The organism is Aureimonas sp. AU12, from assembly GCF_001463705.1.
Taxonomy (GTDB): Bacteria; Pseudomonadota; Alphaproteobacteria; order Rhizobiales; family Rhizobiaceae; genus Aureimonas.
Genome location: NZ_BBWH01000039.1, coordinates 1 through 57,671, shown reverse-complemented (window position 1 = coordinate 57,671; position 57,671 = coordinate 1). Strand labels below are relative to the sequence as shown.

General features: G+C 69.0%; 45 protein-coding genes (1 of these 45 running past the window's edge). 28 read left to right on the top strand and 17 right to left on the bottom strand.

Annotated elements, in window-relative coordinates; translation table 11 throughout:
• The 4 genes from pyc to AUL33_RS15515 all read left to right on the top strand — a co-directional run.
• On the top strand, nt 1-3,069 hold the 3' portion of the coding sequence (pyc, locus tag AUL33_RS15530) for a pyruvate carboxylase (RefSeq protein ID WP_062210075.1). It extends 393 nt beyond the left edge of the window; 3,069 of the gene's 3,462 nt are visible here — the last part of the coding sequence; the start codon falls outside the window, past its left edge; the stop codon is at nt 3,067-3,069.
• Between the two features lie 112 nt (nt 3,070-3,181).
• Nucleotides 3,182-4,048 (top strand): formate/nitrite transporter family protein, encoded by an 867-nt coding sequence (locus AUL33_RS15525; RefSeq protein ID WP_082652640.1) that lies wholly within the window; start codon nt 3,182-3,184, stop codon nt 4,046-4,048.
• Nucleotides 4,049-4,170: 122 nt separating this feature from the next.
• Complete coding sequence (locus AUL33_RS15520; protein ID WP_062210073.1) at nt 4,171-4,950, top strand: DeoR/GlpR family DNA-binding transcription regulator; 780 nt, start codon at nt 4,171-4,173, stop codon at nt 4,948-4,950.
• 44 nt (nt 4,951-4,994) lie between these two features.
• Nucleotides 4,995-6,224 carry an MFS transporter gene (locus AUL33_RS15515; protein WP_062210071.1) on the top strand — a complete coding sequence of 410 codons (1,230 nt, stop codon included), beginning with the start codon at nt 4,995-4,997 and terminating at the stop codon, nt 6,222-6,224.
• Nucleotides 6,225-6,296: 72 nt separating this feature from the next.
• On the opposite strand, the gene AUL33_RS21705 is transcribed toward AUL33_RS15515, so the two are convergent.
• Nucleotides 6,297-6,455, bottom strand: a complete 159-nt coding sequence (locus AUL33_RS21705; protein ID WP_082652639.1) for a DUF3309 family protein — start codon at nt 6,453-6,455, stop codon at nt 6,297-6,299.
• 92 nt (nt 6,456-6,547) lie between these two features.
• On the bottom strand, nt 6,548-6,706 hold the full coding sequence (locus tag AUL33_RS21700; protein WP_082652638.1) for a DUF3309 family protein: 159 nt from the start codon (nt 6,704-6,706) through the stop codon (nt 6,548-6,550).
• Nucleotides 6,707-6,933: 227 nt separating this feature from the next.
• On the opposite strand from AUL33_RS21700, the gene ispG reads away from it, so the two are divergent.
• Genes ispG through parT form a run of 4 tightly spaced genes read left to right on the top strand, consistent with a single transcriptional unit; the run spans nt 6,934 to nt 10,143 of the window.
• Nucleotides 6,934-8,220, top strand: coding sequence for a flavodoxin-dependent (E)-4-hydroxy-3-methylbut-2-enyl-diphosphate synthase (gene ispG / locus AUL33_RS15510; RefSeq protein ID WP_062210070.1), 1,287 nt, complete (start codon nt 6,934-6,936; stop codon nt 8,218-8,220).
• Between the two features lie 10 nt (nt 8,221-8,230).
• Nucleotides 8,231-9,109, top strand: coding sequence for a lytic transglycosylase domain-containing protein (locus AUL33_RS15505; RefSeq protein WP_062210068.1), 879 nt, complete (start codon nt 8,231-8,233; stop codon nt 9,107-9,109).
• A 39-nt stretch (nt 9,110-9,148) separates the two neighbouring features.
• The gene (locus AUL33_RS15500) at nt 9,149-9,661 is read left to right on the top strand and encodes an antitoxin Xre/MbcA/ParS toxin-binding domain-containing protein (RefSeq protein WP_244492272.1); all 513 of its coding nucleotides are present in this window, start codon (nt 9,149-9,151) and stop codon (nt 9,659-9,661) included.
• Entirely contained in the window at nt 9,658-10,143 is a 486-nt protein-coding gene (gene parT, locus AUL33_RS15495) for a type II toxin-antitoxin system Prs ADP-ribosylating toxin ParT (RefSeq protein WP_082652637.1), read from the top strand. Before AUL33_RS15500 ends, parT begins: the two co-directional genes overlap by 4 nt.
• Nucleotides 10,144-10,179: 36 nt before the next feature.
• On the opposite strand, the gene AUL33_RS15490 is transcribed toward parT, so the two are convergent.
• On the bottom strand, nt 10,180-11,088 hold the full coding sequence (locus AUL33_RS15490; protein ID WP_062210062.1) for a polyprenyl synthetase family protein: 909 nt from the start codon (nt 11,086-11,088) through the stop codon (nt 10,180-10,182).
• Nucleotides 11,089-11,342: 254 nt separating this feature from the next.
• Between AUL33_RS15490 and AUL33_RS15485 the strand changes: the two genes are divergently transcribed.
• Both AUL33_RS15485 and rpmF read left to right on the top strand, forming a co-directional pair.
• Nucleotides 11,343-12,020, top strand: a complete 678-nt coding sequence (locus AUL33_RS15485; protein WP_062210123.1) for a biosynthetic peptidoglycan transglycosylase — start codon at nt 11,343-11,345, stop codon at nt 12,018-12,020.
• 248 nt (nt 12,021-12,268) lie between these two features.
• Complete coding sequence (rpmF, locus tag AUL33_RS15480) at nt 12,269-12,454, top strand: 50S ribosomal protein L32 (RefSeq protein WP_062210059.1); 186 nt, start codon at nt 12,269-12,271, stop codon at nt 12,452-12,454.
• Nucleotides 12,455-12,563: 109 nt separating this feature from the next.
• On the opposite strand, the gene phaR is transcribed toward rpmF, so the two are convergent.
• The gene (gene phaR, locus AUL33_RS15475; RefSeq protein WP_062210056.1) at nt 12,564-13,160 is read right to left on the bottom strand and encodes a polyhydroxyalkanoate synthesis repressor PhaR; all 597 of its coding nucleotides are present in this window, start codon (nt 13,158-13,160) and stop codon (nt 12,564-12,566) included.
• Nucleotides 13,161-13,432: 272 nt separating this feature from the next.
• Here phaR and AUL33_RS15470 point away from each other — a divergent pair, with 272 nt between their 5' ends.
• From AUL33_RS15470 to AUL33_RS15430, 9 genes are all read left to right on the top strand, one after another.
• Nucleotides 13,433-14,620 (top strand): acetyl-CoA C-acetyltransferase, encoded by a 1,188-nt coding sequence (locus AUL33_RS15470; protein WP_062210053.1) that lies wholly within the window; start codon nt 13,433-13,435, stop codon nt 14,618-14,620.
• 152 nt (nt 14,621-14,772) lie between these two features.
• Entirely contained in the window at nt 14,773-15,498 is a 726-nt protein-coding gene (locus AUL33_RS15465) for a beta-ketoacyl-ACP reductase (protein WP_062210050.1), read from the top strand.
• 177 nt (nt 15,499-15,675) lie between these two features.
• Nucleotides 15,676-16,041: a PepSY domain-containing protein gene (locus tag AUL33_RS15460; RefSeq protein WP_062210047.1), complete on the top strand. Its 366-nt coding sequence runs from the start codon at nt 15,676-15,678 to the stop codon at nt 16,039-16,041.
• A gap of 172 nt (nt 16,042-16,213) precedes the next feature.
• A complete protein-coding gene (locus tag AUL33_RS15455; protein ID WP_082652642.1) occupies nt 16,214-16,591 on the top strand; it encodes a hypothetical protein in 378 nt (125 codons plus the stop codon).
• A 133-nt stretch (nt 16,592-16,724) separates the two neighbouring features.
• On the top strand, nt 16,725-20,129 hold the full coding sequence (locus AUL33_RS15450) for a helicase-related protein (RefSeq protein WP_156419439.1): 3,405 nt from the start codon (nt 16,725-16,727) through the stop codon (nt 20,127-20,129).
• Between the two features lie 10 nt (nt 20,130-20,139).
• Nucleotides 20,140-20,574 carry an RNA-binding S4 domain-containing protein gene (locus AUL33_RS15445; RefSeq protein ID WP_062210037.1) on the top strand — a complete coding sequence of 145 codons (435 nt, stop codon included), beginning with the start codon at nt 20,140-20,142 and terminating at the stop codon, nt 20,572-20,574.
• A gap of 231 nt (nt 20,575-20,805) precedes the next feature.
• Nucleotides 20,806-21,144, top strand: coding sequence for a ferredoxin FdxA (fdxA, locus tag AUL33_RS15440; RefSeq protein WP_062210034.1), 339 nt, complete (start codon nt 20,806-20,808; stop codon nt 21,142-21,144).
• 435 nt (nt 21,145-21,579) lie between these two features.
• A complete protein-coding gene (locus tag AUL33_RS15435; protein ID WP_062210031.1) occupies nt 21,580-22,188 on the top strand; it encodes a CarD family transcriptional regulator in 609 nt (202 codons plus the stop codon).
• 303 nt (nt 22,189-22,491) lie between these two features.
• The gene (locus AUL33_RS15430; protein WP_062210027.1) at nt 22,492-23,358 is read left to right on the top strand and encodes an RNA polymerase factor sigma-32; all 867 of its coding nucleotides are present in this window, start codon (nt 22,492-22,494) and stop codon (nt 23,356-23,358) included.
• 76 nt (nt 23,359-23,434) lie between these two features.
• On the opposite strand, the gene AUL33_RS15425 is transcribed toward AUL33_RS15430, so the two are convergent.
• Both AUL33_RS15425 and AUL33_RS15420 read right to left on the bottom strand, forming a co-directional pair.
• Nucleotides 23,435-24,982, bottom strand: a complete 1,548-nt coding sequence (locus AUL33_RS15425) for a M48 family metalloprotease (RefSeq protein ID WP_062210024.1) — start codon at nt 24,980-24,982, stop codon at nt 23,435-23,437.
• 266 nt (nt 24,983-25,248) lie between these two features.
• Complete coding sequence (locus AUL33_RS15420) at nt 25,249-27,234, bottom strand: AI-2E family transporter (protein ID WP_062210021.1); 1,986 nt, start codon at nt 27,232-27,234, stop codon at nt 25,249-25,251.
• A 282-nt stretch (nt 27,235-27,516) separates the two neighbouring features.
• Here AUL33_RS15420 and AUL33_RS15415 point away from each other — a divergent pair, with 282 nt between their 5' ends.
• Nucleotides 27,517-27,696: a hypothetical protein gene (locus tag AUL33_RS15415; RefSeq protein WP_062210018.1), complete on the top strand. Its 180-nt coding sequence runs from the start codon at nt 27,517-27,519 to the stop codon at nt 27,694-27,696.
• A 111-nt stretch (nt 27,697-27,807) separates the two neighbouring features.
• Here AUL33_RS15415 and AUL33_RS15410 read toward each other — a convergent pair whose 3' ends face one another.
• The 5 genes from AUL33_RS15410 to AUL33_RS15390 form a co-directional block, all read right to left on the bottom strand.
• Nucleotides 27,808-29,418, bottom strand: coding sequence for a tripartite tricarboxylate transporter permease (locus tag AUL33_RS15410; protein ID WP_062210015.1), 1,611 nt, complete (start codon nt 29,416-29,418; stop codon nt 27,808-27,810).
• A gap of 98 nt (nt 29,419-29,516) precedes the next feature.
• Nucleotides 29,517-30,017, bottom strand: coding sequence for a tripartite tricarboxylate transporter TctB family protein (locus AUL33_RS15405; RefSeq protein WP_062210012.1), 501 nt, complete (start codon nt 30,015-30,017; stop codon nt 29,517-29,519).
• The gene (locus AUL33_RS15400) at nt 30,014-30,970 is read right to left on the bottom strand and encodes a tripartite tricarboxylate transporter substrate binding protein (RefSeq protein WP_062210009.1); all 957 of its coding nucleotides are present in this window, start codon (nt 30,968-30,970) and stop codon (nt 30,014-30,016) included. Before AUL33_RS15400 ends, AUL33_RS15405 begins: the two co-directional genes overlap by 4 nt.
• Nucleotides 30,971-31,207: 237 nt before the next feature.
• Entirely contained in the window at nt 31,208-33,718 is a 2,511-nt protein-coding gene (locus AUL33_RS15395) for an extracellular solute-binding protein (protein WP_062210121.1), read from the bottom strand.
• Entirely contained in the window at nt 33,708-34,382 is a 675-nt protein-coding gene (locus AUL33_RS15390; protein ID WP_062210006.1) for a response regulator transcription factor, read from the bottom strand. The genes AUL33_RS15395 and AUL33_RS15390 overlap by 11 nt, the downstream gene beginning before the upstream one ends.
• A gap of 241 nt (nt 34,383-34,623) precedes the next feature.
• On the opposite strand from AUL33_RS15390, the gene AUL33_RS15385 reads away from it, so the two are divergent.
• Nucleotides 34,624-35,943 (top strand): NAD(P)H-dependent oxidoreductase, encoded by a 1,320-nt coding sequence (locus AUL33_RS15385; protein WP_062210003.1) that lies wholly within the window; start codon nt 34,624-34,626, stop codon nt 35,941-35,943.
• Between the two features lie 73 nt (nt 35,944-36,016).
• Here the strand turns inward: AUL33_RS15385 and AUL33_RS15380 are convergent, their stop codons facing one another.
• Genes AUL33_RS15380 through exbB form a run of 3 tightly spaced genes read right to left on the bottom strand, consistent with a single transcriptional unit; the run spans nt 36,017 to nt 38,365 of the window.
• Entirely contained in the window at nt 36,017-37,024 is a 1,008-nt protein-coding gene (locus AUL33_RS15380) for an energy transducer TonB (protein WP_062210000.1), read from the bottom strand.
• The gene (exbD, locus tag AUL33_RS15375) at nt 37,021-37,506 is read right to left on the bottom strand and encodes a TonB system transport protein ExbD (RefSeq protein ID WP_062209997.1); all 486 of its coding nucleotides are present in this window, start codon (nt 37,504-37,506) and stop codon (nt 37,021-37,023) included. Before exbD ends, AUL33_RS15380 begins: the two co-directional genes overlap by 4 nt.
• A 4-nt stretch (nt 37,507-37,510) precedes the next feature.
• Nucleotides 37,511-38,365 (bottom strand): tonB-system energizer ExbB, encoded by an 855-nt coding sequence (gene exbB, locus AUL33_RS15370; RefSeq protein ID WP_374754442.1) that lies wholly within the window; start codon nt 38,363-38,365, stop codon nt 37,511-37,513.
• Nucleotides 38,366-38,946: 581 nt separating this feature from the next.
• On the opposite strand from exbB, the gene tkt reads away from it, so the two are divergent.
• From tkt to AUL33_RS15335, 7 genes are all read left to right on the top strand, one after another.
• The gene (gene tkt / locus AUL33_RS15365) at nt 38,947-41,049 is read left to right on the top strand and encodes a transketolase (RefSeq protein ID WP_062209992.1); all 2,103 of its coding nucleotides are present in this window, start codon (nt 38,947-38,949) and stop codon (nt 41,047-41,049) included.
• Between the two features lie 80 nt (nt 41,050-41,129).
• Entirely contained in the window at nt 41,130-42,107 is a 978-nt protein-coding gene (gene gnd / locus AUL33_RS15360) for a phosphogluconate dehydrogenase (NAD(+)-dependent, decarboxylating) (RefSeq protein ID WP_062209989.1), read from the top strand.
• Nucleotides 42,104-42,958 carry a Cof-type HAD-IIB family hydrolase gene (locus tag AUL33_RS15355; protein WP_202815308.1) on the top strand — a complete coding sequence of 285 codons (855 nt, stop codon included), beginning with the start codon at nt 42,104-42,106 and terminating at the stop codon, nt 42,956-42,958. Before gnd ends, AUL33_RS15355 begins: the two co-directional genes overlap by 4 nt.
• Nucleotides 42,959-43,069: 111 nt before the next feature.
• Nucleotides 43,070-46,858 (top strand): methionine synthase, encoded by a 3,789-nt coding sequence (gene metH / locus AUL33_RS15350; protein WP_062209986.1) that lies wholly within the window; start codon nt 43,070-43,072, stop codon nt 46,856-46,858.
• Between the two features lie 122 nt (nt 46,859-46,980).
• Nucleotides 46,981-48,276, top strand: coding sequence for an efflux RND transporter periplasmic adaptor subunit (locus tag AUL33_RS15345; RefSeq protein WP_082652641.1), 1,296 nt, complete (start codon nt 46,981-46,983; stop codon nt 48,274-48,276).
• Nucleotides 48,273-51,389: an efflux RND transporter permease subunit gene (locus AUL33_RS15340; protein ID WP_062209980.1), complete on the top strand. Its 3,117-nt coding sequence runs from the start codon at nt 48,273-48,275 to the stop codon at nt 51,387-51,389. The genes AUL33_RS15345 and AUL33_RS15340 overlap by 4 nt, the downstream gene beginning before the upstream one ends.
• A 128-nt stretch (nt 51,390-51,517) precedes the next feature.
• Nucleotides 51,518-53,797, top strand: a complete 2,280-nt coding sequence (locus AUL33_RS15335; RefSeq protein WP_062209976.1) for an NADP-dependent malic enzyme — start codon at nt 51,518-51,520, stop codon at nt 53,795-53,797.
• A gap of 199 nt (nt 53,798-53,996) precedes the next feature.
• On the opposite strand, the gene yjfF is transcribed toward AUL33_RS15335, so the two are convergent.
• From yjfF to AUL33_RS15320, 3 genes are read right to left on the bottom strand one after another with little or no spacing between them, the layout of a single operon-like run.
• Nucleotides 53,997-54,959 carry a galactofuranose ABC transporter, permease protein YjfF gene (gene yjfF / locus AUL33_RS15330; protein ID WP_062209973.1) on the bottom strand — a complete coding sequence of 321 codons (963 nt, stop codon included), beginning with the start codon at nt 54,957-54,959 and terminating at the stop codon, nt 53,997-53,999.
• A complete protein-coding gene (locus tag AUL33_RS15325) occupies nt 54,956-56,023 on the bottom strand; it encodes an ABC transporter permease (protein ID WP_082652633.1) in 1,068 nt (355 codons plus the stop codon). Before AUL33_RS15325 ends, yjfF begins: the two co-directional genes overlap by 4 nt.
• The gene (locus AUL33_RS15320) at nt 56,020-57,531 is read right to left on the bottom strand and encodes a sugar ABC transporter ATP-binding protein (protein ID WP_062209971.1); all 1,512 of its coding nucleotides are present in this window, start codon (nt 57,529-57,531) and stop codon (nt 56,020-56,022) included. Before AUL33_RS15320 ends, AUL33_RS15325 begins: the two co-directional genes overlap by 4 nt.
• Nucleotides 57,532-57,671: the final 140 nt, after the last annotated feature.

Genomic DNA, 57,671 nt, shown 5'->3' with positions numbered 1-57,671 from the left:
ATCGAGGTCGGCGTGCCCGTGGTGCCCGCCACCGAACCGCTGCCCGACGACATGGACGAGGTTCGTCGCCTCGCCGAGACCGTCGGCTATCCGATCATGCTGAAGGCCTCCTGGGGCGGGGGCGGGCGCGGCATGCGCGCCATCCGCAAGCCCGAGGACCTCGCCCGCGAGGTGACCGAGGCCAAGCGCGAGGCGATGGCCGCCTTCGGCAAGGACGAGGTCTATCTGGAAAAGCTCGTCGAGCGCGCCCGGCATGTCGAGGTGCAGATCCTCGGCGACACCCACGGCAACGTGGTCGATCTCTTCGAGCGCGACTGCTCGATCCAGCGCCGCAACCAGAAGGTCGTGGAACGGGCCCCCGCACCCTACCTGAACGACGCGCAGCGCCGGGAACTCGCGGCCTATGCGCGCAAGATCTGCTCGGCGACGGACTATGTCGGCGCCGGCACGGTCGAGTTCCTGATGGATGCCGACACCGGCTCCTTCTACTTCATCGAGGTGAACCCGCGCATCCAGGTCGAGCACACCGTGACCGAGCAGGTGACGGGCATCGACATCGTCAAGGCGCAGATCCACATCCTCGACGGTCATGCGATCGGCACGCCGGAATCGGGCGTGCCGGCGCAGGCCGACATCCGCCTCAACGGCCATGCCCTGCAGTGCCGCATCACCACCGAGGATCCCGAGCAGAACTTCATTCCCGACTACGGGCGGATCACCGCCTATCGCGGCGCCACCGGCTTCGGCATCCGGCTCGACGGCGGCACGGCGTATTCGGGCGCGATCATCACCCGCTTCTACGACCCGCTGCTCGAAAAGATCACGGCCTGGGCGCCCTCGCCGGAAGAGGCGATCGCGCGCATGCACCGCGCGCTGCGCGAGTTCCGCATCCGGGGCGTGGCGACGAACCTGACCTTCCTCGAAGCGATCATCACGCATCCGGCCTTTGCCGACAACAGCTACACGACGCGCTTCATCGACACGACGCCGGAACTCTTCGCGCAGGTGAAGCGCCGCGACCGCGCGACCAAGCTCCTCACTTATCTCGCCGACGTCACCGTCAACGGTCATCCCGAGACGAAGAGCCGGCCGCGACCGGCCGCCGACGCGCGCCGCCCGATGGCGCCGGTCTTCGAGGGCCCGATCCAGCCGGGATCGCGCCAGCGCCTCGACGAGCTCGGCCCGCGGGGCTTTGCCGACTGGATGCTGGCCGAGAAGGCCGTGCTCGTCACCGACACGACGATGCGCGACGGCCACCAGTCGCTGCTGGCCACCCGCGTGCGCACTCACGATATCGCCGGCATCGCCGACGCCTATGCCCGCGCCCTGCCGCAACTCCTGTCGCTCGAATGCTGGGGCGGCGCCACGTTCGACGTCGCCATGCGCTTCCTCACCGAGGACCCCTGGGAGCGTCTGGCGCTGGTGCGCGAGCGCGCACCCAACATCCTTCTCCAGATGCTGCTGCGCGGCTCCAACGGCGTCGGCTACACCAACTATCCCGACAACGTAGTGAAGCGCTTCGTCGCGGAGGCCGCGAAAGGCGGGGTCGATCTCTTCCGCGTCTTCGACTGCCTCAACTGGACCGAGAACATGCGCGTCTCCATCGACGCGGTGCTTGAGGAGGGCAAGCTCTGCGAGGGGGCGATCTGCTACACCGGCGATCTCTTCGACTCGGCGCGGCCCAAGTACGATCTGAAATACTACGTGGCGCTGGCCAAGGAGATGGAGCGGGCGGGCGCCCACATCCTCGGCCTCAAGGACATGGCGGGCCTCCTGAAGCCTGCCGCGGCGCGCGTGCTGGTCAAGGCGCTGAAGGAGGAAGTGGGCCTGCCCGTCCATTTCCACACCCACGACACGTCCGGCATCGCGGCCGCGACGATCCTCGCCGCCGTGGAAGCCGGGGTCGACGCCGTGGACGCGGCGATGGACGCGTTTTCCGGCAACACCTCGCAGGCGTGCCTCGGTTCCCTCAACGAGGCGCTGCGGGGCTCCGAGCGTGATCCCGGCCTCAGCCAGTCGGCGATCCGGCGCATTTCCTTCTATTGGGAGACGGTGCGCAATCAGTATGTCGCCTTCGAGAGCGACCTCAAGGGCCCGGCCTCCGAGGTCTATCTCCACGAGATGCCCGGCGGCCAGTTCACCAACCTGAAGGAGCAGGCGCGCTCGCTCGGCCTCGACACGCGCTGGCACGAGGTGGCGCAGACCTATGCCGACGCCAACCGGATGTTCGGCGACATCGTCAAGGTGACGCCCTCCTCGAAGGTCGTCGGCGACATGGCGCTGATGATGGTGGCGCAGGACCTGACCGTCGCCGACGTCGAGAACCCGGCCAAGGACATCGCCTTCCCCGATTCCGTGGTGGCGATGCTGCGCGGCGATCTCGGCCAGCCCCCCGGCGGCTGGCCGGCGGGCCTGCAGGCCAAGGCCCTGAAGGGCGAAACGCCGATCACGGTTCGGCCGGGCTCGCTGATCCCGGCGGCCGACCTCGAAGCCGAGCGCGCGGGGATCACGGAAAAGCTCGGGCGCGACGTCACCGACACCGAGTTCGCCTCCTATCTCATGTATCCCAAGGTCTTCACCGACTTCGCCTTCGCCGCCGAGACCTACGGTCCCGTCTCGACCCTGCCGACGCCGAACTACTTCTACGGGCTGGAGACCGAGGAGGAGGTGCTCGTCGACATCGAGCGCGGCAAGACGCTGGTGATCCGGTGCCTCGGCTTCGGTGAGACCGACGCGCAGGGCATGCGCACCGTCTTCTTCGAGATGAACGGCCAGCCGCGCCGCGTGAAGGTGCCCGACCGGGCGCGGGCCGGGGGTGCCGGTGCGGCCCGCCCGAAGGCGGAGGTCGGCAATGCCGGCCATGTCGGCGCGCCGATGCCGGGCGTCGTCTCGACGCTGGCGGTGGCGGCGGGCCAGGCGGTGAAGGCCGGCGACGTGCTCCTTTCCATCGAGGCGATGAAGATGGAGACGGCGCTCCATGCCGAGCGCGACGGCACGATCGAGGCGGTGCATGTGAAGACCGGCGACCAGATCGACGCCAAGGATCTCCTCGTCATCTTCGCGCCCTGAACGGTCCCGGCCGGCCCTTGTGGCCGGCAGGCTCGTCGCCTTGGGATCTCGCCCCATCTTCCTGCTCTGACGCGCCCGAACGGGCGCCCGGTGCACAAGGGAGCTTTGAGGGATGGCGAGCGAGACCGAGGGCAAGACCGCGCCACCCAGCGTGATCGTCAAGGATGCCGCGCCTGCCGAGGCGGCGAAGATCGCCCTCGACTATCTCTCCGGCAAGGTGAAGAAGCCGGCCGGCGACGTGCTGCTTCTGGCCATCCTCGCGGGCGCGTACATCGCCTTCGGCTCGATCCTCTACATCGTGACCTCGGCCGGCGGCGGAGGGTTTTCCGGGCCGGGGCATCTTCTGGCGGGGGCCAGCTTCGCGGTCGGCCTCGTGCTCGTGGTGGTGGCCGGCGCCGAACTCTTCACCGGCGACACGATGCTCGTCATCAACCGGGTCCGCGACACGCTGGACGCCGGAACCATGTGGCGCTTCTGGGCGCTCGTCTACGGCGGCAACCTTCTCGGCGCGCTGCTGATCGCAGCGCTCTTCGTGGCGGCGGGCGGGCATCTGCCGGGGGAGGGCGCGGTCGGCCTCAGCGCCCTGGAGATCGCGGCGACGAAGACCGGCAAGGGCTGGGTGGCGTTGCTGGCCGGCGGCATCCTCGCCAACATGCTGGTGTGCCTGGCGATCTGGGTGACGCAGGCCGCCCGCACCGTGCCCGGCAAGATCGCCGCGCTCCTGTTACCGGTCGCCGCCTTCGTCGCCGCCGGCTTCGAGCACTCGATCGCCAACATGTCGATCATTCCGATCGCCCTCTTCATCAAGGCTTTCGCCGCGCCGGAGTTCTGGACCGGCATCGCCCACAGCGCGGCGGACTTCCCGAGCATCACGCTCGGTGGTCTCCTCTGGAACCTCCTGTTCGTCACGATCGGCAACATCCTCGGCGGCGCCTCGATCGGCATCGCCTACTGGTACGCCTACCTCAAGGAGCGTTGAGCCGGGCCGGGCGCGGACGTCGCGGCGGGTACACGCGACCGCGCCTGACCTTCAACGTTCCGTTGATCTCCGCCGTCAAATCGTGCATGAACGTGCAGATTCGAATGACAACCGGCGGGGCCATGTCCGATCTCCTCCTGACGCGCCAGAGACAGGACGTCATCCGCGACCGGCTCGCCGCGGACGGGCGCGTCGTCGCCGCAGCGCTCGCCCGCGAGTTCCGCGTCTCCGAGGACACCGTGCGCCGGGACCTGCGCGAAATGGCCGCCGCCGGCCTCTGCGAGCGCGTCTATGGCGGCGCGTTGCCCGTGGCGCCGAGCACGGGCACGCTCGTTCAGCGCCAGGGGCAGGACGGCGACGCCAAGCGCGCGCTCGCCAGGGCCGCCGCCGGCTTCCTCACCGGCGGAATGACGATCTTCATCGACGCCGGCTCCACCAACGCCGCCGTCGCCGCCGCGCTGCCTAGCGGCGGACGGTTCACGGTGGTGACGAATGCGCCGGCCATCGCGATGGCCATCATCCCGCGCGCCGGCGTCGAGACCGTCCTCGTCGGCGGGCGCTACGATCCCGTGATCGGCGCGTGCCTCGGCGCTCGCGCCGTCAGCGACGCCGAGGGGTTTCGCGCCGACCTGATGATCCTCGGCGCCTGCGGCATCGATGCCCGCGCGGGGATCACCGCCTTCAGCCAGGACGAGGCCGAGTTCAAGCGGCGCGTCGCGGCCGCCGCCGGGGCCGTCATGGTGGTCGCCACGCGCGACAAGCTCGGCACCGCCGCGCCCTTTGCCGTCCTGCCCGTTGCCGGCCTCACCCGCCTCGTCACCGATGCCGGCGGCGACGAGACGCTGCTCGGCGCTCTCGCTCATGCCGGAACCGACATCGTGCGCGTGCCCCTGCCGCGCTGACGCCGTCCGCCGCGTTCTTCCAGACCTTCGAAAGCCGATTCCCCATGGCCGCCCCGACCTCGTTTCCGCCGAGCCGCATCGCCGTCTCGCTCGCCTTCCTCGTCAACGGCTTCGTGCTCGGCAACTGGACGCCGCAGGTGCCGGTGCAGGCCGAGCGTCTGGGATTGACGGAAAGCCGGCTCGGTCTCCTCATCCTCGCGCTGGGCGTCGGCGCGGTGGTGGCGATGCCGATCGTCGGCGCCGCGATCTCGCGCTTCGGTTCGCGCCGGCCGGTGCTTCTCTGTCAGGCGCTCCTGGCCTTCGCGCTGCTGGCGCTCGCCCTCTCGCCGAGCCCGGCGCTGGCGGCGGCCGCTGTGTTCTTCTTCGGCATGACGATGGGCGGCATGGACGTGGCGATGAACGCCAACGCCGTCGCGGTGGAGCGCCGCCTTCCGAAGGCGATGATGTCGTCCTGCCACGGCTTCTGGTCGATCGGCGGCTTTGCGGGGGCCGCCATCGGCGGGCCGCTCATCGCACTCGTCGGCTCGGTCTGGCACACGGCGATCGTCGGGGCGGTGGTGCTCGTGGCGCTCGTCCCGATCTCACGGGCGCTGCGCGAGGACCACGGCGACGCCCCGACGGGCGCCGTGCCGCAGGTCGGCGGCGGGCACGCGGCGCTTGCGCTCGGCGGCCGGCGGACGGCGGTGCTGGCGGCGGTCGCGATCGGCGCCTGCGCGCTGTTCGGCATGGTGCCGGAAGGCGCGACGATCGACTGGAGCGCGATCTACCTGCGGCAGGATCTCGGCGCCGACGTCGTGAGTTCGGGCTTCGCCTTCGCGGCCTTCTCGGCGACGATGGCGCTGTTCCGCTTCTTCGGCGACGGGATCCGCGACCGGCTGGGTGCGGTGGCCACCGTGCGTGTCTCCGTCGGGTTCGGCATCGCGGGGCTTCTGGTGGTGGCGCTGGCGCCCGGCCTGCCGCTGGCGCTCCTGGGGTTCGCCATCCTCGGCGTCGGCCTCTCCAACCTCGTGCCCATCGCCTTCTCGGCGGCCGGCAACATCGAGGGCCTGAAGCCCGGCATCGCCATCTCGATCGCCACGACGATCGGCTACAGCGGCATTCTCATCGCGCCCTCGGCGATCGGCTTCTTCGCCGAGCATTTCGGCTTCCCGCCGGTCTTCCTGGCGCTGTGCGCCTGTCTCGTCCTGATCTTCCTGCTCTCCGGCCTGATGCGCGGGGCGGATCGGGCCGCTGCGGAGGCGACCGCAAGCCCGGCCCGCGTGGCGGCGGACTGATCCGCCGCCACGCCAAGCAAGGCCACAAGCAAGGCCAGCAGGCGGCGGACTGATCCGCCGCCTGCTGGCCTGCTAGATGCGGCCCATGAGGAACAGGATCAGCACGACTACGAGCAGGAAGCCCAGGATGCCGCTCGGCCCGTATCCCCAGGAGCGCGAGTGGCCCCAAGAGGGCAACGCGCCGATGAGAAGGAGGATAAGGACGATCAGAAGAATGGTGCCGATGGACATCGATGTAACTCCGGTGTGAACGCGTTCCTTCGCCGCCAAAACGGTAAGGACACCACACGGTTCCCCAAAGATGCCACATTTCGTCGCAGCGCTCAGATGAGCAGCGTCACCCATCCGAGGATGACCACCGTGAAGGCGATCGCGAAGCTCATCGCCGGCCGGTAGCTCCAGCCGCGCGACCACGGCCAGACCGGAAGCAGCGCGACGAGCATCAGGAGAAGGAAGAGGGCGAAGGCGGGACCGATCGGCAAGGGACCTCCGGGTTCGAAAAACTCTGGACGCCGCCGATTGGCAGGGCGAGCGCGCGCAATCAAGTCGCCGCCGTCATGCTCGCGACAAGTTGCGACGCTTCAATGGATCGTTCGAGCAGCTCCTCCCTCGTCTTCGTTGACAAGGACGCGGGGCAGGATAGACCTCGCCCAGACGCCTGCCCCCATTTGCCTGCCCGCCAACGTCTCGCCCAACCGGACCCGAACCGATGACCCTGCAAGCTCCGATCGAACCCGTTCTCGTCGATCCGCTGCCGCGTCGCGGCACCGTGTCGGTCGATGTCGGCGGGGTTCTCGTCGGCGGCACGGCGCCGGTGGTGGTGCAGTCGATGACGAACACCGATACGGCCGATGTCGACGGCACGGTGCGGCAGGTGGCGGAACTCGCCCGCGCCGGCTCTGAGATCGTGCGCATCACCGTCGACCGCAACGAGTCGGCCGCCGCCGTGCCGCGCATCCGCGAGCGTCTGGATCGGCTCGGCGTGACCGTGCCGCTCGTCGGCGATTTCCATTATATCGGCCACAAGCTCCTGGCCGACTATCCCGACTGCGCTGCCGCGCTCGCCAAGTACCGCATCAATCCCGGCAATGTCGGCTTCAAGGACAAGAAGGACCGCCAGTTCGTCGAGATCGTCGAGATGGCGATCCGGCACGACAAGCCGGTGCGCATCGGCGTCAACTGGGGCTCGCTCGATCAGGACCTGCTGACGCGGCTGATGGACCAGAATTCGCTCCTGTCGAACCCGCTGCCGGCCCGCGCGGTGATGCGCGAGGCGATCGTTCAGTCGGCGCTGCTCTCGGCCGAGCTCGCCGAGGAGACGGGCCTCGCGCGCGATCGGATCATCCTCTCAGCCAAGGTCTCGAACGTCCAGGATCTCATCGCCGTCTACCGCGACCTCTCGCGCCGCACCGACCATTGCATCCATCTCGGCCTGACCGAGGCCGGCATGGGCTCGAAGGGCATCGTCGCGTCGTCTGCCGCGATGGGCATCCTCCTGCAGGAAGGGATCGGCGACACGATCCGCGTCTCGCTGACGCCCGAGCCCGGCGGCGACCGCACGAAGGAGGTGCAGGTCGCGCAGGAGATCCTGCAGACGATGGGCTTCCGCCAGTTCATCCCGATCGTCGCGGCCTGCCCCGGCTGCGGGCGCACCACATCGACCCTCTTCCAGCAGCTCGCCGAGACGATCCAGACCGACATCCGCACCAACATGCCGGTCTGGCGCGAGCGCTATCCCGGCGTCGAGGCGCTGACGGTCGCGGTGATGGGCTGCATCGTCAACGGTCCCGGCGAATCCAAGCACGCCGATATCGGCATCTCGCTGCCCGGCACCGCCGAGGTGCCCTCGGCGCCCGTCTACATGGACGGCACGAAGGTCGCGACGCTGCGCGGGGCCCGGATCGCCGAGGATTTCCATGAGATGGTGCTCGCCTATATCGAGCGCCGCTTCGGGCGTCCCGCGACCGCTGTCGCCTCCATCGCTGCCGCCGAGTGAGGGCGGGCGCATGAGCGCGGGCGAGCGCCGCCGGCGGGCGCGCTGTTTCAAAGTGGGGCTGGTCGCACTCGCTGGCCTCGTCGCCCTGCCGGCTCGTGCTGAGCAGCCCGAAAAGGCCGCCGATCCGCGCGTCAGCGCGATCTGCGATCTCATCGCCGAGAACGCCGGCAAGGTCGGCATGCCCCCGGAATTCTTCGCGCGGCTGATCTGGAAGGAATCGCGCTTCGACGAGGGCGCGCGCTCGCCGGTGGGTGCGCAGGGCATCGCCCAGTTCATGCCCTATACGGCCAAGGAGCGCGGTCTCGCCGACCCCTACGACAAGACACAGGCGATCTACCACTCCGCCACCTACCTGCGCGACCTTCGCTCCGAACTCGGCTCCTGGGGCCTGGCGGCGGCGGCCTACAATGGCGGGATCAACCGGGTGAAGCGCTGGATGAACGCGGGCGGGCGCCTGCCCTACGAGACCGAAGACTACGTCCTCTCGATCACCGCGCAGCCGGCGGCCTGGTTTCGCGACGAGCGGCGCGAGGCCGAGGTCCTGCCGCTGGTGAAGGATCTCGATTTCGCGAGCGCCTGTCGCAAGCTGCCGGTGCTCTCGACGCGCGCCGTCTTCGCGGTCGCCGAGTCCGCGCCGATGCGCCCCTGGGGCGTGCAGGTGGCCGGCCATCCGAACGAGGCGATCGCGGTGCGCCTCTATCGCAAGCTGCAGGACCGCTATCCCGGCGTCCTCGGCGGCGTCGAGCCCATCGTCATGCGCACCCGCCCGATCTCCGGCCCCCGCCGCATCACCGCCGTGCGCATCGGCGCCGACTCGCGCGGACAGGCCAACAGCTTCTGCACGAAGTACCGCGCGGCCGGCGGCGACTGCGTGGTGATGCGCAACTGAGACTTGCCTGACACGGGGCGGCTTTGACCGGCTGCTCTTTTGCGCTACATCTTTGCTCAAAGGAGCAGAGCCATGGTCGAAATCACTGCCAAGCGTATCACGGCCGATGGCCCCGATACGGCAGCGTTTGCCTATGTCGAACTCTACAGGGCGTCGCCGCTCGATCGCATCGGCGTCATCAAGGCCGGGGTCTCCGCCCGCAAGGTCAAAAATTTCGTCATCGAATTCCATCTCGATCAACGGGTGATGTTCGACGCGCTCAATCTCAAGACCGCGACGGTCAACAAGAAGGCGGCCCGGGACGAGCGGCTGTCGCCGGAGGACAGCGAGCGCGTGGTCGGCCTTGCCAAGCTGGTGGGGCAGATCGAGGCGATGATGGAGGCGTCCGGCGATGGCGAAGGGTTCGACGCCCGGGAATGGTTGTCCCGGTGGCTGCGCGAGCCGCTGCCCGCCTTCGGTGGCGGCAAGCCGATGGATCTCTTGGACACGATGGAGGGACAGGCTCTCGTCTCGCGAGCGCTTGCCCAGATCGAGAGCGGAGCCTATGCGTGAGCCGATGGCTCTGGCGGATCGGGACCGATACCCGAATCTATGAGGCCGACGACATGTCCGGCACGGGTGCCAGACTTTCGGGCGGTCGATGGAACGAGGTCGGCACCGCGATGGTCTATGCCGCCAGCAGCCGCGCGTTGGCCTGCCTCGAGACCATCGTTCACCTCAATGCCGGCGGCCTTCCGCTCAATCGCTATCTCGTCGAGATCGAGGTTCCCGACGACGTCTGGGATGCCGCCGAAATCGCCGATTCTGCGACGCTCGGCATCGGCTGGGATGCCGAGCCGGCGGGACGGGTCAGCGCGTCTTTCGGCACGAACTGGGTCGCCGCGAACCGCACCGCGTTGCTTCTGGTCCCTTCGGTCATCGTGCCCGAGGAGCAGAACGCCCTCGTGAACCCGTCGCATCCCGACGCCAGGCGCATCGGCGTGCGCAAGGTGCGACGGTGGCTGTACGATCCGCGGCTCGTTCGCAGCCCCTGACCGGAACGAGCGGATCCGGTCGCGCGTCACCACCCTCTACCGATCGCGGAAGGCCACGAACCGCGCCGTTGCCTTCAGCGTCTCGGCTTGGGCTCCGTAGGGCGCGAGCAGGGCTTCGGCCTCGGCCACCAGCCGGGCGAGTTCAGTGCGCGTCCAGTCCTGGCCATGGAGGGCGGGGAGGGTCTTCTTGCCGCGCGCGGCGTCCTTGCCGGCCGCCTTGCCGAGGGTCGCGGCATCGGCGGTCTCGTCGAGAAGGTCGTCGGCCAGCTGGAAGGCGAGGCCGATGATCTCGCCGAACCGGCGCAGTCGCCGGCGGTCCTCGTCCGGCGCGCCCGCGAGGATCGCGCCCGCCTCGGCGGCGAACGCGATGAGGGCGCCCGTCTTCATCGCCTGCATGCGCCGGATCTCGGGCTCACCCAGTGCCTGGCGTTCGGCTTCGAGATCGAGCGCCTGTCCGCCGACCATGCCGGCCGCGCCGCTCTCGCGCGACAGGAGCGCGATGAGCGAGAGGCGGGCACGCGCGTCGATCGCCTCGGCGTCCGCGACGAGCCCGAAGGCCAGCGTCAGCAGCGCGTCGCCGGCGAGGATCGCCGTCGCCTCGTCGAAGGCGCGGTGGACGGTGGGGCGCCCGCGGCGCAGGTCGTCGTCGTCCATCGCCGGCAGGTCGTCGTGGACGAGCGAGTAGCAGTGGATGCATTCGAGCGCCGCGGCGACCGGCGCGGCTCGGGCCGCATCGGCGCCGAACAGGGCGGCGCTGGCCTCCACCAGAAAGGGCCGCAGCCGCTTGCCCCCATCGAGCGCGCCGTGGCGCATCGCGGCCAGAAGCCGCTCCGGGGTTCCCGCCATCAGCGGCGCTTCGGCGCCGAGCGCTTCGCCCAGCACCTGCTCCATGCGCTGGGCTGAGGTCCGCAGCGCCTCGTCGAACGCGGTCCCGGTCTCGCTCATGCCATGCCGTCCTTCAGTCCCCGCGCCGATCCCGCCGCGCCTTACCAACCCCACCCCGTGTCTGCCCGCCCGGCCGCACGGGAGCAAGCCCTTTGGCGCATGGGATGTACGGCCGCTTCGGCGCCCGCCGAGCTTAGCGTCGTTGCCCCGCTTTCCCGCCCTTTGCTATGAGGGAGGCCTCGACGCCGCCCGGACCCGCATCCGGGCGAACGAATCGTACCGATTCTCCCGCCTTCGTGGACCGCCCGACGCCGATGACCCGACGCCTGATCTACGGAGTGCTGTTCGTCCTCGTGGCGATCGTGGCGATTCCCCTCGTGCTCGTGCCGATCTACGCGATCCCCGGCGTCAAGCCGATCTCGACCCTGATGCTCGCCGAGCATTTCTCGTTCCAGCCCTACGACCGCGAGTGGACCCCGCTCGCGGACGTCGCCCCGGTGCTCGTGCGCTCGGTGATGATGTCGGAGGACGGCCAGTACTGTTTCCACGGCGGCGTCGACTGGGATGCGCTGGGCACGGTGGTGGACCAGGCGGTGAACGAGGGGGAGGCGGGGCGGGGCGCCTCGACCATCCCGATGCAGACGGTGAAGAACCTGTTCCTCTGGAACGGGCGGTCCTTCCTGCGCAAGGGACTGGAGCTGCCGCTGGCGCTCTATGCCGACCTCATCTGGCGCAAGAACCGCACGATGGAGATCTACCTGAACGTCGCCGAATGGGGCGACGGGATCTACGGCATCGGCGCGGCCTCGCGATTCTACTTCAACAAGAGCCCCGCCCAGCTGACGCCGCGCCAGGCCGCGCTCCTGGCGGTGTCGTTGCCCTCGCCGCGCACGCGCGACCCCGCCAATCCCTCGCGCGGGCTGAGCCGGCTGGCAGGCGTCATCGAGGCGCGGGCGCGGGCCTCCGCCGACTATGCGGGCTGCGTGGGGTGATGCGCCGGAGGGGTCCGCGCGGGAGAAATTCCGGCGCGGGCCTTTCCAAAGGGGGGTGGGTTTGCTATGGGCTCACGCGATTTCCCGCTCTCGCGACAGGCAGGATCGATCCGACGAGGATCGGCTGTTCGTTGCATGATCGGGATCGGCCTTTCGCGAACCCCTGCGGCTGGCCAGAGCCGATAACAGCTGCGACGCGGCTTCGCGCCTTCGGGCGAGACGCCGCCGACACCCGAACGGAGAGCCCCATGGCCGTCCCCAAGCGAAAGACTTCCCCCTCGAAGCGCGGCATGCGCCGCTCGGCCGACGCCCTGTCCGCGCCGACCTACATCGAGGACAAGAACTCCGGCGAACTGCGCCGCCCGCACCACATCGACCTGAAGACCGGCATGTATCGGGGCAAGCAGATCCTCACCGTCAAGGAAAGCGCCTGATTTCAGGCCGTCGGCGCGCTTGTAGCGACGTCGATCTCCGATAGGAAGGAGGCCGGGTGCGCGAGCGCCCGGCCTTTTCGTTGTGATCGGATACCGTGGTGACGCGCTGTCAGCTCTTCTTCGCGTCGAGAGCTTCCAAGCGCTTCTGCATCTCGGCGAGCTGATCACGCATGGCGGCGAGATCGTCGGGATCGGCGGGCTTGGGCGGCGTCGCTCCCGCCGGGCGCTTGGCGCCGGTATCCGAGGCACCCATCGCGTTGGCGACGAACGGGTTGAACATGCCCATCGCCTCGCGGAACAGTTCGGTGTTGCGGCGCACCTGCGCCTCCACAAGCTGCAGCGGGTTGTGCGTCGCCGTCGGTGCGCCGCGAAACGTCTCCTGCTCGCGCGAGAAGGCGGTCATCGAGCTTTCGAGATAGGCGGGAATCACCATCTGCATCTGGTCGCCGTAGAAGCGGATCAGCTGGCGCAGGAAGGTGATGGGCATCAGGTTCTGCCCACCCTTGTTCTCCTGCTCGAAGATGATCTGCGTCAGCACCGCATGGGTGATGTCCTCGCCGGTCTTGGCGTCCTGCACGACGAAGTCCTCGTTGCCCTTGACCATGGCGGCGAGGTTTTCGAGCGTCACGTACATGGACGTGCCGGTGTTGTAGAGGCGGCGGTTGGCGTACTTCTTGATGACGGTGGTTTCGGTGTTGCGGGCCATCCGCTCTCTCCCCAGATGCTTGGCTCCGGGCACGTTTCTCGCTGCCCTTGCGAAGAGATAGGCATAATTCCGCCTCGTTTCCAAACCCTTCGCGCCTTCGCCGTTGCGATAAGGGTGGATGATCGCACGATCGCAGGGCGAGAGAGCCTTGGGCGGCTGCAACGAAAGCGCGAAAACCCGGTTTGACAGGGCGAAGCGGCGTCTGCGAAGTAACGAGGCCGGCGCACCGACGCCCGCCAAGAACGATACCGAAGCGAGGAAAGGGTCATCCCATGAGTTCCGCAGGTGAATCCATCGTGATCGTCGGTGCCGCGCGCACGCCGGTCGGCGCCTTCAACGGCGCCTTCGCCAACGTCGCCGCCCATGAACTCGGCGCCGCTGCCATCACCGAGGCGCTGGCGCGTGCCGGGGTCGAGGCCGGCGAGGTGGACGAGGTGATCCTCGGGCAGGTTCTGTCGGCGGGCGAGGGGCAGAACCCCGCGCGTCAGGCCGCGATGAAGGCCGGCATCCCGAAGGAGGCCACCGCCTGGGGCCTCAACCAGCTCTGCGGCTCGGGCCTTCGCGCCGTGGCGCTGGGCATGCAGCAGATCGCGATGGGCGACGCGCGCATCATCGTCGCCGGCGGTCAGGAGTCGATGTCGATGGCGCCCCACGCCGCGCATCTTCGCGCCGGCACCAAGATGGGCGATCTCAAGCTCGTCGACACGATGCTGAAGGACGGCCTGATCGACGCCTTCCAGGGCTACCACATGGGCAATACCGCCGAGAACGTCTCGCGCCAGTGGCAGATCACCCGCGAGATGCAGGACGAGTTCGCCGTGCGCTCGCAGAACAAGGCCGAGGCCGCGCAGACCGCGGGCCGCTTCCGCGACGAGATCGCGCCCTTCACGGTGCAGAGCCGCAAGGGCGACGTCATCGTCTCCGAAGATGAATACATCAAGCACGGCACGACGCTCGACAAGGTGCAGAAGCTGAAGCCCGCCTTCGACAAGGAGGGCACGGTCACCGCCGCCAACGCCTCCGGCATCAACGACGGCGCTGCCGCGCTCGTCCTGATGAGCGAGGCCGAGGCCTCGCGCCGCGGCGTGACGCCGATGGTGCGGATCGTCTCCTGGGCCACCGCCGGCGTCGACCCTGCCGTCATGGGCACCGGGCCGATCCCCGCATCGCGCCGGGCGCTGGAAAAGGCTGGCTGGAGCGTTGGGGATCTCGACCTCGTGGAGGCCAACGAGGCCTTTGCGGCGCAGGCCTGCGCCGTGAACAAGGAACTCGGCTGGAACTCCGACATCGTCAACGTCAATGGCGGCGCCATCGCCATCGGCCATCCGATCGGCGCGTCCGGCGCACGCTGCCTCAACACGCTGATCTTCGAGATGGCGCGCCGCGACGCCAAGAAGGGGCTTGCCACGCTCTGCATCGGCGGCGGCATGGGCGTCGCCATGTGCGTCGAACGTTTCTGACTTTAAAGCCGGCCTCTGGGGCCGGCATTTGAAATGGGGTCGCGGACCGGATGGCTTGGAGCCGTCCGCCGCGATCCGCTTCGGCAAGGCTGCCGTTCAAGTCGGCCACCGGACACCGTCATCATCATTCGGCATCATTCGGGAGGAGCCCCATGGGCAAGGTCGCCATCGTAACCGGGGGAACGCGTGGCATCGGCGCGGCAGTGTCGAAGGCGCTGAAGGCGGAGGGCTACACGGTCGCCGCCAACTACGCGGGCAACGACGAGGCCGCCGAGGCCTTCAAGGCCGAGACCGGCATTGCGGTCTTCAAGTGGGACGTCTCGTCCTACGAATCCTGCGAGGCCGGCATTCGGTCCGTCGAGGCCGAACTCGGCCCGGTCGAGGTGCTCGTCAATAATGCCGGCATCACCCGCGACGTGATGTTCCACAAGATGACGCCGGAACAGTGGGGCGCGGTGATCAACACCAATCTCACCGGCCTCTTCAACATGACCCGCCCGGTCTGGGAGGGCATGCGCGCTCGCAAGTTCGGCCGCATCGTCAACATCTCCTCGATCAACGGCCAGAAGGGGCAGGCGGGGCAGGTGAACTACTCCGCCGCCAAGGCCGGCGACGTCGGCTTTACCAAGGCGTTGGCACAGGAGGGCGCGCGCGTCGGCATCACCGTCAACGCCATCTGCCCCGGCTACATCGCCACTGAGATGGTGCGCGCGATCGACGAGAAGGTGCTGAACGAGCGCATCCTGCCGCTGATCCCCGTCGGCCGTCTCGGCGAGCCCGACGAGATCGCCCGCTGCGTCGTCTTCCTCGCCTCCGATGCCGCCGGCTACATCACCGGCTCGACCCTTACGGTGAACGGCGGCCAGTACTTCCACTGACGGGAGCGCTCTGAAGGAAAACTCCGCCTATCTTCTCGCGCCGCCGGACCCGATCGACAGGGTTTGGCGGCGTCCTTGCGTCGGGGCCGCACGAGGAACCGAATCGATGCCATCTTGTTGAAGCTTCCGAAGAAGGACAGCCGGGACGCCCCCGTCCCGCACCGGAGGAATGCTTCCATGATCCGCACCAAGTGGACAACTGCGCTCGTCGCCATCGCTCTCCTCGGCTCGGCCGCGCCGAGCTTCGCGCAGGGCATCGAGATCGGCCGCGACGGCGTGCGTCTCGTCGACCCCAACGCACCGCGTCCCGGCGAGCGCGACGGCCGTCCGGGCGACCGCGACGTGCGCCGCGACGACCGTCGCCCGGCCCGCGAGATCGGCGAGCGCGACGCGATCCGCATTGCCCGGTCCGAGGGCGTTCGCGAAGTCGACGACGTGACGCGCACCCGTAATGCCTACCGGGTGATGGGTACGGATCGCCGCGGCGACGACATCCAGGTCGACGTCGATCGTCGCAGCGGCGACGTCATCGCCGTTCGCTGAGATATCCAGTTTCCGATGAGTTCGGGGCGATGCGGGAAGCCGCGTCGCCCTTTTCGTCGATGACGGCGGCTTGCATCGATTTACGAGGCCCGGCTCGGAACCTTTCGTCGCCTTCGCGGATTTCACGGCACCCGGATCGATGAGAAAGTCGCCGGAAGAGGAGTTTCGGACGATGATGAAGTCCCTTGTTCGCCTTGGTCTCATGGTCGGCCTTGCGGTCGCTACGGCCGCGCCGTCGATGGCGCAGTCGCTGGAGATCGGACCCAACGGCGTGCGCGTTCGCCCCGAGGACGATCGTCGCGGCCCGCCGCCGCCGCCGCCGGGCCCCGGCTTCGATCGCCGCGATGATTTCCGCGACGGCCCGCCGCCACGTCGGCGCGAGATCAGCGAGCGCGAAGCGGTGCGCATCGCCCGCTCCGAGGGCATGCGCGAGGTCGACGACGTCTATCGCCAGCGCCGTTCCATCCGCGTGGAAGGCGGCGATCGTCGTGGTCGCGACATGACGGTGATCATCGACAGCCGTTCGGGCGACGTGATCGACATCCGCTGACATCAACGCAATGAACGGGTAAGGCGGCTGCGACCTTTGGGTCGCAGCCGCTTTTTGTTGTGGCAGAGCCTGGCAAACGCAGGATTTCGCGTTTGCGTTTAATCCATCCGGCCCCACCTATGCTCCGACCATGATGGATGCGCATTTTCCCCCCCGGCCTTTGCGCCGTGCCGATAGCGGGCTCGACGGACGCGGCGTGACCGCGGTCCTCGGACCCACGAACACCGGCAAGACCTTCCTCGCCATCGAGCGGATGGTGGCGCATTCCTCGGGCGTCATCGGCCTGCCGCTGCGCCTTCTGGCGCGCGAGGTCTACGGACGGGTGGTCGAGCGCGTGGGGGTCGGCGCGGTCGCGCTCATCACCGGCGAAGAGAAGATCAAGCCGCCGAACGCGCGCTATCAGGTCTGCACCGTCGAGGCGATGCCGCGCGAGACGAACGCGGCCTTCGTCGCCATCGACGAGGTGCAGCTCGCCTCCGATCTGGAGCGCGGGCACGTCTTCACCGATCGCATCCTGCACACCCGCGGCACCGCCGAGACGCTGCTGCTCGGCTCGTCGACGATGCGCGGCGTTCTCGAGCGGATGCTGCCGGGCATCCAGTGCGTGACGCGCCCGCGCATGTCGCAGCTGCTTTACGCCGGCTCGAAGAAGATCACACGCCTGCCGCGCCGCTCGGCCGTGGTCGCCTTCTCGGCCGAAGAGGTCTACGCCATCGCCGAACTGATCCGCCGCCAGCGCGGCGGCGCGGCGGTGGTGCTGGGCGCGCTCAGCCCGCGCACCCGCAACGCGCAGGTCGAGCTCTACCAGAACGGCGAGGTCGACTTCCTCGTCGCCACCGATGCCATCGGCATGGGTCTCAATCTCGACGTCGATCACGTCGCGTTCGCGCAGGACTGGAAATACGACGGTTTCCAGTATCGCCAGCTGACCCCGTCCGAGTTCGGCCAGATCGCCGGACGTGCAGGCCGGCACGTGCGCGACGGCACGTTCGGCGTCACCGGGCGTGTTGATCCGATGCCCCAGGAATTGGTCGAGCATCTGGAATCCCACACGTTCCAGCCGGTGCGCGTCCTGCAATGGCGCTCGCGCAAGCTCGACTTCGCCTCGCTCGACGCACTGAAGCGCTCGCTTGACGCACTGCCGCCGACCGACCAGCTGGCCCGTGCGCTGCCCTCGGTCGACCAGCGCGCGCTCGAGTTCTTGTCGCGCGACGAGGGCGTCGTGAAATGGGCCAAGGACGCGCGCAGCGTCGAACTCCTGTGGGAGGCCTGCAAGCTGCCGGACTACCGGCGCATCGCGCCAGCCCAGCACGCCGAGATCATCGCTTCGGTCTATGCCGATCTCGTGCGGCGCGGCACGGTGGCCGAGGACTACATGGCAAGCCAGGTGCGGCGCGCCGATTCCACCGAGGGCGACATCGATACGCTCTCGCAACGTATCGCGGAGATCCGGACCTGGACCTACATTTCACACCGCCCAGGCTGGCTTGCCGATCCGACACACTGGCAGGAAAACACCCGGGCCATCGAGGATCGATTGTCGGACGCTCTTCACGAGCGGTTGACGAAACGCTTCGTAGACCGCAGGACAAGCGTCTTGATGAAGCGGCTGAGAGAGAACGCATTCATGGAAGCTGAAATCGGCGGCGACGGCACGGTGCTCGTTGAGGGGCACCTTGTGGGCGAGCTGCAGGGCTTCAGGTTCACGCCGGACGTGAAGTCCGACGGTCCGGATGCCAAGGCCATTCGCGCGGCGGCCCAGAAGGCGCTCGCAAGCGAGTATGAGAAGCGCGGCGAGCGTTTCTTCAACGCGCCCAACGGCGATCTGGCGCTGGGGTCCGACGCGCTGCTGCGCTGGCTCGGCGCGCCGGTGGCGATGCTGACGGCCGGCGAGGATCCGCTGCGGCCGCGCATCGTGCTCCTGGCGGACGACCAGTTGAACGGCCCGGCGCGCGAGCGTGTGGCGCAGCGCGCCGAGCGCTTCGTCACCTATCAGGTCTCTACGGTGCTCAAGCCCCTGGTCGACTTGAAGGATGCCGAGAGCATCGAGGGCGCCGCCAAGGGGATCTCCTACAGGCTCGTCGAGAATTTCGGGCTGCTGCAGCGGCGCGACGTCTCGGACGAGGTGCGCTCGCTCGATCAGGAAGCGCGGGCCGCGCTGCGTCGTCTCGGCGTGCGCTTCGGCGCCTATCACATCTTCATGCCGGCCCTCGTCAAGCCGGCACCCGCCGCGCTGATGACGCTTCTTTGGGGCATCGCCCATGACGGGCGCGACAAGCCGGGCTTCGGCGAGGTGACGCAGCTTCTGGCGACGGGCCGCACCTCGGTACAGCCGAACGCCGAGTTCGATCCGATCTTCTACGCGCTCGCCGGCTATCGGCTGCTCGGGCGACGCGCCGTGCGCATCGACATTCTCGAGCGCCTCGCCGATCTCATCCGGCCCGCGCTCGCCTGGACGCCAGGCTCGGCCAAGCGGCCGGACGGCGCCTTCAACGGCCGCGAATTCCTTGTGACCCCGGCGATGATGTCGATCCTCGGCGCCACCGCCGACGATATGGACGAGATCCTCAAGGGCCTCGGCTATCGCTCGCAGGGCATGGCGCAGCGCGAGGTCGAATCCGTGATCGCGACGCAGGACCAGGCCGCAGTTGCAGCTGAGCAGGCGAAGGTGGCTGCCTCCGCAGCGGCCTCCGCGAATGACGCGAAAATCCTGGAGGAGGCGGCTCTTCTGGCCACCGACGCTCCGGCGTCAGATGCGGGCGCAGACGAGGTTGAGACTGCGGTGGAGACGGCGCCGGCCATGGAGCCGGACGCTGCGGTCGACGAGACCGATCTGACGGAGGTTCCCGTCGACGAGCCCCGGCCGGTCGATGCGATCCTGTCCGATGCTGCTCCGAACACACAGGACGAGGTCGAAGTCGGTACCCCCGACGATGATTTCACCGGGGACGCGTCCGAAGAGACTTCGGCGGCAATGCCCGAGTCCGGGACGTCGGAGCCGGTTGATATCGGCGCCGCCGCCCCGACCGACACGGAAGCCGCCGCTGAGCCCGTCAAAATGGTTCAGCTCTGGCGTCCCCAGCGCACCGAGCATCGCGGACGGCGCGACGCACGTGGTGCGCCGGGTGCGGGACGCGGGGCGGGCGCTCGCCCGGCGGGTGCCGGTGCTGGTCGCGGACCCCGACCTGCGGCGGATGCCGTCGCAGGTGAGGCTCGTGGCGGCGAACGCCGCAACGAACGCGGCGGTCGTGGCGGGGCGCCGGGTGCTGCCCGGCCGGATGGCGAGGGACGGTCGCGCTTCGGCGGCAAGGGCGGCGGATCCGAGCGGCGCGACGGTTCGCCGCGTGGTGAAGCCGGTTCGCGCGACGAGCGTTTCGGATCGGGACGGCCCGGGGCTAAGCCGGGCAAGCCCCACGCCATGCCGGAGCGCGATGCTGGCAAGGCCGGCACCGAGCGCCGGTTCGATAAGCCGAAGGCGATCGACCCCGATTCGCCTTTCGCGAAGCTGGCGGCGTTGAAGGACAAGCTGGGAAAGTAAGGGAGAGCGCATGACGGGCCTCGAACAGCGCATCGACAAATGGCTGTTCTTCGCGCGCGTCGTTAAATCGCGCTCACTCGCCCAGAAGCTCGCATTGTCAGGTTCGGTTCGCGTCAACCGCGAGAAGGTCGGACATTCCGCGCGCATCGTGCGGCCGGGCGACGTTCTCACCATCTCCGTGCAGGAGCGCATCCGTGTTCTGCGGGTGCTGGCGCCGGGCGAGCGCCGGGGGCCGGCGAGCGAGGCGGCAACGCTGTTCGAGGACCTGACGCCGCGTCCGGATACCGACCTCCCTCTCGCAGGTGAGGACGGCGACGACGACGACGCCGGAGCGAAGCGGCCCGTCGGATTTCGTCTCTCTCCGACGATCGAGGTGCATGGGCGCCCGACGAAGCGCGAGCGGCGCGAGGCGGGGCGCCTCTTGGCGACGGTCGGCGACGACTGATCGAACGGGCTCCGATGAGCGCGAAAGCAATCGCGTTTTTCGATCGGCTCTCGCGGCGCAACGCTCGGCCCTTGTCAGTGCGTCGCCGAGCCGCTACCTCCGGCATCTCCGGACCTCGCTGAAAACGGTCCGCGCGCGGTTCGCCTGCCGAACTGCCCCAACGATCACATTCCGTCTCGTTCCGCGGTCGGGCCGAACCGCCGCGAAACGAGCCAGTCCCGGGAACCCGCCATGACCTATGTCGTCACCGACAACTGCATCCGCTGCAAGTACATGGATTGCGTCGAAGTCTGTCCCGTCGACTGCTTCTACGAGGGTGACAACATGCTGGTGATCCACCCCGACGAGTGCATCGACTGCGGCGTCTGCGAGCCCGAGTGCCCGGCCGAGGCGATCAAGCCCGACACCGAGCCCCATCTCGACGCGTGGTTGAAGCTGAACGCCGACTATGCTGTGAAATGGCCCAACATCACGGTCAAGCGCGACGCCCCGGCCGATGCCAAGGACCTCGACGGCGAGGAAGGCAAGCTGGAGAAGTACTTCTCGCCCGAACCCGGCCAGGGCGACTGACACCCAAAAGACGCGCCAGTACATCGGCGGTTGCCACCCGGCCCGTCGTGCGGCAGGATCGGAAACGAATTGAAGTGACGGAAAACGGGCGTCGTTCACCTTGCCGGTGGACGGCGCCCGTTCGTTTGCGTTGGCGATACGCAATTCGGTTGAATTTTCTTCGGAAACAGGGTATTATTTCTGCAACAGTCGAATGGCGGACTTGAGCCTCACGCTCGACCCGGCAATCACGGCGCTTCCGAAAGGTCTTCCCCGATCATCGCTGACGCCAGGTGCCGCCCTTGGGCGCTGCCTTCGTCATCGGCGTGGAAACGATTTGCGAGGCGTCAGGCTGCGGCCGGTCTACCCGGTCTGCATGCTCAATCCGCGGCCTCGTCGGTCGTTCCGTGCATAGCGGCGTTCGCGGCTTTGCACAACAGGGAGTTTATGAAGCGTATGAGCACTCAGAAGAAGACCTCCCAGCGTCAGGGTTTCAAGACCGGCGAGAGCATCGTCTATCCCGCTCACGGCGTGGGCCAGATCGTTGCGATCGAAGAGCAGGTGGTCGCGGGCATGAAGCTCGAACTCTTCGTCATCGACTTCGAGAAGGACAAGATGCGCCTGAAGGTGCCGGTCGCAAAGGCCGAGCAGGTCGGCATGCGCAAGCTGTCCGAGACCGATTTCGTCGAGCGCGCCCTCAAGGTCGTGCAGGGGCGGGCTCGGGTGAAGCGGACCATGTGGAGCCGCCGCGCGCAGGAATACGACGCGAAGATCAACTCGGGCGACCTCATCTCGATCGCCGAGGTGGTGCGCGATCTCTACCGCGCGGACTCGCAGCCCGAGCAGTCTTACTCCGAGCGCCAGCTCTATGAAGCTGCGTTGAGCCGCATGGCCCGCGAGCTCGCCGCGGTCAACGAGGTGAGCGAAACCGAGGCCGTCCGCCTCATCGAGACCAACCTCAACAAGGGTCCCAAGCGCACCGCCAAGTCGCTGGAAGAGGACGAGGAAGACGCCGAGGGCGAGACCGAGGTCGAAGTCGTTCCGGCACAGGAAGAAGCGGCCTGAGCCTCTTGCGCCGAGCTGAATCGCCCGGCCGCATGAATTTGCAATGACAGAGCCGGCCGTCCTCGACGGCCGGCTTTTCTTATGATGCAACGGCTGATAGAACAGTCCGGCGGGTTCGAGCACTGCTCCCCGTATCTCCCTCGTTCTCTTGCTTTTTCGGTTTTCTGCCTACATTCGGCGAAAAAGTTTCCTTCAACGGGAACGTTTGGTCGCGCGCGGTGTTTTACCGACATGAGCGCCCCGGCCACGAGCCATCCGGCGTTCGGATCATCAGTGTCCCGACGTCTTCGGAAGGTCCGCGCCATGAAGTCTCAATCCACCCGCCGTCACCTCATCCAGGCCGCAATGGCCGCTCCCTACCTGCAGCGGGAGGAAGAGTACGAGCTGGCCGTGCGCTGGAAGGAGAACCGGGACCAGGAAGCGCTGCACAAGATCACCTCGGCGCATATGCGCCTCGTGATCTCGATGGCCTCGAAGTTCCGCCATTTCGGCTTGGCGATGAACGACCTGATCCAGGAAGGTCATGTGGGCCTCCTCGAAGCCGCCGCCCGCTTCGAGCCGGAGCGCGAAGTACGTTTTTCGACCTACGCGACGTGGTGGATCCGGGCCTCGATTCAGGACTACATCTTACGCAACTGGTCGATCGTTCGCGGCGGCACGTCCTCGGCCCAGAAGGCGCTCTTCTTCAACCTGCGTCGCCTGCGTGCCCGTCTCAGCCAGGGTTCCGAAAGCCTGTCGGGCACGGCCATGTACCGCGAGATCGCCACGGCGCTGAAGGTGTCCGAGAGCGACGTGGCGTTGATGGACTCGCGCCTGTCTGGCCCCGACTCCTCACTGAACGCCCCGCTGATGGAAGACGAGTCGGGCTCCGCCGACCGGCAAGACTTCCTCGTCTCCAACGATCCGCTGCCGGACGAGATGGTATCGGCCTCGATCGACGACGAGCGCCGCGTCGTGTGGCTGCGGTCCGCGCTCGACGTGTTGTCGGAGCGCGAGCTTAAGATCATCCGCGAGCGCCGCCTGCAGGATGATGGCGCGACGCTGGAAGCGCTCGGCTCGAAGCTCGGCATCTCGAAGGAGCGCGTGCGCCAGATCGAGACCCGTGCGCTCGAGAAGCTGCGCGCCGCTCTCCTGCAGTCGAACCCGGACGAAGCCGCTTTCGTCGCCTGATCCTCAGCAAAGCCTGTGACGACGAAAAAGGGCCGCATCGTGCAGCCCTTTTTCGTATCCGACGTTCGGTCGTGCGTTACTCAGCGACGATCTTATAGCGCGTGCCCACCGATACCGTGCTGACGCCTTCAAGATCGTTGAGCAGGCGGAACATCTCGACCTTCCGATCGACGCCCTGGATCTTGGCCGCGAGTGCCGCTTCCGTATCGCCGGCACGCGCAGTGACGATGCGGATGCGCAGCGGCTTCAACTGCTCGCGCTCGGATGGCCCGAGCAGGCGGAACGAGTCGGCAATGCTCGTGGCAATGCCCGGCAGGCGTGCGGCATTGTCGGCGGGGAGGGCGGTGAGGAAGCGATAGACCTGTCCGCCCACCCGAACCACCGTCACGTTGAAGACGTAGGAACCGCCGGAGGCCTGCGCCGCGACGGCATCGAGCGTCCCGATCCTGAACGGGCGGATCGTTGTGGCATCAAGCCCGCCGACCCAGCCGCTCTGGATGTAGTCGACGAGGCTGGTGCGCTCGGGAATGGCGATGCCGTCGAAGCGCACCGCGACGTCGCCGGGGCCGGTCGCGAGCACCGCCTCGGCCGTGTTGTCGATCGAGAAGCCCTCCGGCACGGCGAAGGTGATGCCGAGGCCCGGATGATAGAAGGAGCGGCCGCGCACGTAGCCTTCCGAAGCGGTGTCGCCGAAGAGCATGCCGTCGATGCCCGACAGGTAGCGGTCGCGGTCGGTGGCGCCCGAACCCTCCGGCCCGAAGACCGAGGCATGACGGCGCGCCAGCTCGACGCGCTGCGGCGCGGCCGGGTGAGAGGCTAGAAAATCGAGATTGGGGTTGTTGGCCTGGAAGGCGTTGCGGAACGAGGAGAAGGAATCCATCGTCTTCAGGAAGCGCGCGGCCGCGTAGGCATCGTAGCCGGCATCGCCCGTCTGCTTGATGCCCATCTCGTCGGCCTGCAGTTCCTGATTGCGCGAGAAACTCGCGAGGTTCAGCCGCCCGCGAGCCAGCGCCGCGCGTGCGGCCGTATCGCTCGACAGGACCTCGGAAACGACGCGGCCAGCGAGTTCCGCCGCCTCTTCGCGCTGCTGGCGTTCGATCCCGTGATTGGCCTTCACGTGGCCCATCTCGTGGGCGAGCACGGCGGCGACCTCGGCCGAGTCGTTGGCGAGAGCCAGAAGACCGCGCGTCACGTAGAGATAGCCCCCCGGCAGCGCGAAGGCGTTGATGTTGGGCGAATTCAGCACGGTGATCTTGTAGGCGCGGCCGGGATCGCTCGACACGGCGCCGAGCTTGCCGACGATCCCGGCCAACATCAACTCGAGCTTGGGGTCGGAATAGGCGCCGCCATAGGCGGCGAGAATCTTGGGATGCTGCGACTTGCCGATCGTCGATTGCGGGTCGTTGCCCTGCACGGTCTCGAACGAGACCGGCTGGCGGCTCTGGCCCGGTAGGAAGCCGGTCTGCAGATCGGCGGTTGCGGCGGTTTCCTCCAGCCCTGCACCCATCGTGGTGCAGCCGGCCAGCGTCAGGAAGGGCAGGGCAAGTGCGGCCAGCCGGATCGAGCGGGACCGTAGCGCAATGCTCCGGCCGTCCCTCTCCTGCGATCGAACGTCATGCCCCATGCCCGATTCTTCCCCTGAACGCGCCGCGTCGACGGAACGCTCGATCTACCCGCACTCAGGCCCGATGCGAAAGGGTTGGTGCGCAACAGAGATTTGGAATTCGCACCCGTCGCTGTCCCGCCCTGCCCATGCGGGGTGAAAGGGACCGAATTAGGGTCCGGGTCGCCGCTATGGATCCATCCGGCATCCGTGGCGACGGTATGAGCGATCGGCCCGACCCCACGATACAGCTGGCAACCGATTGCCGCTCGCCGTCAGGCGGCAGATCAGGCGGGCACCGCCGCCGATTCGACGCGTGTCGCATCGGCCGGGTCCGGCTTCTTCGGCTCGGCGCTGGGAGCAGGAACCATCCGCTGGCCCGACATCTCGAGCGCCGCGGCCAGGGCCGAGTTCAGCGTGGTGACGAGTGCGTCGGCATGAACGCGGCGTTTCAGCTCCCGCAGCATGGCGGGGTCGCGCTGGCGCCAGATGCCGACGAGGATGCGCGCCTTTGGTGCCACGCGGTGAACCCGACGCACCGCCTGTCGCAAATGCACGGTCGACAGCGGCTCGATGAAGGACAGGCAGACGAGTGCGACCTCGCGTGCATCCTCGGCCGTCGGCGGCGTTTCCTGCAACTCCCGCAGCGTGACGTGGCGCGAACCCAGCCCATGCCGATCGAGCACCTGCGAGAGCATCGCCGTCACCGCCTGATCGAGTGCGTTGAAGCCGGAGATGCAGATGACCGGCGTCTTGCCGCGCCATTCGGGCCTCAGATCCTCGGCGCGCTGCACGACGCGCGTGATCTGCTGGTCGGGGCCGGCCGCATCGACGGCGGCGGCGGCTTCCGCCGTCAGGTGCTTGGAGCCGCGCTTGGTGGCGGACGTGCGCACGTTGGCGAGATCGTCCACCAGCTCCAGGGTCGAGGCTCTCAGCGTATCGAGCCGATCGTCCTTGACGGCGAAGCGTGCGACATCCTCGTGGGCGATGCGTAATCCTTCGAGCGCCACCTCGTCGTAATAGGTCGCGAGCTCGCGTTCGCGCAGGAACTCGCGCGCCTGATCAGCCGCTTCCTGCGGTGCTCCGGCCAGCATTCGCTGGTAGAAAATCTGCGCCGGCGAGAGAGCGGGTCGATCGCCGAACATCACGTCGATGAAGGCGAGGCGCGGCACGTGGCGGCCCATCACCACGAGGCAGATCGTCAGCGGTGTCGCGAGAATGAGGCCGACCGCACCCCAAAGCAGCGCCCAGACGGTGGCGGCCAAGAGGATCGCCACCGGCGACAGGCCTGTGGAGTGACCGTAGAGCACGGGCTCGACGACGTTCGAGAGGACGGCCTCGGCGCCGAGGAAGAGGACGGCGGTCCAGATCACCATGCTCCAGCCGGGATCCACCGCGAAGGCTAGCAGCATCGGCAGGCCGGCGCCGACGATGCCGCCGACATAGGGGATGAAGCGCAAGATACCGCCGAGAATGCCCCAGAGAAACGGCGAGGGGACACCGAGCAACCAGAGACCGCAGCCGGTGATGATGCCGAAGGCCGTGTTCACGCCGAGCTGAAACAGGAGAAGCTTCGACAGGCGCTTGGCGGCATCGTCGATCGCCGCGGTGGTCTGCTGGAGATCGTCGGTGCCGGCGAGGCGGATGAAGCGGTTTCGAAGGTCCTCGCGCTGCAGGAGAATGAAGATCGCGAAGATAATGACGACGCCGAGCGTCGCCGCGGGGTGAAGCAGCGGCGTGACGACGGTGGTCACCGTGTCGATGATCGATTGCTCGCTCTGGACGACGACGGGGATGGGCTCGCGCGGCGCAGCGGCGCCCGTGGTCTCGGCGGGCGCAGGTGCGCCGAGCTGCTGGATGTCGGCAGCCATGTCTTCGAGGGCGCGCGCGGCGCGCGCGAAGGGACCGTCGCCCTGTGCCTGCGCCGATTGCGACAGGTTCTCGAGCTTCTGCTGCACCGTGATGCGGTAGGACGGGATCTCGCCGACGAGCGAGGTGACCTGCATGGCGATGACGAAGCCCAGCGCCAGGATCACCACGGAGGCGAAGGTGATCGCGCCGGAAATCGCAAGGATGCGCGGCACCCGCATCCGCTGCAACCCGATGACGATCGGCGCCAGAATGAACGAGAGAAGAATCCCCAGCGCGAAGGGAACGAAGATCTCGCGGCCGAGATAGAGGATCGAAGAGACGGTGAGGATGAGGACGCTGACGGCAAGCGCCGTGAACAGCGGCAGCGCGCGGCGCAGCATCTGCGAGGTGACGATATCCAAGACCCGACTCCAGCACCTTCGCAGCCTCAGGCTGCACATCCCCGCTCGTAAGCGCGCGTCCTCCCCCAAGGTTCCAACCGATGTCATCAAATTCGCCGGAAGGCGACGGAGTGGCCGCTGTGCCCATTGTATGAGCTGCGACGGCAACCCGTCCTTTACCAACGAAACCGATGAGACATGCGCAAGGTGCATGGCAGGGCCGGCAGTTTCCCGACTTCCGATCTGAGGAGCAAGCGACCATCTTGAGGTCAACGAAGACCAGCGACCCAAAGGATTCACCCGATGACCACCCAGCCCAGCCGCTTTCGCCAGTTCGGCCGCCAGATCCGCTCCTTCACCGACACGTTTGGCGGCGTTGCATCCTGCGCCGCGGCCGCCGAGGCCGGCAAGCGTCCGTCCCGCTCGGCCCTGAAGGCCGCCGGCATCGACGCGGACGCCTTCTATGGCATCAGCCAGGGCTGAAGGATCGGGGGCTCCGCGTTAGGAGTCGTAAATAAAAAAGGGACGGTCGCTCGGCGACCGTCCCTTTTTGCGTTTCGATAGCCGGTCGATAGCCGACTTCGTCGCCTGCGGTCAGTCCTCGTCGGACGCCATGGCGGCGAGAAGCTTGCCGCGTCCGCGGGCCCGCAGGATCATCGGCACGAACAGCGCCAGCGCGGCGAGCGTCAGCAGCGCGATGGCCAGCCAGGAATGCACCAGCACGCTCGGATCGCCCTGGCTGATCGCCAGGGCCCGGCGCAGCTGCTGCTCGGCCATCGGCCCGAGGATCAGGCCGACCACCACCGGCGCGATCGGATAGCCGAAGCGACGGAGCATGTAGCCGAGCAGACCGAAGGCGAGCAGCATGCCGAGTTCGACCGAGGACGGGTTGGCGCCGATGCAGCCCAGCGTCGCGAAGACGAGGATGCCCGCATAGAGCCAGGGGCGCGGGATCGTCAGCAAGCGCACCCACAGACCGATCAACGGCAGGTTGAGCACCACCAGCATCAGGTTGGCGATGAGAAGGCTGGCGACGAGGCCCCAGACGATCTGCGGCGATGTGATGAAGAGGAGCGGACCGGGCTGCAGTCCGAACTGCTGGAACGCGGCGAGCATGATCGCGGCGGTCGCCGAGGTCGGCAGGCCCAGCGTCAGCAGCGGCACGAGCGTGCCGGCGGCCGAGGCGTTGTTGGCGGCCTCCGGTCCCGCGACGCCCTCGATGGCACCGTGGCCAAACTCTTCCGGGTGTTTCGACAGGCTCTTTTCCATCGAATAGGAGAGGAAGGTGCCGATCTCGGCGCCGCCGGCCGGCATCGCGCCGATCGGAAAACCGACCGCCGTGCCGCGCAGCCAGGGCTTCCAGGACCGCTTCCAGTCCTCCTTCGTCATCCAGAGCGAACCCTTCACCGCCTCGATCTTGTCGGGCATGCGCGCGCCGGCCGCTGCCACGACGAGCGCCTCGCCGATGGCGAAGAGCGCCACGGCCAGCGTCGTCACTTCGATGCCGTCGAGGAGATTGGCCGAGATGCCGCCGAAGAAGGAGGCGAACGCGCCGTAGACCGGCGCCAGCGCCGCGGTGGGATCGGCGGCCAGCGTGCGGAAGGTCTTGGCGGCCGCCGTCAGGGTGAGGCGGGCTTGTCCCGTCTGCAGGTCGATGCCGACGAGGCCGAGCGTCAGGCCGAGCGCCAGCGAGGTCAGGCCCCGCAGCGCCGAGTCGCCGAAGGCGGCCGAGACGGTGACGAAGGCGAGGATCATCAGCGCGAAATACTCGGCCGGGCCGAAGGAGAGCGCGAAGGAGACGATGACGGGCGCGAGGAAGGCCAGACCCAGCGTCGCAATCAAGCCGGCGACGAAGGAGCCGATGGCGGCGGTGGCGAGCGCGGGGCCGCCTCGGCCCGCGCGGGCCATCTTGTTGCCCTCGAGCGCGGTGATGATCGAGGCGCTCTCACCGGGCGTGTTGAGGAGGATCGAGGTCGTCGAACCGCCGTACATGCCGCCGTAGTAGATGCCGGCGAACATGATGAGCGAGCCGGCCGCGTCGAGCTGGTAGGTGACGGGCAGCAGCAGCGCCACCGTCAGCGCCGGGCCGATGCCGGGCAGCACGCCGACGGCGGTGCCGAGCGTCACGCCGATCAGCGCGTAGAGAAGGTTCATCGGCTGGGCGGCCGTCAGGAGGCCTTGCCCGAGCAGTGCGAATGTATCCATGGGCTGGACCCGTCGTCAGGAGGGAACGCGACCGGCGCGCGCACCGGACGGAACGGGAAGGCAGGCGGGGCTCCGGACGGGCCGGGGCGCCGGCAGTCTCAGGTGAACAGGCCGAGGACGAGGTTTTCCAGCGGACCACGGGGCAGGGCGAGCCGCAGGACCTGCGTGAAGACCAGCCAGATGCCGAGGCTGAGAAGGATGCCGATCGGGATCGTCATCCAGAGTTCGCGCTTGCCGAAGGCCCGCGCCGTCGCGGCGAAGAGAAGCCCGGTGGCGATCGCGAAGCCGGCGGTGTTGAGGAGGATCAGCTGTGCCGAGAGGCCGCCGACGATCCAGATGATCGGGCCGATCTCGTCGTGGTCGCGCTCGGGAAACTTGCCGCGCCAGGCTTCGATCACGGTCCAGACCGAGAGGCCGACGAGGGCGAGGGCGATCACATAGGGAAAGGTCGCCGGGCCGACGCGGGCATAGGCGCCGCCGCCGACATGGCTCGCGTCCCAGCCGACGAGCAGCCCGAGAACGCCGAGCGCCACGCCGATGGCCATCGCCGCCCGATCGGGGCGGCGATGCTGGATCTCCTGGTCGAGCCGCTCGCTCATTGCTGAACGAGGCCGATCGCGGTGAGGACCGCCTTCGTGTCGGTGACGTTCTTGGCCAACTCGGTCTTGAACGCGTCGCCAGCGAGGAACGTGTCCTGCCAGTTGTTGCGCTCGAGCACGGCCTGCCACTCCGGCGACTTCGAGAGCTTCTCCATGTCGGCCGTAATGGCGGCCTGCTGCTCGGCCGAGATGCCGGGCGCGGCGGCGACCATGCGCCAATTCTGCAGCGAGACGTCGAGCCCGGCTTCCTTCAGCGTCGGGGCTTCGGTGCCTGGCACCTTCTCGTCGCCCGTGGTGGCGAGGAGGCGCAGCGTGCCGGCCTTGATCTGCGACTCGAACTCGCCGTAACCGGAAATGCCGGCCGCGACCTGCTGGCCGAGGATCGCGGCGAGCGCTTCGCCGCCGCCCGAGAAGGCGATGTAGTTGATCAGCTTGGGATCGACGCCGGCGGCCTGCGCGATGAGGCCGGCCGCGATGTGGTCGGTGCCGCCGGCCGAGCCGCCGGCGATCGCCACCGCGCCGGGATCGGCCTTCATCGCGGTGACGAGGTCGCCGATCGTCTGGAACGGCGATGCGGCCGGCACCACGACGGCCTCGGTTTCGCCGGTGAGGCGCGCGATCGGCGTCACGTCGTCGAGGCTGACGGGGGAGTTGTTCGTGAGGATCGCGCCGACCATCACGTAGCCGCCGACGAGCAGGGCTTCCGGATTGCCGGACTTGGCGGAGACGAACTGGGCGAGGCCGATCGTGCCGCCGGCGCCGGGAACGTTGACCACCTGCACGTCGCCGGCGATCTTGGCTTCCTGCATGACGTTCTGCATGGCGCGGGCCGTCTGGTCCCAGCCGCCGCCCGGCGAGGCCGGCGCCATGATTTCATAGCTGGCGGTCTGGGCGAAAGCGCTCGTGGAAACGAGGCCGGCGGCGAAGATGGCGCCGAGCAATAGGGTCTTCATGGTGGTCCTCCCGAGGAATGGCTACGCCGATATTCGTTGAACGGCGGAGTCATCGCGTGAAGAGACCACGAACGAATGATCGGGTAAACCGCTGCGGACGATCCCTCCAGACCTTTCCGCACCGGAGCGGCCCCAACCCCTTCGGGTGAAAGCCGCATTGCCCTCGTTCCATGACTGCTCGCCAAGCCTCCCGGCCGTCGGGCGCGACCCTAGCGCGGCGGACCTGTCAAAAACCTGTCACGGGCGAACGGGCGGTGCGTCGGCTCCCGGCGGGTCGGGCACGCGGGGCGAGACGATCTCGTGCCAGGTGTCGAGGAAGCGGGCGCGGCGCTGCCGGTCGAGGCCGACGAGCAGCGAGGGGCTGAGCGCGATCGGCTGCACCGCGCCGCGACCGAGCGCCGCGATGCTCTCGCTCGTCCAGCGACCGGCCGAGCCCGGCACCACCGATCCGAGCGCGGCGGCGCCAGCGAGGATCGACTGTCCGGCCGGCGAGAGCGTGAAGTCGAGGAACGCTTCGGCAAGATCCGGGCGCGGCGCGCCCTGTGGAATGAGCATGGAGCGGGTGAGCACGAGCACGTAGTCGTCGGGCACCACGATGCCGATCGGCGCGCCGGCCTGCTGGCGGGCGAAGGCGTAGGATCCCAGGATGTTGTAGCCGATGGCGAATTCGCCGGTGGCGAGGCCGTCGAGAATGGCCGGGCTCGATCCGCTGAGGCGCACGTCGGTGCGCCCGAAGGCGCTGGCGAGACGCCAGAAATAGGACGAGATCGCCTGGTCCTGCGCGGCCAGGAGATAGCCGACGCCGCTGCGCGCGACGTCGTAGGTGGCGACCCGGCCGCGAAAGCGCGACGCCTCGCGCTCGAGCAGTTCGGCGAGTTCCAGGTGAGTGCGCGGCACCTCGCTCTCGGCAAGGCTCGCCGTGTTGTAGACGATCACGGCCGGCTCGAAGGAGAAGCCGAAAACCTCGGAACGCCAGGTCGCCCAGGGCGGGATCGCCGCCACGGCAGGCGAGGCGTAGCGGCGCGCGTGGCCGTCGTTGACGAGCTTGACCTGCAGGTCGGCGGCCGAACTCATCAGGATGTCGGGAACCGGCGATCCCCCGGCGACGAAGCGCTCGAAGATCGGCAGCGTGTCGCCCTCCTCGTAGGCGATCGCGACGTCCGGACGTGTGCGCTGGAAGCCTTGTGCGAGCGGGGCGAAGAGCGGCGTGTCGGTGGTGCCGGCGATGTGCAGCACCTCACGGGGGGTGCCGTCCGGCGCGGGATAGAAGGTTTCGGCCGCGTGGGCGGGCGTCGGCGGCGAAATGGCGCCTGCCAGCACCACGGCCAAGATCCCGAGCGCTGCCGCCATCGGACGCGCCCGCCGCTCCGCCGGCTCGGCCGACAGGGGCAGGCGCAGGCGAACCGTCAGCCCGCCGCCCGGCCGGTCTTCCAGCGCGATCGTGCCGCCCTGCGCCGCCACGACGCGCGCCACGATCGGCAGGCCGAGGCCGGAGCCGGCGATACCGGCCGACGCCGCGCCGCGCCGGAAGCGCTCGAAGACGAGCGGCCTCTCGGCGTCGCTGATGCCCGGGCCTCGGTCGCCGACGCGGATTTCGACGAGGCCGCCCGGCGTCGTCGCCACGTCGAGATCGACGGGGCCGTCGCTGTAGCGCAGGGCATTGTCGACGAGATTGCGCAGCATCTCGCGAAGGACCACGCGGTCGGCGTCGAGCCGCAGGTCCGCCGCCGCCGGGTCGGCTTGCAGCGTCACGCGGTCGGCGAGATCGGGGTCGAGGCGCTGAACGACCTCCCTCAGCGCGGCGGCGAGCGAGGTCGGGGCGCTCGCCGCCCTCGTCTCCAGCCGGTGCGAGATCGTCGCGTCCATCAGGAGCTGCGTCACCAGCTGGCTCGCCTGCACCGCGCCGTCGTGGATCCGCTCGACCTGTCGGCGGAGCGCCGCCACGTCGCGCTCGCCGCGCGCCACCTCGGCCTGCGCCCGCAGCGAAGCGAGGGGGGTGCGGACCTCGTGCGCCGCCTCGGCAACGAGCGATTCCAGCCGCTCGCGTGCCGTCGCGAGGCGCGCCATGAAGCCGTTGAGCGCGCCGACGAGCTGGGCCACCTCCAGCGGCGCCGGCAGGTCGACCGGCGCCAGATTGTCTGGCGAGCGTGAGCGCAGATGCCGCTCCAGCGACAGGAGCGGGGCGAAGACGCGGCCGATGCCGAACCAGAGCAGCCCCAGCGCCAGCGCCGTCATCGCCAGGACGGGCACGATGGCGTTGCCGAAGATCTCGCGCGCCAGGGCGTCGCGCTCGCCGCGCGTCTCGGCGACGCGGATCGTCACCCAGCCCGTGCCGTCGGCGGTGGAAACGAGGCGCCCGACGCTGGCGACCCGCACCGGCTCGCCGCGATAGGCGAGATCGGCGAAGACGGCGTCGTCGTCGGCGGCCGGCGGCAGGGCGCCCGCGAGGTCGCCGTAGCCTGTGACCTCCGCGCCAGAGGGGGCCTTCACCGAATAGAAGATCCGGTCCTGCCCCGAGAACATGGCGAAGGACGCGAGCGGCAGCTCCACCGTCACCGTGCCCTCTTCAAGCTGCACGGCGCCGGCGATGGTGAGCGCGGAGGCCGCGAGCAGGCGGTCGAAGGCGCGGTCCGAGGCGCGGGCGGCATAGTCGCCGATGAAGGCGACGAGCGCGAGCGCGGCGAGGAGGAGCAGCCCCGTCGCGGCGACGAGGATGCGCCGGCGGATCGACACCGCCCTAGCCGGCATCGCGGACCCGCGCGACATAGCCGGCGCCGCGCACGGTGCCGATCTCGACGGAAGAGCCCTCCAGCTTGCGGCGCAGGCGCGAGACGTAGAGTTCGAGCGCGTTGGTCGAAACCATTTCGTCGAAGGAGAAGAGCTGCGCCATCAGCTGCTCCTTCTGCACGACGGCGCCGGGCCGCGAGAGGAGGATCTCAAGCAGCCGGAACTCGCGGCGGCCGAGATCCACCGAGCGGCCCGCCACCGTCACCGCATGGCCGGCGAGATCGACGGCGACATTACCGAAGACGCCGACGCTCGTGGTCTGCCCGGCGGGACGGCGCAGCAGCGCGCGCAGACGGGCCTCGAGCTCTCGCAGGTCGAACGGCTTCACCAGATAGTCGTCGGCGCCGAGATCCAGGAGGCTGATCTTGTCGTCGATCTCCGAGCGCGCGGTGACCACCAGCACCGGCACGGCCGAGCGGGCGCGCCGCAACTCGGCGATCACCGACAGCCCGTCGCGGCCGGGCAGCGTCAAATCGAGGATGACGGCGTCGAAGCGCTCATGGGCGCAGGCCTCCAGCGCGTCCTCGCCTGACCGCACCCATTCGACGGAATGGCCGGCATTGCGCAGATGCCGGTTCACGGCGTCGCCGAGGCCTTCATTGTCCTCGACGAGAAGCATGCGCATGGCGAACCGGCCGGGAATCGAAGGAAGAAGGGGTCGAAGACGAGAGCATAGGCGGGGAGGGAGGCTTTTCAAACGGTTCGATGGGCGGTCCGCGTCGCAGGTGGACCGGTTTTCTTCGGCAGAGTTTGCGCCTTGGCTGTTGATCCCCTCGCCCAAGACCCACTATCCCTGCCGCCAAAGCCCTCATGGCGTCGGTCTCCGGCGTCGCCAAGGGCATCGGGATCGGGAAGGCGTCAGGCACATGAACAGCATCGCGAAGGTCGGGCTCGCCGCCGAACTCCTGGCCTATGCAGAGCGCAACGGTCCCGTCACCGTCGGGCTGGCGGGCGCGGGCCAGATGGGCACCGATCTCATGGTGCAGCTTCTGCTGATGCCGGGCGTGCGGCTCGGCGCGGTGTCGACCTCGAAGCCCGACAAGGCGACGCAGACGCTCGCCTTTGCCGGCTACGACGCGGCGGACGTGGCGCGCGCCGGGACGCCGGCTGCGGTCGACGCCGCGATCGAGGCGGGGCGCGTGGCGCTGGTCGAGGACTTCCGCACCTTCTGCGCCGCGGGGCGGATCGACGTCGTGATCGACGCCACGGGCAGCCCGAGCGCGGGCACCCGCATCGCGCTCGACGCGTTTCGCAACGGCAAGCACGTGGTGATGCTGAACGTCGAGGCCGACATCACGATCGGGCGCTATCTCGCGGCCGAGGCCAAACGCGCCGGGGTCGTCTACACGGGTGCGGCGGGCGACGAGCCGCATGCGACGCTCGAACTCATCGGCCTCGCCCAGTCGCTCGGACTCGACATCGTGGCGGCCGGCAAGGGCAAGAACAACCCGCTCGACTTCAACGCCGTGCCTGCCGACTACGAGGAGGAGGCGGCGCGGCGCCAGATGAACGCGCGCATGCTCGTCGAGTTCGTCGACGGCTCGAAGACGATGGTGGAGATGACCGCCATCGCCAATGCTACCGGCCTCGTGCCCGACGTTCCCGGCATGCACGGGCCGAATGCCACGTCCGAGGATCTGGCGCAGGTTCTCTGCACGCGAGAGGACGGCGGCATCCTGTCGAAGCCCGGCTGCGTCGACTATTCGATCGGGCGGGGCGTCGCACCCGGCGTCTTCTGCATCGTCAAGCCGCGCCATCCGCGCGTGCTTGAGCGCATCGCCGATCTGAAAGTCGGACCCGGCCCCTGCTTCGCGCTCTATCGGCCCTTCCACCTGACCTCGATCGAGGTGCCGCTCTCGGCGCTTCACGCGGTGATGAAGGGCACGCCGCACATGGAGCCGCTGGAGCGGCCGGTGGCCGAATGCATCGCGGTGGCCAAGCGCGATCTGGCGGCAGGCGAGACGCTCGGGCGCATTGGCGAGACCCAGTATCGCGGCTTCGCGATGACCTGGACCGAGGCGCGCGCCGCGCGTGGACTGCCGCTGGGTCTGGCCGAGCAGGCGCGGGTGACACGGCCGGTGAAGGCGGGCGAAAAGCTGACCTACGCCAATTGCACCCCGGACGAGACGCTGGAGGTGACGCAGATCCGAGGGCGTCTCGACGAGGCCGACGCACGTTTCGCGTAGGCTGAGATCAGGTAGGAACGGCGGACCGGCAGAGAGCGCGGGGACGAGCCCGCCCGATCCCCAAGCGCTCCGATCACTTGTAGCGGATGGGGATCGTCACGTTCGTCGCTTCTCCGCTCGGGTTGGGCGGAAACGGGCTGGCCCGCTGGACGACCGACAGGGCGGCCTGATCGACCATCGCATTCCCCGACGAGGAGACCAGCCGGATGCCCGTCGCCGCCCCGCTGGCGGTGACCCGGAATGCCACCGTGGCCGTCCCCGAACCGCGGATCGACCGCGTGAACCGGCGTACGCGAGCGTTGAGCTGCGCACGCCAACGTTGCTCGTCGTTGGCCGAAACCCTCGGCTTGGCACCTTGTGAGGCATTTGCGGCGGCGCTCGCGGTTGAAGCGCGAGAGGGCGGCGGCGCGGCCTTGCGCTCGACGCGCGGCCTGACCTCGCGCCGAACCGGTGTCTCCCGTTGCTCCGGCGGCCGACGACGCTCGGTTACCTGCGGCTCCGGCGGCGGGGCCGGACGGGCGCGCGGAACCGGCGCGTTGATGACGGCCTCCGCAGGCTGCTCGGTCAACGGCAGCTCCGGCGGCGGCACCTCGGGTGGCGGCTCGGGTACCACGGGCTCTGGCACGACCGGTTCGGGCGGCAACGGCTCGGGTACCACCGGTTCGGGCGGCAGGGGCTCGGGCGGCGGCGGAACGGGCTCCGGTACTGGCTCTGGTGGGGGCGGTTCGGGCGGAAGCGGTTCGGGCGGCGGCGTCACCTGCGGCTCGGGCTCGGGTTGCGGCTCCGGCGTGGGCTCGGGCGGCACCGGCTCTGGTGGCACGGCCTCCGGCACCGGCTCGGCCTCGGTTGGCGGCGTCTCGACGGCGGGCGCGGCCGGCGCGGCTTCGGCGGGGGGCGCGAGGTCGATGAAGATCGGCGCCTCCGGCACGCCCTGCGGCGGCGCGGCGACGGGCGGCATCTGCACGAAGAACCAGGCGGCGGCCGCATGTGCGGTCAACACGGCCAGCGCCGCGACGCCCCAGCGCATTCCGCCCAGCCAGCCGCCGGGCTTCTCCCAATCCTGCGGGTTGGCGGTGCTCATGGCTGCGGCGGCGATCCGGCGGGAGCGGCGGACGAAGGCGCGGCGGCGGGTGCGCTCCCGGGCGCGGCGTTCTCGAGGCCGACGAGCGCGATCTTCAGATAGCCGGCATCGCGCAGCGCGTTCATGACTTCCATCAGGTCGCCATAGGCGACGGCCCCGTCGGCGCGCAGGAAGATGCGCTCCTCGCGGTTGGCCCCGGTGCGAGCGTCGAGAACGGCACGCAGCGTTTCCTTCGACACCGGCTCCTCGCCGATCACGAGGTTGAGGTCGTCCTGCACGGTCAGATAGAGCGGCTCGTCCGGGCGTTCCTGCGGGCGCGCGTTCGAGACCGGCAGGTCCACCGGCACGTCGACGGTGGAGAGGGGGGCCGCCACCATGAAGATGATGAGCAGCACCAGCACGACGTCGATGAAGGGCGTGACGTTGATGTCGGCGACTTCGCCGGTGTCGTCGTCGTCGCCGGACTTGAGACTGACCCCCACGGGATTACTCCGCCGCCTGCAGCGAGGGACGCCCGCCCGCCGGGCGCGCCGCGAACTTCGCCCGGTCGAGATCGCGCGACAGGTGCTGGAGGACGCCGGCCGAGGCGTCCGAGAGCACCGCCTTGTAGCCGGCGATGGCGCGGGCGAATACGTTGTAGATGATGACCGCGGGGATGGCCGCGACGAGGCCGATGGCGGTGGCGAGCAGCGCCTCGGCGATGCCGGGGGCAACCACGGCGAGGTTGGTCGTGTTGGCCTGGCTGATGCCGATGAACGAGTTCATGATGCCCCAGACCGTCCCGAACAGGCCGACGAAGGGTGCCGTCGAGCCGATCGTGGCGAGAAGGCCGGTGCCGCGTGTCATCCTGCGTCCGGCGCGCGCCTCGATCCGGTGCAGCGCGGCGGCCGCGCGCTCCTTCACGCCGTCGGCCGGCAGGTCGGCCGATTTCGCCCGTTCCTCCACGGCGGCCCGCACGAGCGCGGCCACCGGACCGCGCCGCCAGCCGGCGGCGTCCAGCCCGTCCGGCGCCGGCAGGCCGGCGGTCGAGCCGAGACGCTTGACACCTGCCAGCGCCCGGCGCTTGGCGGCGGCCAGTTCCAGCACCTTGGCGAGCCAGATCGTCCACGTCACCAGCGAGGCGAAGGCGAGGCCCAGCATCACCGCCTTCACGACGTAGTCGGCGGCGAGGAACATGCCCCAAGGCGACAGGTCGTGCGGCAACGCGCCCGTGGCGGCGGGCGCTTCGTCAGCGGCGGGGACCTCGCCGGCCTCGATGGGGCTCGTGACTTCGAGCGACGGGGCGGCGGCGGGCGCGGTCTCCTGCGGTGCGCCGACGAGGGCGGGGGACGATGGGGCCATCGCCGGCGCGGCCGCAGAAGAGGGGTTTGAGGCCGGCGGTGCGGCAGGCGCCTCCGAGGCGGAGGGCACAGCGGGCTGCGCGACAGGGGCCGGGGCCACGGGCGCGACGGTGGCCGGCGCTCCGAAGCCTGCCTCCTGCGCGGACGCGATCGCGCCTGAGGCAAGCAGGATCGCGGCGGCGACCGCGAGGATGCCTCGACGGCCGCGGATCATGCGGTCCGCCATGGGACCCCGGAATGACAGTGCCTTCATGGCGAACCTTCCACAGCCGAGCGGGGCCAGGGATGCGGCTGGAAGGCCGAGGCCTTCCCCATGTCGATGGGGCCGCGCACCGCGCTCGTCAAATCATGACTTCTTAATTCATGTTTCCATATGCGACAGCGGGTAAAGGCGGCAAGCCTTAATATTTCGGCGGGGCTGCCCCATCGACATGACGAAGCCGCGCTCCACCATAGGAGCCAGTCAGTTCGGCGCCGCGATCATCCCGGACGGGGAAGCGCCCGCGCCGAACCAGTGCGGCCGGCCCTTTCCTTTCGATCCCCGCAAGGCCGGGCCCGACGAGACGCGAAGAGGACGATCCGATGAGCGCGGTCAAATCCGTTTCCCCCCACGACACCGGCGAGGCCGGCGATGCTTCCGGTCAGCTGGCCGTCGACACGATCCGCACGCTGGCGATGGATGCCGTGCTCAAGGCCCATTCTGGCCATGTCGGCGCGCCGCTGGGTCTTGCCGTGGTCGGCCATACGCTCTGGTCGCGCTTCCTGCGCACCGATCCCGATCAGCCGGACTGGCCGAATCGCGACCGCTTCGTGCTCTCGGTCGGCCACGGCTCCATGCTGCTCTATGCGCTGCTGCATCTGGCGGGCGTCAAGGAAATCGACGCCGACGGCGCTAAGACCGGCAAGCCGGCGGTGTCGCTGGAGGACATCGAGCAGTTCCGTCAGCTGGGCTCCAAGACCCCCGGCCACCCCGAATACCGGATGACCACCGGCGTCGAGACCACCACCGGGCCGCTCGGCCAAGGCTGCGGCAACTCGGTCGGCATGGCCATCGCCGAGCGCTATCTCGCCGCGCACTACAACCGGCCGGAGGCGACGGTCTTCGACCACGACGTCTACGTGCTCTGCGGCGACGGCGACCTGATGGAGGGCGTCGCCAGCGAGGCGGCTTCGCTCGCCGGGCACCTCAAGCTGTCCAACCTCTGCTGGATCTACGACAACAACCACGTCTCGATCGAGGGCAACACCGAGCTCGCCTTCTCCGAGGACGTCGCCGAGCGCTTCCGCGGCTACGGCTGGAAGACGCTCCACGTCGCGGATGCCAACGACGCCGAGGCGATCGCGAAGGCGATCGCCGAGTTCCGCGAGACCGACGACCGGCCGACGTTGATCGTCGTCGACAGCATCATCGGCTACGGCCTGCCGAAGCAGCAGGGCACGGCGGCGGCCCATGGCGAGGCCTTCGACGCCGAGGACGTGAAGGCCGCCAAGCGCTCCTACGGCTGGCCGGAAAGCGAGAGCTTCCGCGTTCCCGAAAGCGTGACGCAGGCCTTCCAGGCGGCGGTCGCGGGGCGCGGCCGGCCACTGCGCGAAGAGTGGGAGCGCAACTTCGCCTCGTATCGCAAGGCGCATCCCGATCTCGCCGACGAGATCGACCTGATGCGGCAGGGCAAGCTGCCGAAGGGCTGGGACGCTGATTTGCCGAGCTTCGAGGCGGACGCCAAGGGCGTCGCCTCGCGCGATGCCGGCGGCAAGGTGCTGAACGCCATCGCCGAGAAGGTCCCCTTTCTCATCGGCGGTTCGGCGGATCTGGCCCCCTCGACGAAGACGAAGCTGACGTTCGAGGGCGCCGGCTCCTTCGAAGCGGGGTCCTATGGCGGGCGCAACCTGCATTTCGGCATTCGCGAGCACGGGATGGGCGCGGTCGCCAACGGCATGGCGCTGTCGTACCTGCGCTCCTTCACCGCCACCTTCCTCGTCTTCTCCGACTACATGCGCCCGACCATTCGCCTCGCCGCGATCATGGAAGTGCCGACGATCTTCGTCTTCACCCATGATTCGATCGGCGTCGGCGAGGACGGCCCGACGCACCAGCCGATCGAGCACCTGGCCTCGCTCCGCGCCATCCCCGGCCTCAACACGATCCGCCCCTGCGACGCCAACGAGACGGTGGAAGCCTGGAAGGTCGCGATCTCGCAGACACACGAGCCGACCTGCCTCGTCTTCTCGCGCCAGAACCTGCCGACGATCGACCGCACGAAATATGCGGGAGCCGATGGCCTGCGGAAGGGCGGCTACGTGCTGGCGGGATCGCCGGACGAGACGCCGGAGGTGATTCTCATCGGCACGGGTTCCGAAGTCTCGCTCTGCCTCGCCGCGCACGAGAAACTCACAGCGGAAGGCGTCAGGTCGCGCGTCGTCTCGCTGCCCTCGTGGGAGCTGTTCGAGAAACAGGAGGACGCCTACCGGGACAGCGTGCTGCCGCCGGAGATCATGGCGCGTGTTGCCGTGGAGCAGGCGGGTTCGCTCGGCTGGGATCGCTACACCGGGGCCAAGGGCGCCAAGATCACCATGTCGACCTTCGGCGCCTCCGCGCCGCTCGCCAAGCTGCAGACGAAATACGGTTTCACCCCCGATCATATCGCCGAGGCCGCCAAGCAGCAGATCGCGGCCCGCCGCGCCTGAAGTCTTCCATCCCGACACTGCCGGCGGCCGACGGGAGGCGGCGGCCGGCCTCCCGTTTCCCACCATCGAAGAGACGTTTCATGCAGATCGCAATCATCGGCCTCGGCCGGATGGGCGGCAACATCGCCCGCCGCCTGATGAAGAACGACCACGAGTGCCTCGTCTACGACCGCTCGGCTGACGCCGTCACGGCGCTGGCGGGCGAGGGCGCCGTGCCCGCCGCCTCGCTCGGTGAGCTCGCCTCGAAGTTTTCCGGCCGCAAGGTCTTCTGGGTCATGCTGCCGGCGGGCGAGCCGACCGAGGCGACGATCCGCGATCTCGCCGGCGTCTGCGCCAAGGACGACGTGATCATCGACGGCGGCAACTCCTTCTACAAGGATGACATCCGCCGGGCGAAGGACCTGGAGCCCAAGGGCATCGCTTACGTGGATGTCGGCACGTCCGGCGGCGTCTGGGGGCTCGAGCGCGGCTACTGCATGATGATCGGCGGCCCCGAGCAGACGGTGCGCGATCTCGACCCGATCTTCGCGGCGCTTGCGCCCGGCTATGGCGACATCGCCCGCACCCACGGGCGCGACGCGCCCGACGATCGCGCCGAGCGTGGCTATATCCATGCCGGCCCGGCCGGTGCCGGCCATTTCGTCAAGATGGTCCACAACGGCATCGAATACGGCCTGATGCAGGCCTATGCCGAGGGCTTCGACATCCTCAACTCGAAGAACGCGCCGCACCTGCCGGAGGGCGAGCGCTACCAGCTCAACCTGCCCGATATCGCCGAGGTCTGGCGTCGGGGCTCGGTGGTCTCGTCGTGGCTGCTCGATCTCACGGCCGACGCGCTGGCCTCCGACCACGATCTCAAGCGCTTCTCCGGTCAGGTCGCCGACAGCGGCGAGGGGCGCTGGACGATCGACGCGGCGATGGAGGAGGCGGTGCCGGCCCACGTCCTCTCGGCGGCGCTCTACGCCCGCTATCGCTCGCGCTCCGACAACACGTTCGGCGACAAGCTGCTCTCGGCCATGCGCTTCGGCTTCGGCGGCCATGTCGAGATCCCGCAGTGACGGTTCTTCCCGAGAGCGCCGCGCGCATCCGCCTCGTCGTATCCGACATCGACGGAACGCTGGTGCGCAACGACAAGTCGCTCGCCGACGAGACGGTAGCGGCGATCCGCCGGGCGAGGGCGGCGGGCATCGCCTTCACGGTGATCTCCGCCCGCCCACCGAGCGGGCTCGTCGATCTCGCCGGCCGGATCGAGATCACCGACGAGCCGATCGGCGCCTTCAACGGCGGCGCGCTGTCGCGCCGCGACGGGTCGGTGATCGCCTCGCACCGCATTCCCGAGCGTGAGGCGCGGCGGGCGGTGGAGATGCTGGATGCAGCCGGCGTCACGGTCTGGCTCTTCGCCGCCGGGAAATGGCTGGCGCGCGAGGATGCCGACGCCTCGCCGCACGGCGCGCGAGAGCGCCTGGCTTCCGGCCTCGCGCCGACACGGGTCGAGGATTTCGGGCCGTGGCTGGCGGCTGCCGACAAGATTTCCGGCGTCTCCGACGACCATCCGCTGATGCGCCGGCTGGAAGGCGAGGTTGCTGCCGAGATCGGCGCCGACGCCACCGTGGTGCGCTCGCAGGTCTACTTCCTCGACGTTACCGCCAGGTCGGCCAACAAGGGCGATGGCGTCGCCTTCCTCGCCGAGGCGATGGGGGTGCCCATGGCTGAGGTCGCCGTCCTCGGCGACATGCCGAACGACGTGCCGATGTTCCTGCGCGCTGGCCTGTCGGTGGCGATGGGGCAGGCGCCGGACGAGGTGCGCCGGCATGCCACCCTGACGGGCGCCACGAACGAGGAGAACGGCGTCGCGCGGTTTCTGGATGCCCTCGTGGAAGCGCAGTCGGCGGCGCGCGAGCCGGCCTGACGCCCGCCTCGCCAAGGCTTGCGGAATGATATAAGGATCTCCTTATATGATGGGGCGTGCGGCCGGCGCTAGAGCCGGCGGCGCGCCCCCCCAATCTTCCCGAGGGTTTCCATGAGTCTCGTCAGCGACCGCCTGTTCGCCTCCGCCGCCGGACAGCGCGACGATGTCTGGACGGCGCTGCGCAAGGCGACCAGCGAGCGCATCCTCATCCTCGACGGGGCGATGGGCACGCAGATCCAGGGCCTGGGTTTCGGCGAGGAGCATTTCCGCGGCGACCGGTTCGGCGCCTGCGAATGCCACCTCCAGGGCAACAACGACCTCCTCGTCCTGACGCAGCCCAAAGCCATCGAGGACATCCACTTCGCCTACGCGATGGCCGGCGCCGACATTCTGGAGACCAACACCTTCTCCGGCACGACGATCGCGCAGGCCGACTACGAGATGCAGGCGGTGGTCTACGAGCTGAACCGCGAGGGCGCGGCCGTGGCGCGCCGCGCCGCCATCCGCGCCGAGGCGGCGGACGGGCGTCGCCGCTTCGTCGCCGGCGCCATCGGCCCGACCAACCGCACCGCCTCGATGTCGCCGGACGTCAACAATCCCGGCTACCGAGCCGTGACCTTCGACGAATTGCGCATCGCCTATGGCGAGCAGGTGCGCGGTCTTCTCGACGGCGGCTCCGACATCATCCTCATCGAGACGATCTTCGACACGCTGAACGCCAAGGCGGCGATCTTCGCCACCGAGGAGGTGTTCCGCGAGGCCGGCGTCACCCTGCCGGTGATGATCTCCGGCACGATCACCGACCTGTCGGGCCGCACGCTCTCGGGCCAGACGCCGACCGCCTTCTGGAACTCGGTGCGCCATGCCAAGCCGTTCACGATCGGCCTGAACTGCGCGCTCGGCGCCGAGGCCATGCGCCCGCATCTCGCCGAGATCTCGGGCGTCGCCGATACGTTTGTCTGCGCCTATCCCAATGCCGGCCTGCCCAACGAGTTCGGCCAGTACGACGAGAGCCCGGAGGCGATGGCCCGGCAGATCCGGGGCTTTGCCGAGGAGGGTCTCCTCAACGTGGTGGGCGGCTGCTGCGGCTCGACGCCCGAGCATATCCGCGCCATCGCGGACGCGGTGGAGGGGCTCGCGCCCCGTCGCTTCTCGAAGGCCGCGCCGGTCATGCGCCTGTCGGGCCTCGAGCCCTTCGCGCTGACGAAGGACATTCCCTTCGTGAATGTCGGCGAGCGCACCAACGTTACCGGCTCGGCGAAATTCCGCAAACTGATCACCGCCGGAGACTATGCGGCGGCGCTCGATGTCGCGCGCGACCAGGTGGCGGCGGGCGCGCAGGTCATCGACATCAACATGGACGAGGGCCTGATCGACTCGAAGGCCGCGATGGTCGAGTTTCTCAACCTCGTCGCCGCCGAGCCCGACATCGCCCGCGTGCCCGTGATGATCGACAGTTCCAAGTGGGAGGTGATCGAGGCCGGGCTGCAATGCGTGCAGGGCAAGCCGATCGTCAACTCGATCTCGATGAAGGAGGGCGAAGAGGCTTTCCTGCATTACGCCCGGCTGGTGCGCGCCTATGGCGCGGCCGTCGTCGTCATGGCCTTCGACGAGGCCGGGCAGGCCGACACGTATGAGCGCAAGGTGCAGATCTGCACGCGCGCCTACGAACTGCTCACGAAGGAAGCGGGCTTCGCGCCCGAGGACATCATCTTCGACCCCAACGTCTTTGCCGTGGCCACCGGCATCGAGGAGCATGACGGCTACGGCGTCGCCTTCATCGAGGCGACGAAGACGATCCGCGACACGCTTCCCCACGCCCATATCTCGGGCGGCATCTCCAACCTCTCCTTCTCGTTCCGCGGCAACGAGCCGGTGCGCGAAGCCATGCACGCGGTGTTCCTCTACCATGCGATCCAGGTCGGCATGGACATGGGCATCGTCAATGCCGGCCAGCTCGCGGTCTACGACACGATCGACCCCGAGCTGCGCGAGGCCTGCGAGGACGTCGTCCTCAACCGGGTGCCGAAGGGGGAGGGAACCGCCACCGAGCGCCTGCTCGACATCGCCCAGCGCTACAAGGGCACGGCGGGCCGCGAGGCGCAGGCCAAGGACCTCTCCTGGCGCGAGAAGCCGGTGGCCGATCGTCTCGCCCACGCGCTCGTCAACGGCATCACCGAGTATATCGATGCCGATACGGAGGAGGCGCGGCTCGAGGCCGTCCGCCCGCTCCACGTCATCGAAGGCCCGCTGATGGCCGGCATGAACGTCGTCGGCGACCTCTTCGGCGCCGGCAAGATGTTCCTGCCGCAGGTGGTGAAGTCGGCCCGCGTGATGAAGCAGGCGGTGGCCCATCTCCTGCCCTTCATGGAGGAGGAGAAGCGCCAGCGCATCGCGGCGGGCGGCGCCGAGGAGCGTCGCAACGCCGGCAAGATCCTGATGGCGACGGTGAAGGGCGATGTCCACGACATCGGCAAGAACATCGTCGGCGTCGTGCTCGCCTGCAACAATTACGAGGTGATCGATCTCGGCGTCATGGTTCCGGCCGCCAAGATCCTGCAGACGGCGCGGGACGAGAAGGTCGACGTGATCGGCCTTTCCGGCCTCATCACGCCCTCGCTCGACGAGATGGTGCACGTGGCCAGCGAGATGGAGCGCGAGGGCTTCAAGATCCCGCTCCTCATCGGCGGGGCGACGACGAGCCGCGTCCACACGGCGGTGAAGATCGACCCGCGCTATTCGAAGGGCCAGACGGTCTACGTCACCGACGCCTCGCGCGCCGTCGGCGTCGTCTCCAGCCTGCTCTCGCCCGAGCAGCACGACGGCTATGTCGAGGGCATCCGCGCCGAGTACGAGAAGGTGGCGGCCAACCACGCGCGCTCGGAGGCCGAGAAGCAGCGCTTTCCGATCGCGCGGGCGCGGGAGAATGCCGTCAGGATCGACTGGGCCGCCTACCAGCCGCCGCGCCCGAGCTTCCTGGGCACGCGCACCTTCGACGACTGGGATCTCGCCGACCTCGCGCGCTATATCGACTGGACGCCCTTCTTCCAGACCTGGGAGCTGAAGGGCCGCTATCCCGCGATCCTCGACGACGAACGCCAGGGCGCCGCCGCGCGCCAGCTCTTCGAGGACGCGCAGGTCATGCTGGCGCAGATCGTGGAGGAGAAGTGGTTCCGGCCGCGCGCCGTGATCGGCTTCTGGCCGGCCAACGCGGTGGGCGACGACATCCGCCTCTTCACCGACGAGACGCGGGCCAGCGAGCGCGCGACGCTCTTCACGCTGCGCCAGCAGATCGCCAAGCGCGGCGACCGGCCGAACGTCGCGCTCGCCGACTTCGTGGCGCCGGTGTCGTCGGGCAAGGGCGACTATGTCGGCGGCTTCGTGGTGACGGCCGGCATCGAGGAGGAGGACATCTCCAACCGCTTCGCCAAGGCCAACGACGACTATTCGGCGATCCTCGTGAAGGCGCTGGCCGACCGCTTCGCCGAGGCGTTCGCGGAAGCCATGCACGAAAAGGTGCGGCGAGAGTTCTGGGGCTATGCGGGCGACGAGGCCTTCGCGCCCGAAGACCTCGTGGGCGAGCCCTATCGCGGCATCCGCCCGGCGCCGGGCTATCCCGCCCAGCCCGACCACACCGAGAAGGCGACGCTGTTCGAGCTTCTGGATGCTGAAGGCGAGACCGGCGTCAAGCTGACCGAAAGCTTTGCCATGTGGCCGGGCTCGTCGGTCTCCGGGCTCTATCTCGCTCATCCCGACAGCTATTACTTCGGCGTCGCCAAGGTCGAACGCGATCAGGTCGAGGACTACTCCGCCCGCAAGCGGATGCCGGTCGGCGAAGTCGAGCGCTGGCTCGGGCCGATCCTCAACTACGTGCCGGTGCGCGCGGAGGCTGCCGAATAGCCCGTCTGCGTTGCATTGCGGGAATTTAAGGGAGCCTTCGCATTGAAGGCGTTGCCCCGTGGCGTAGAACGGTGGAAGCGGCGTGTCGGACATCGGGTCGGTCTGCCGTGGGGACGGCCGGCATGCGTCGATGGATTGTTCTCGTCCTCTGCCTCGTCATTGCCGGCGGCTGGTACGAGCGCGAGCGGATCGCGCCTTATGCGCCTGCGCCTCTCGCAGCTTGGCTGACGTCGGCCGAGCCGGCCGGGACGGGGCACGGCGGCGGCGGACCTGCGCGGCGCGGATCGGGCGGCCCCGTCGCCGTCAGCGTCGCGACTGCGCAAGGCGGCTCGCTGCCGATTCTGCGGACGACGGTGGGCTGGGTGCGCCCGGTCGCCTCCACCGTTCTCAGCACCGAGACCACCGGCATCGTCACCGAGATCGAGGAGCGCGACGGCGCGCGCGTGAGGCGCGGCGATCTTCTCGTGCGCCTCGACGACCGGGCGGCGCGCGCGCTGGTGGATAAGGACGAGGCGGCGATCGCCCGCGATCAGTCGACGCTCGATGCCGCCAACGCCTCGCTCAACCGTATCCAGCGGCTCGTCCAGTCCGGCGCCAACACGCAGCAGGCCGGCGACGACGCCACGACCGCCGTGCGCAGCGCCACCGCCAGCCTCAATGTCGACCGCGCCACGCTGGAGGCCGACAAGGTGGCGCTGGCCAAGACCGAGATCCGCGCGCCCTTCGACGGTCGGCTCGGCGCCATCGCGCTCTCGGTCGGCGCTCTGGTGACGCCGGGCACCGCCATCGTGACGCTGACGCAGGACACGCCCGTCTATGCCGAATTCTCGCTGCCCGAAAGCGATCTCGACCTCCTGCACGGGGCGCTCGAAGCCGGGACGCTGACGGCCAAGGCGATGCCGGCCGGCGCGCGGGCGATGGCGGGCGAGGGGCCGGTGGTCTTCATCGACAATGCCGTCGACCAGAATTCCGGCACGATCCGCCTGCGCGCGCTCCTGCCCAACGAGGCCCGCGCCTTCGTGCCGGGCCAGTCGATCTCGGTGGAGGCGCGGGCGGGAACCCGCGACGGGCTGGTGATCGTGCCCGGCGTCGCCGTCGAGCCACGCGACGACGGGTCGGTCGTGACGGTCGTCAAGCCTGACGATACGGTCGAGATCCGCCCCGTCGAGGTCGCCCTGCGGGTCGGCGACCGGGCGGGCCTCTCGGCCGGGCTGGCGGCGGGCGAGCGGGTCGTCGTCGAGGGGCAGGGCGCCCTGTCGCAAGGCGCCGCCGTCAGCGTCAAGCCCGACGATGCTGCGCGGCCTTCCGAGGCCACGCCGGCTCCGGGCGGCGACACCGGCACGGCACCGGCATCGGGCGCGCCGGACGCCGCCAAGCCGCTGCCGGCCACGGCCTCGCGCGGAGGGGATGCGACGTGAGCATTTCCACCCTCTTCATCCGCCGCCCCGTCGCGACGCTGCTGCTCTCGCTCGCCGTGATGCTCGGCGGGATCGCCGCCTATCGCCTGCTGCCGGTCGCCAGCCTGCCGCAGGCCGACTATCCCACCGTCAACGTCTCGGCGCAGCTGGCCGGCGCCTCGCCCGACACGATGGCGAGCGCGGTGGCGACGCCCCTCATCAAGCAGTTCGAGACCATCGCCGGCATCGACACGATCTCGGCGCGCTCCTCGCTCGGCAACACCAGCATCACGCTGCAGTTCGACCTCTCGCGCGACATCGATGCCGCCGCCGCCGACGTGCAGGCCGCCATCGCGCGGGCCACGCGCCAGCTGCCCGACAATCTCACGACGCCGCCCTCCTACCGCAAGGCCAACCCCGCCGATGCGCCGGTGCTGCTGCTCGCCCTCGTCTCCGACGGGGCGCCGCTGACGAAGATCGACGACATCGCCGAGAACGTCGTCTCGCCGGCGCTCTCCACCGTCTCGGGCGTGGCGCAGGCGCAGGTCTACGGCGCCAAGACCTATGCGGTGCGCGTCAAGGTCGATCCCGCCAAGCTCGAAGGGCGCTCGCTGTCGATGGCCGATGTCGCCTCGGCGCTGAAGTCCTCGAACGACCAGACCCCGGTCGGCACGATCCAGACCGCGACGCAGACGCTGACCGTCGATGCCCCGACGCAGCGCACCAGCGCCGCCGAATTCCGCACTCTCGTCATCGCCCGCTCGAACGGCCAGTCCGTGCATCTCGAAGACGTCGCCGACGTCGTCGACAGCGTCGACAACCTGCGCCAGGGCTCCTGGCTCGACGGCCGGCCCGCCATAGTGCTCGCCGTGCAGCGCCAGCCCGGCGCCAACACGGTCGAGGTCGTCGATGCGATCAAGGCCAAGCTGCCGGAGATCGAGGCCAGCCTGCCGGCCTCCATGCACATCCAGCCGACGAACGACGCTTCCACCTCGATCCGGGCAGCCGTCGAGGACGTGCAGTTCACGCTGATGCTGACGATCGCGCTCGTCGTGCTGGTGATCTATCTCTTTCTCGGCCGCGTCTCGGTGACGCTCATTCCCGCGCTCGCCGTGCCCCTGTCGCTGGTGGCCACCTTCGCGGCCATGTACGGGCTCGGCTACTCCATCGACAATCTCTCGCTTCTCGCCCTGACGCTGTCGGTCGGCCTCGTGGTCGACGATGCCATCGTTATGCTGGAGAACATCGTTCGCCACACCGAGGAGGGGATGCGCCCCTTCGAGGCCGCGCTGAAGGGCGCGGGCGAGGTGTCGGGCACCATCGTCTCCATGTCGCTCTCGCTCGTCGCGGTGTTCCTGCCCATCCTGCTGATGGGCGGCGTCGTCGGCCGCGTCCTCGTCGAGTTCGGCATGGTGGTGACGCTCGCCATCCTCGCCTCGGCCGTGGTGTCGCTGACGCTGACGCCGATGCTCGCCGCCCGCCTGCCGCATGCGGCGCCGGCGACGCGCGGCGTCGCCTTCCAGTTCTCGCGCGGCTTCGACCGCGTCACCTTGGGCTACGGCCGTGCGGTGGACTGGTGCCTGCGCCGCAAGGGCTTCGTCTTCGCGATCTTCGTGCTCTCCTTCGCCGCCTCGGCCGTGCTGATGGCCGACCTGCCGCGTTCCTTCTTTCCGCAGGAGGACACTGGCCTCCTGACGATCTCGACGCAGGCCCGGCAGGACATTTCCTACGACGCCATGTCGGCGCTGCAGGCCAAGGCCGCCGCGCTCGTTTCGGCCGACCCGGCCGTCCTCCACGTCACCTCGACGCTCGGCGCCGGACCCGGCGGCTCCGCCCCCAATGCTGGCAACATGTTCGTGCAGCTGAAGCCCAAGGACGCGCGCCCGCCGCTCGACCGGACGGTCGCCTCGCTGCGCAGGAGTCTCGCCGAGATCCCCGGGCTCAAGAGCTTCCCGACGCCGGTACAGAGCCTGCGCTTCGGCGGTCGCTCCTCGCAGAGCCAGTATCAGCTCGTGGTGCAGTCGCTCGATGCCGCCGCGGCGCGCGACTGGTCGTCGAAGCTCGAAGGCGCGCTGCGCACCGACCGCGCTACCTTCTCGGATGTCGCGACCGACCTGCAGGACGACGGACTTCAGGCCCGCATCACGGTGGATCGCCCGCGCGCCGACGCGCTCGGCGTCTCCGCGACGGCGCTGCGCGCGGCGCTCGAAGCCGGCTTCGGCACGCTCACGGCGACGCAGATCCAGTCCACCGGCAACAGCTACGACGTGATCCTCGAATATGACGAGGGCTTCCAATGGGACGAGGCGGCGCTGGAGGCGATCCGCGTGCCGGCCGGCGGTGGCACCCTCGTGCCGCTGGCGAGCTTTGCCACCGTCACCCGCACGGCCGGCCCGGTCACGGTCAACCAGACGGGCCAGCTCACCTCCGTCACCCTCTCCTTCAACCTGCCCGAAGGCGTCTCGCTCGGCACCGCCACCGCCCGCGTCACCGCGATCGAGGCCGAGATCGGCCTGCCCTCCACGGTCTTCACGGCCTATGCCGGCACCGCGCAGGTCTTCCAGCAGGCCACCGGCAATCTCGGCCTCCTCATCGGCGCGGCCATCCTCACGATCTTCATCGTGCTCGGCATTCTCTACGAGAGCTTCCTGCACCCGCTGACGATCCTCTCGGGCCTGCCCTCGGCCGCGCTCGGCGCGCTCGCCTCGCTGGCGCTCTTCGGCTACGACCTCTCGATCATCGCCGTGATCGGCCTTCTCATGCTCATCGGCATCGTCAAGAAGAACGCGATCATGATGATCGACGTGGCGCTGGAGCTGCGGCGCGACGGCACGCACGATGCGGAAGGGGCGATCCGCGAGGCCGCCGTGCGCCGCTTCCGCCCGATCATGATGACCACCTTCTGCGCGCTCCTCGGCGCGCTGCCGATCGCGCTGGGCTCCGGCGCGTCGTCCGAGCTGCGCCAGCCGCTCGGCGTCGCCGTGGTCGGCGGCCTCCTCGTCAGCCAGGTGCTCACCCTCTTCATCACCCCCGTCATCTTCGTCTTCGTCGAACGCTTCGCCGGCTTCCTGCGCACGCGCTTCGGCGGTGCCCCTGCGGGCGCTTCCCCGGGCGCTCCCGCACCCGCCGAGTAGGGCCGGGCCCGGCCCGTCCATGCCGCGCCGCACCATGAACGCCGGTTGACGCCGCGCGCGGGGCTGGCGAAACAGGGGGCTCGAAGGAAGGCCGCCGGGGTTCGCGCGGTCCCGAGCGAGGGCAGTTCATGGCCGACGAGAACCGACGCAGCGGCATCCGCACCACGCCGGAGGAGGCGCTGGCCTTCCACGCCGAGGGGCGGCCGGGCAAGCTGGAGATCACGCCGACCAAGCCGATGGCGACGCAGCGCGATCTCAGCCTCGCCTACTCGCCGGGCGTCGCGGTGCCGGTCAACGCCATCGCCGCCGACCCGTCCAAGGCGTTCGACTACACGACGCGCGGCAACATGGTCGCCGTGATCTCGAACGGCACGGCCATCCTCGGCCTCGGCAATCTCGGCGCGCTTGCCTCCAAGCCCGTGATGGAAGGCAAGGCGGTGCTGTTCAAGCGCTTCGCCGACGTCGATTCCATCGATCTCGAGATCGACACCGAGGATCCCGACGAATTCATCGCCGCGGTGCGCTATCTCGGGCCGTCCTTCGGCGGCATCAATCTCGAGGACATCCGCGCCCCCGAATGCTTCATCATCGAGCAGCGCCTGCGCGAGCTGATGGACATTCCCGTCTTCCATGACGACCAGCACGGCACCGCGATCATCGCCGCCGCCGGCATCATCAACGCCGCGCACCTCACCGGCCGCGAGATCAAGGACATCAAGCTCGTCTGCAACGGCGCCGGCGCGGCGGGCATCGCCTGCGTCGAGCTCGTCAAGGCGATGGGCGTCGCCCACGACAACGTCATCCTCTGCGACACCAAGGGCGTCATCTACCAGGGCCGCACCGAGGGCATGAACCAGTGGAAGTCCGCGCACGCGGCCAACACGCCCGCCCGCACCCTGACCGAGGCGCTGGTCGATGCCGACGTGTTCTTCGGCGTCTCCGCCAAGGGCGCGCTGACGCCCGAGATGGTGAAGGCGATGGCGCCGAACCCGATCATCTTCGCCATGGCCAATCCCGACCCGGAGATCACTCCCGAGGAGGCCCATGCGATCCGCGACGACGCGATCGTGGCGACCGGGCGTTCGGACTACCCGAACCAGGTCAACAACGTCCTCGGCTTCCCTTACATCTTCCGTGGCGCGCTCGACGTGCGCGCCACGCAGATCAACGACGCGATGAAGATCGCCGCCGCCAACGCGCTCGCGGCGCTGGCGCGCGAGGACGTGCCCGATGCCGTCGCCTCCGCCTACAAGGGCGCGGGGCGGCCGAAATTCGGGCGCGACTACATCATCCCCGCGCCCTTCGACCCGCGCCTCATCACTCACATTCCCGAGGCGGTGGCCCGCGCCGCGATGGAATCGGGCGTCGCACGCAAGGACATCGCCGACTGGGACGCCTATCGCAACCAGCTGGCCTCGCGCCGCGACCCCACCGCCGGCACCTTCCAGAACATCTTCGCCAAGCTGCGCCAGAGCCCGCGCAAGGTGGTCTTCGCCGAAGGCGAAGAGGAGCAGGTGATCCGCGCCGCCGCCTCCTACGTGGCGCAGGGGCTCGGCCGTGCCGTGCTCGTCGGCCGCGAGGATCGCATCGAGGAGACTGCCCGCTTTGCCGGCGTCGAGCTGAAGGACGGGATGGAGATCCAGAACGCCAAGCTCTCGACGCGTACGCAGGCCTATTCCGAGCATCTCTACGCCCGCCTGCAGCGCGAGGGCTACCTCCAGCGCGACTGCCATCGCCTCATCAACACCGACCGCAACCACTTCGCCGCCGCCATGGTGGCGCTCGGCGATGCCGACGCCATGGTCTCGGGCCTCACCCGCAACTACTCGGTGGTTCTGGAAGACGTACGCCACGTCATCGACCCCAAGCCCGGCCGCGCCGTGATCGGCATTTCCATCGTCATCGCCAAGGGTCGCACCACCTTCGTCGCCGACACCGCCGTCCACGACATGCCGAGCGCCCAGCAACTCGCCCGCATCGCCATCGAGGCCGCCCGCTTCGCCAAAAAGCTCGGCCACACGCCCCGCGTCGCCTTCCTCGCCCATTCCACCTTCGGACATCCGCCCTCGGAGCGGTCCGAGCGCGTACGCGAGGCCGTCGGTATCCTCAACCAGAACAGCGTCGACTTCGAATTCGACGGCGAGATGGGCGCCGACGTCGCCCTCAACCCCGAGCTGATGGCCGCCTATCCGTTCTGCCGCCTCACCGGACCCGCCAACGTCCTCGTCATGCCCGCCTTCCACTCCGCCTCGATCTCCACCCGCATGGTGCAGGAACTCGGCGGAACCACCGTCATCGGTCCCGTTCTCGTCGGCCTCGACAAGCCCGTCCAGATCGTCGGCCTCGGCGCCAAGGACACCGACATCGTCAACATGGCCGCCTTCGCGGCGTTCTCGGCCGGCGAGTAGCGGTGAGATGTGGGGGCGCTGCCCCCACGCCCCTGCCAAGGGCCTGAGGCCCTTGGAACCCCATCACTTCCATCGATGATTTGGGAGGGCCGCCGGCCCTCCTAAATCATCGATTCAAAAGAAGCGGGGGTCCGGGAGTGTCAGCCCTCGGGCGGGGCACGGGGCGGCAGCCCCGCCATCCCACCCGCGACACGCCGGCTCAGGCCGCGGCGGCCAGGCTGGTGCGTTGGGTGAGGCCGCGCTGGAGGGTGATGAAGGCGAAGAGGAGGAAGCCGATGGCGATCTTCGTCCACCAGGAGGAGAGGGTTCCGTCGAAGACGATGTAGGTCTGGATGAGGCCGGAGATGAGGACGCCGACGAAGGTGCCGGCGACGAAGCCGACGCCGCCGGTGAGGAGGGTGCCGCCGATGACCACCGCGGCGATGGCGTCGAGTTCGACGCCGACGGTGGCGAGCGAATAGCCCGACGAGGTGTAGAGGGCGAAGACGACGCCCGCGACGCCGGCCAGCAGGCTGGAGAGGGCGTAGATGCCGACGGTGACGCGGGCGACGGGCACGCCCATCAGCTCGGCCGAGGTCCGGTCGCCGCCGAGCGCGTAGACGTAGGTGCCGAAGCGGGTCTTGTGGGCGATGATCATGCCGAGGGCGAAGACGGCGAGCATCACCATGGCGACGAAGGTGAGGCGCCCGCCCGAGGGGATCACCCAGTAGAGCTGCTTGAGGGCGTCGAAGGCGGGATGATCGATCGGCACGGATTCGGTGGTGAGGAGGTAGCAGCCGCCCCGCGCGAGGAACATGCCGGCGAGCGTCACGATGAAGGGCGGGGTCTGGAGGTAGTGGATCATCGCGCCCATACCGGCGCCGAAGAGCGCGGTGACGACGAGGATCGCGGGGATCATCAGGTAGGGATGGAAGCCGTCGCGGATGGTGACGGCGAGGAAGACGCCGGTGAAGGCCACGACGGAGCCGACCGAGAGGTCGATGCCGCCCGACAGGATCACGAAGGTCATGCCGACGGCGATGACGCCGAGAAAGGCGTTGTCGGTGAGGAGGTTGGCGGCGACGCGGGTGGTGAGGATCGCCGGAAACTGCATCGAGGACAGGGCGAAGGCGAGGACGAAGACGCTGACCGTGACGGCGAGCGGCAGGAAGCGGGCGTTCATCGGCCGGGCACCTCGTGGCTGGGAGTGGGGCGGCTGGAGGTGGGGGACATCGTCCGGGGCCGTGCGGCGGGCGGCGGCGGCGAGGCGGCGGAGCGGAAGGCGCCGGCGGCCCGGGCGAAGGCCGGCGACTGGAGGACGAGGATCAGGGCGATCAGCACGGCCTTGAGGATGAGGTTCATCTCCGGCGGAAAGCCCGAGAGGAGGATGCCGGTGTTCATCGCCTGGATGATGAGGGCGCCGACGAGCGAAAGCAGGATCGAGAAGCGCCCGCCCATCAGCGAGGTGCCGCCGATGACCACGGCGAGGATCGCGTCGAGCTCCAGCCAGAGGCCGGCATTGTTGGCGTCGGCGCCGCGGATGTCGGCGGCGGCGATGACGCCGGCCACCGACGCGCAGAGGCCCGAGGTCATGTAGGCGGCGAACAGCATCGCCTTGGCGTCGATGCCGGCCAGCGCCGAGGCGCGGCGGTTGATGCCGGTGGCCTCGATGAGGAGGCCGAGAGCGGTGCGCCGCACGAGGAGGATCGCCAGGAGCGCGACGGCGAAGGCGATGACCACGGGCATCGGCAGGCCGAGAAACGAGCCGCCGCCGATGAAGAAGAGCACGGGATCGTTGAAGGTGACGATGGTGCCGGAGGTGACGAGTTGGGCGATGCCGCGCCCGGCCACCATGAGGATGAGCGTCGCGATGATCGGCTGGATGTCGAGGACGGCGACGAGAAAGCCGTTCCAGAGCCCGCAGACGAGGCCGACGCCGAGCGCGGCGAGGATCACCAGCGGCACCGGATATCCCGCGACGGTGAGCGAGGCTGCGACCGCGCCCGAGATCGCCATCGTGGCGCCGACGGAGAGGTCGACGCCCTTCGTGGCGATGACGAGCGTCATGCCGATGGCGAGCAGCATCACCGGCGCGCCGCGGTTGAGCACGTCGATGAGCGGCCCGTAGAGCCGGTCGCCGCGCAGCGCGAGATCGAAGAAGGAGGGAAAGACCAGCCAGTTCGCCGTCAGGACGACGGCGAGCGCCAGGATCTGGGGCAGGGCGGAGCGGAGGCGGGAGAGGATCATGCGCGGGCCGGGGCGTCGGTGCCGGCGATCGTTCGCATGATCGCGGCGGGATTGATCTCGTCGCCGACGAGGTCGCCGAGATGGCGGCGATCGCGCAGGACGCGCACGCGCTGGGAATAGGTGGTGATCTCCTCGAGCTCGGAAGAGATGACGAGCATCGCCATGCCGTCGGCGCAGAGGGCCTCGATGAGGCGCACGATCTCGGCATGGGCGCCGACGTCGATGCCGCGGGTGGGTTCGTCGAGGATGAGGAACTTCGGCTCGGTGGCGAGCCAGCGGGCGAGGATCGCCTTCTGCTGGTTGCCGCCGGAGAGGAGCTTGATCGGCTTCTCGATGTCGGTGGTGCGGATGTCCAGCGCCTTCACGAAGCGCTCGGAGATGCGCACCTGCTCGCGCATCGGCAGCGGCTTCGTCCAGCCGCGTCGGGCCTGGAGGGCGAGGATGATGTTCTCGCGCACCGAGAGATCGCCGACGATGCCCTCGACCTTGCGCTCCTCCGGGCAGTAGCCGAAGCCGGCCGCGATGGCCGCGCGCGGGTTGGCGAGGCGCACGACCTGGCCGTCGACGAGGGCCTCGCCCGAGTCGGCGCGATCGGCGCCGAAGACGAGGCGGGCGGTCTCGGTGCGCCCGGAGCCGAGAAGCCCGGCGACGCCCACGGCCTCGCCGGGGCGGATCTCGAGGTCGAAGGGCTCGACGGAGCGCTTGCGGCCGAAGCCGCGGAAGGCGACGCGCGGCGGACCGCCCGGGGCCGTGGCCCGCACCGGATGCGACACCGCCTCGGTCAGCTCGCGGCCGAGCATCATCGTCACGATCTCCATCTGCGAGGTCTCGGCGATGGCGCGCTCGCCCACCAGACGGCCGTTGCGCAGCACGGTGGCACGGTCGCAGACCGAGAAGACCTGATCGAGGAAATGGGTGACGAAGAGGATGGCGAGGCCTTGGTCGCGCAGGCGCCGCATGGCCTTGAACAGCGTCTCGACCTCGGCGGCGTCGAGGCTGGCGGTGGGCTCGTCGAGGATCAGCACCTTGCCCGAGACGTCGACGGCGCGAATGATGGCGATGAGCTGCTGCACGGCGACGGAGAGCTGGCCGAGCGTGGCGGAGGGGTCGACGTCGAGCCCGTAGCTTTTGAGAAGTTCGCGCGAGCGCCGGCGCATGGTGCGCCCGTCGGTGAAGCCGAAACGCATCGGCTGGCGGCCGAGGAAGAGATTCTCGGCGACCGAGAGGTTCGGCAGGAGGTTGACCTCCTGGTAGACGGTGCCAATGCCGAGGGCCTGCGCCTCGCGGCTGTCGGTCGGATGGATCTCGGCCCCGTCGAGGCGGATCGTGCCGCCGTCGCGGCGGTAGATGCCGGTGAGCGTCTTGATCAGGGTCGACTTGCCGGCGCCGTTCTCGCCGAGCAGCGCGTGGATCTCGCCGGCGCGTAGGTTGAGATCGACGCCGGCGAGCGCGGTCATGCCGGCAAAGCTCTTGCCGAGATCCTGGATGACGAGAAGCGGTTCTGGCATGGGCGGATCCTCTCACGCGGGCCCGGGCGGCGGGTCGTCGCGGCGATCGGGCGGCTTGTGGCTCTCAACACCGGGCCGCTTCAAGCGGGACGGGGGAGGCACGGCGCGGGGGGCGGAAACGACAAGGGGCGGGGACGGGC

Coding starts and splice junctions, on each gene's coding strand:
- AUL33_RS15525 (WP_082652640.1), top strand. CDS start 3,182: ATGGCGAGCGAGACCGAGGGCAAGACCGCGCCACCCAGCGTGATCGTC.
- AUL33_RS15520 (WP_062210073.1), top strand. CDS start 4,171: ATGTCCGATCTCCTCCTGACGCGCCAGAGACAGGACGTCATCCGCGAC.
- AUL33_RS15515 (WP_062210071.1), top strand. CDS start 4,995: ATGGCCGCCCCGACCTCGTTTCCGCCGAGCCGCATCGCCGTCTCGCTC.
- AUL33_RS21705 (WP_082652639.1), bottom strand. CDS start 6,455: ATGTCCATCGGCACCATTCTTCTGATCGTCCTTATCCTCCTTCTCATC.
- ispG (WP_062210070.1), top strand. CDS start 6,934: ATGACCCTGCAAGCTCCGATCGAACCCGTTCTCGTCGATCCGCTGCCG.
- AUL33_RS15505 (WP_062210068.1), top strand. CDS start 8,231: ATGAGCGCGGGCGAGCGCCGCCGGCGGGCGCGCTGTTTCAAAGTGGGG.
- AUL33_RS15490 (WP_062210062.1), bottom strand. CDS start 11,088: ATGAGCGAGACCGGGACCGCGTTCGACGAGGCGCTGCGGACCTCAGCC.
- AUL33_RS15485 (WP_062210123.1), top strand. CDS start 11,343: ATGACCCGACGCCTGATCTACGGAGTGCTGTTCGTCCTCGTGGCGATC.
- rpmF (WP_062210059.1), top strand. CDS start 12,269: ATGGCCGTCCCCAAGCGAAAGACTTCCCCCTCGAAGCGCGGCATGCGC.
- phaR (WP_062210056.1), bottom strand. CDS start 13,160: ATGGCCCGCAACACCGAAACCACCGTCATCAAGAAGTACGCCAACCGC.
- AUL33_RS15470 (WP_062210053.1), top strand. CDS start 13,433: ATGAGTTCCGCAGGTGAATCCATCGTGATCGTCGGTGCCGCGCGCACG.
- AUL33_RS15465 (WP_062210050.1), top strand. CDS start 14,773: ATGGGCAAGGTCGCCATCGTAACCGGGGGAACGCGTGGCATCGGCGCG.
- AUL33_RS15460 (WP_062210047.1), top strand. CDS start 15,676: ATGATCCGCACCAAGTGGACAACTGCGCTCGTCGCCATCGCTCTCCTC.
- AUL33_RS15455 (WP_082652642.1), top strand. CDS start 16,214: ATGATGAAGTCCCTTGTTCGCCTTGGTCTCATGGTCGGCCTTGCGGTC.
- AUL33_RS15450 (WP_156419439.1), top strand. CDS start 16,725: ATGGATGCGCATTTTCCCCCCCGGCCTTTGCGCCGTGCCGATAGCGGG.
- AUL33_RS15445 (WP_062210037.1), top strand. CDS start 20,140: ATGACGGGCCTCGAACAGCGCATCGACAAATGGCTGTTCTTCGCGCGC.
- fdxA (WP_062210034.1), top strand. CDS start 20,806: ATGACCTATGTCGTCACCGACAACTGCATCCGCTGCAAGTACATGGAT.
- AUL33_RS15435 (WP_062210031.1), top strand. CDS start 21,580: ATGAGCACTCAGAAGAAGACCTCCCAGCGTCAGGGTTTCAAGACCGGC.
- AUL33_RS15430 (WP_062210027.1), top strand. CDS start 22,492: ATGAAGTCTCAATCCACCCGCCGTCACCTCATCCAGGCCGCAATGGCC.
- AUL33_RS15425 (WP_062210024.1), bottom strand. CDS start 24,982: ATGGGGCATGACGTTCGATCGCAGGAGAGGGACGGCCGGAGCATTGCG.
- AUL33_RS15415 (WP_062210018.1), top strand. CDS start 27,517: ATGACCACCCAGCCCAGCCGCTTTCGCCAGTTCGGCCGCCAGATCCGC.
- AUL33_RS15410 (WP_062210015.1), bottom strand. CDS start 29,418: ATGGATACATTCGCACTGCTCGGGCAAGGCCTCCTGACGGCCGCCCAG.
- AUL33_RS15405 (WP_062210012.1), bottom strand. CDS start 30,017: ATGAGCGAGCGGCTCGACCAGGAGATCCAGCATCGCCGCCCCGATCGG.
- AUL33_RS15400 (WP_062210009.1), bottom strand. CDS start 30,970: ATGAAGACCCTATTGCTCGGCGCCATCTTCGCCGCCGGCCTCGTTTCC.
- AUL33_RS15395 (WP_062210121.1), bottom strand. CDS start 33,718: ATGCCGGCTAGGGCGGTGTCGATCCGCCGGCGCATCCTCGTCGCCGCG.
- AUL33_RS15390 (WP_062210006.1), bottom strand. CDS start 34,382: ATGCGCATGCTTCTCGTCGAGGACAATGAAGGCCTCGGCGACGCCGTG.
- AUL33_RS15385 (WP_062210003.1), top strand. CDS start 34,624: ATGAACAGCATCGCGAAGGTCGGGCTCGCCGCCGAACTCCTGGCCTAT.
- AUL33_RS15380 (WP_062210000.1), bottom strand. CDS start 37,024: ATGAGCACCGCCAACCCGCAGGATTGGGAGAAGCCCGGCGGCTGGCTG.
- exbB (WP_374754442.1), bottom strand. CDS start 38,365: ATGGCCCCATCGTCCCCCGCCCTCGTCGGCGCACCGCAGGAGACCGCG.
- tkt (WP_062209992.1), top strand. CDS start 38,947: ATGAGCGCGGTCAAATCCGTTTCCCCCCACGACACCGGCGAGGCCGGC.
- gnd (WP_062209989.1), top strand. CDS start 41,130: ATGCAGATCGCAATCATCGGCCTCGGCCGGATGGGCGGCAACATCGCC.
- metH (WP_062209986.1), top strand. CDS start 43,070: ATGAGTCTCGTCAGCGACCGCCTGTTCGCCTCCGCCGCCGGACAGCGC.
- AUL33_RS15345 (WP_082652641.1), top strand. CDS start 46,981: ATGCGTCGATGGATTGTTCTCGTCCTCTGCCTCGTCATTGCCGGCGGC.
- AUL33_RS15335 (WP_062209976.1), top strand. CDS start 51,518: ATGGCCGACGAGAACCGACGCAGCGGCATCCGCACCACGCCGGAGGAG.
- yjfF (WP_062209973.1), bottom strand. CDS start 54,959: ATGAACGCCCGCTTCCTGCCGCTCGCCGTCACGGTCAGCGTCTTCGTC.
- AUL33_RS15325 (WP_082652633.1), bottom strand. CDS start 56,023: ATGATCCTCTCCCGCCTCCGCTCCGCCCTGCCCCAGATCCTGGCGCTC.
- AUL33_RS15320 (WP_062209971.1), bottom strand. CDS start 57,531: ATGCCAGAACCGCTTCTCGTCATCCAGGATCTCGGCAAGAGCTTTGCC.